Here is a 56,251-nt window from a genome sequence, read left to right as displayed (position 1 = left end):
CGGTTCTCCTCTCTTACATCGTCTACGCACTGGGCCGAATCAACCACCCCTTCATGGGGTCATAAATTCGGTTTATGCATCCATAGATCCCTCGGTACTACCGAGATGTTCGGTGGCCACGCGAAAGTGGCGACGTTCAAGCCTGCGCTCGTCGGCGCGACGAAGTGCGGCCCGACCGAACACCGGAAGAGTACACATGGAAATCACCAATGACTCTCCTCCTCGCGCGGCGCCGAGGGCGGCGGAGGGGGGAGTTGCCGCTGGCCGCGCATTCGCCTGGCTGCTCGTTCTCGGCGGCGGGGCCGGCCTCATCGCTTCATGGGGCATCACCCTCGACAAAATCAAGCTGCTGTACGACCCGAACTACACCCCTGGCTGCAGTATCAACTCGGTCGTCTCCTGCAGCGACGTCATGGCGAGCGATCAGGCTTCCGTCTTCGGCTTCCCGAACTCGATGCTCGGACTTGTCGCCTACGGCATCGTCATCTGCGTCGGCGTGAGCCTGCTGGCCGGTGGGCGCTTCCGCCGTTGGTACTGGTTCACCCTCCACGCAGGCACCCTCTTCGGTATCGGATTCTGCACCTGGCTCCAATTCGAGTCGCTCTACCGGATCAATGCGGTCTGCCTCTGGTGCTGCCTGGCATGGATGGCCACAACCATCCTGTTTTGGTACGTGACATCATTCAATTTTCGTCACGGGGTGCTTCCTGTATCGGGCTGGGTCAGGGTCTTCTTCTCGGAATTCGCTTGGGCCCTGCCGGTGCTGCACATCGGGATCATCGCCATACTGATCCTGGTCCGCTGGTGGGACTTCTGGACCAGTTGACGTGTGGCCCGCGCACCTCGGCTCACCCGGTACCGCCTACGGTGGGCCAGCTGCACATTGCGGCGTGCGCGCACGTCGACGTGGAGGAGAACCACCTCTTTCCTCACCTACATACCGGTGTTCAGCGCGCATCGACTGATCACGGTTCAGGCATGGCGACGTCGTGACACAGCGGTCAAGAACTGTCACGGCCGGACGGTTTCCACGAGTTCAACCCGAGTGGTTACATCGGTGTGGTGCCCGGGCTCATGGGTGTGTGCGACGGACGCACTCGATGAGGAGGACATGATGCAGTTCGTGTTGGTGATCCACCAGGGCACGTATCCGTTGCCGGGCACTCCGCAGGCGGAGTTGGTGTCGGAGGAGGACCGGAAGGCGGCCTACGCCGACTGGGCGGCGATCGGCACGATGGAGAACGTGACCGGTGCGCCGCCGATGGGGCTGCCCAAGGACGCGACGACCGTCCGCGTGCAGGACGGTTCGGCCATCACCACCGAGGGCCCGTTCGACAACACCTCGGTGGGCGGGTTTCTGGTGGTTGAGGCCGAGGATCAGGACGCCGCGATCACGATCGCATCCCGCGTACCGCAGGCCCGACTCGGTGGCGCGGTCGAAGTACGACCGTCCGTTAGGTACTGGTGAGTTCCTGGCCTGGTGCGCCTGGTGCGCCTGGTGCGCCTGGTGCGCCTGGTTCACCCGGCGCACCGGGCCAGGCCGCTCACCCGGGCTGTCCGAGGACGCTTGACGCGAGACTGCGGACGCGGTCGGCGTTGCGGATGACGTCGATCCTGACGATCTTGTCGCCGGTGACGGTGAAGGCCATGACGGAGTACGGCTGTCCGTTCCGGGTGACCAGCGCGCCGACCGCGCCGTTGACCAGGACGGGCCGCAGTTCGCCACCGCGGGGCGCACGGACCCGCCTGGCTACCGCCGCTGCACCGCGGACGACGCGTGGCGATCGCATGGCGCCGAACTCGGTGCGCTCGACGACGTCGGGGTCGAGGACCTGGACGAGGGCGTCGAGATCGGCGGCCCGCGCCGCTGCGTAGAACGCGGCGACCACCTTCCGTTGGCGTGCGAGATCCGGATCGGGCCGGGGGATCTCCGCGCCGTCGACCCGGCGCCGCGCTCGGCTGGCGAGCTTCCGTGCGGCCGCGGGGGTTCGGTCGACGATCTGGGCGATCTCGTCGAAGGGCAGGTCGAACATGTCGTGCAACACGAACGCCAACCGCTCGGCCGGGGTGAGGCGTTCGAGTACGACCAGCAGCGCCAGGCTCACCGCGTCGGCCAGCAGCGCCTCCTGCTCGGGGTCGTGGTCTTCCGCCCGGACGATCGGGTCGGGCAGGTGCTCGGCCAGCGGGTCTTCCCGGCGGCGCCGTCGGGACCGTAGCTGGTGCAGGCACTCCCGCGTGACGACGGTGGTCAGCCATCCGCTGAGGTTGTCAACGTGTTCGGCCTCGGACCGGCTCAGCCGAAGCCAGGCATCCTGCACCGCGTCGTCGGCCTCCGCCGCCGAACCCAGCATCCGATATGCCACCGCACGCAGCCGCGGGCGCTCTCGCTCGAAGCGTTCGGCCAGCCGTTCGTCCTCGTTCACCAGTCACTCCATCCCCTCGTCAAGACTCACTGTGATGAGCCTCCAGAGGCGGCGGATGTGACGGAAGTGACGGGGAACTCACGGGAGCCACCGCGCGGCCAACGGCCAACGGCCAACGGCAAGCGCCGTTCGCCGCCTTGCTGGGGCTCCCCGCGACTGCCATGGTCGTTCCCACCACCGCGCGACACCCACCAGCCAGGTGTCGCGCGGCAAGCCCCAGCCCGCCCCCGTCGAAAGCCGCCGCGTGCCGCGGAGGCGGAAGCGGAGAGCGAGGGCCTTTCCTGCTCAGGTCGTTGCCGAGACTAGCCTTGGGCAACTCGACGACGAGGGAGGGTTCATGACCGGGGTGAGCAGGCTCGGCGGCAAGAGAGCTCTGGTGATCGGTGGTGGCGGGGCGGGGATCGGTCGCGCCGTCGTCCGTGCGTACGCCGCCGCCGGGGCGGGAGTGGTGGTGGCTGACGTGGATGCCGCACGGGCAATCGAGGCGGCAGACGAGTTGCGGACGGCCGGATACACCGCCCATGCGACGAGCGGCGACGTCCGCTCACGTGAACAGCTCGACGACATGATCGCCGGCGCGGCGGAACGACTCGGCGGTCTGGACACCCTGGTCACGGTGGTCGGCGGGCAAGTGGCGTTCGTGCCGGCGGTCAGGCTCCACGAGATGAGCGACGAGGACTGGGACACCGTCTACGACCTGAACCTGCGCTACGTGGCTCGCGCCGTACGGCGCGTACTCCGCCTGTTCCTGGAACAAGGAACGGGCGGGAACATCGTCAGCATCGGTTCGGTCACCGGATTCATGGCCGCGCCGAAGCAGGCTGGATACGGCGCGGCGAAGGCCGGCCTCCACAGCCTGGCGCGCACCGTCGCGGCCGAGTACGCAGCCGACGGCATCCGGATGAACGTCGTCGCAGGCGGAGCGATCAGCACCGGAGTCAACAACGCCAACCCTGCCCGCGACTGGGTCCCGGAGATTCCAGCAGGCCGCTACGGCACGCCGGAGGAGATGGCCGCTGCGACCGTCTACCTGGCCTCGGACGAGGCACGTTACGTCACCGGCCAGCAGATCGTCTTGGACGGAGGAGTCTCCGTCCGCGGCCCGTTCCCCGCATAGCCGGCCGAACAGAAGAGGATCGTTCGCGGGGTGGGTGAGGGCGACGAGATGGTGCAGTACCTCTTCCCGCGCGCTGCTCGTCGGGTCTGCACGGAGGAGGTGGGCGCCGATGCCGGTCAGGCCGCGGAAGAGGTCGTACGCTCCAGCCTGTGGGCCCCGGCCGCGAGGTGGTGAACCGCGAGGTGGTAACGCTGATGCGCCTGCGTGACGACGGCACCCAGCAGGTGTGGCTTCGCCCTCTACCGCGCCGACAGCGACCGCCACGAGGGCTCCCTACTGCCCACCGGCGGCCATGTCCGGCAACCTTTCGCACCTCGGGGCCACCGCGGCGGGCGTTTTGGTAGGACGCAAGGCGGTCGCCAGCAGGACTGCTCCGGAGAGTGCGATCAGCATGGCCCAGGCCGCGCTGACGTGCATGGCGTGGATGAACGCGTCATCGGCGGCGTGCGCAAGGGCGGGCTGGTCGATCGTGGCGGCAACGTGCCGGGCCTGTTCCGCGGAGACCCGCGCCTGGTCCTGCACCGGGCCGGCGTACTCGTGCAGGGAGCCTTCGATCGCGTGCCGGTAAGTGATCGACATGATCGTGCCGCCTACCGCGATTCCGAACAGGCTGCCGGCCTGTCGCGCGGTGTTGATAACGGCCGAGCCGGCGCCGGCCCGTTCCAACGGCAGGGCGCTCATGAGTCCCCCCGTCACTGGACCGATCACCATGCCGATCGACAGGCCCTGGATCGTGAAGGCGATCTCGTTGAAGACCAGTGGGGTCTGCAGCCCGAAGAGCATGTTGCAGCCCATTGCCAGCCCCGCCGTGGTCAGCGCCGTCGCGGTGACCACGCGGAGCGTCCAGCGGCGGGCCAGCCGGACGCCGAGCGGCGCCCCCACTATCGCCCCGAGCGCGCTCGGGGCGAACGCCAGGCCCGCTTGCAGCGGCGAGAAGCCGCGTGCGCCCTGCAGGTAGAAGGCGCTGTAGAAGCTGGCTGCGGTCATGGCAAGCATCAGCAGCCCGAGCGCCACGTTGGCGAGGCCGAACATGCGCTGGGCGAGCAGTCGGGGGTCGAAGCTGGGCTGCCGGCGGCGCAGTTCGACGAGTACGAAGACGGCCAGCAGGACCACTCCGACGGCGATCGTCCCCCAGACCGACACCGGGTTCCAGGAGGCCACCTGCCCCGCATGGATCAGCCCGTAGGCCAGGAAGGCGAGCCCGCTGATCGACAGCAGCAGTCCGGCAAGGTCCAGCGGACGCGGAGTGGGACTGCGGAAGTTCGGGACCAGCGTGACGATTCCGAGCAGCGACAGTACCGCGATGGGGATGTTGACCAGGAATATCGAGCCCCACCAGAAGTGGCCGAGGAGGACGCCGGCCAGCAACGGGCCCGCGGCCACTCCGACACCGGCGGACGCCGAGGAGATGCCGATCGCGGTTGCCCGGGCGGGACCGCTGAAGGTCCACATGAGGATGGCCAGCTGCGCGGGCATGATCAGCGCGCTCCCCATGCCCATCGCGGCCCGAGCAGCGATCAGTTGGTCCGCGTCGCCCGCGTACGCCGCCCACACCGAGGCGCCGGCGAAGACCGCCATCCCGGTGGCGAGCATGTTCCGGTGCCCGAAGCGATCGCCCAGGGCGCCGGAGGTGAACATCAGGGTGGCGAAGACCAAGGTGTACGAGCCGGTGGCCCACTGCAACTGGGCGGGGCTGGCACCCAGTCCGCCGACCGGATCGGCGAGGGTCTCGAAGGCGGTGGTGAGGATGGTGTTGTCCAGCCAGATCAGAAGTGAGGACAACAGCAGTACGGCGAGGATCAACTGCTGCCTGGACTTCGGCAACGTTGGGGGCGTCGGCATGGGAACCTTCAATCAGATCGTCAAGAACCTGACGATCCGATCATGGCATAATTGTCAAGAACCTGTCGATCCCTGAGGGGGGGCTGAACATTGGATTGCCACCAGGAGGGGCTCGGGTCGCTGACCTTCATGGTCCGCAAGGTCTGGCTGAACATGAGGTCCGCAATTGCCGCAGAACTCAAGGGATTTGGGCTGTCGACCCCGCAGTACGCCACCCTGCTCATGGCCGACGCGCAGCCTGGGATGTCGGCCGCGGACGTCGCCCGGGAAGTGGCAAGCTCTCGGCAAGCCGCCAACGAGATGCTCGCCAGTCTCGAACTGGAGGGCCTGATCGAACGACGCCCGAATCCGACCGATCGGCGCAGTCACCAGATTCACGTCACCGCATCCGGGCGGGCACGCCTGGCCGAAGCGCGCATCGCCGTCGACCGCCGTGAAGCCGAACTGGAAGCTGCGTTCACACCGGAACAGAGAGGCGCCGTCCGCAACTGGCTCGAAGGCATCTCCGAAGCCTGCCGCTGAGTTGCGCCCCGGCCCGTCACGCCGCCTCCGTACACGACTCCATCGGCGGCAAGTTGCTGCTCGATGACCTGGCCGCGGCACCTGCCAATGTCTCCAAGGTCTTTGCGGATGCCGGCTACCAGAGCAGCGTCTTCAACCATGGTGCCGGACTCGGTATCGACGTGGAGGTCGTGCAGCGGTCAGGGGCGAACGGGTTCGAGCCGCTGCCGAAGCGATGGGTCATCAAGCGGACGTTCGGCTGGCTGATGCAGCACCGCCGCCTTTCCCGGGACGACGAAGCCTTGCCGCAGAGGTCCCGGACAGTGCCCCCCCGGGCGATGGCTGACAAAATGCCGCGCGAGCTGACCGGAGAATCCACACCAACCTGGCCGATTGAAACGGACAGAGGCGTCGTGGCGATCGGGCGGGAACTCGACAGCCGTTCGCCCCGACTACTGGTGCGGGTGGCGGAGGTTTGTCCGCCGCTGCCGAGTGGATCTTGGAGGGTTTCGATGCGTTCTCGTGTGTGGGGCGGTACGACTGTCGTCGTTCTCGGCAGCCTGTTGGTGGCGGGCTGCGGGAGTGGAGTGAAGGGTGCGTCGGAGGGGGGCAGTGGGACGGCCGGGAAGGCCGGAACCGGTGACTACCCGGTGTCCGTCACCGATTGCATGGGGGACAAGACCACCTTCTCCGAGGCCCCGAAGAAGATCGTCACCAGCAACGCCTCCAGCCTGGAGCTGCTGCTCCGCCTCGGAGCCGGCGACAAGGTGATCGGTACGGGCTTCCCGCCGGGCAAGGGCGCCCTGCCCGGCGTGCTGGACGCGCAGGCGCAGAAGATCAGCGTGCTCGGCAAGGGCGTGATCCCGAAGGAGAAGATCCTCGGCTCCGGTGCCGACCTGTACGTCGACACGTTCGCCGCCATGGGCGGGATGGGCGGGGGAGGCATGGGCGATGTGCCGACCGAGGCGGAGTACAAGGCGGCCGGGATCAAGCACATCTACCTGAAGTCCACCGCCTGCGCGGCGCAGAGCAAGAGCCCGGTGACGGACCTGTCGGCGGTCGAGGCCGACATCACCTCGCTCGGCGCGGTCACCGGCACGAGCGCCAGGGCGAAGGAACTCGTCGCCGGGATGAAGGAGAAGGTGGACGCGGTCCGGAAGGCCGTCGACGGTACGCCGGAGGGGAAGCGGCCGACGTACTTCTTCTTCGACTACGAGGCCGGCACCAAGCAGCCCACCGTCATCTGCAACCGCCAGGTCGCCAACGCGGTGATCACCCTGGCCGGAGCCCGCAACGTCTTCGCCGACTGCAACAGCGACCGCAAGCAGGTCGGTTGGGAGGACGTGATCGCCAAGAACCCGGACTGGATCCAACTCGGGGTGCGCAACCGGGGCAGCGAGGCGGCCAACAAGAAGGCGTTCGACGAGGCGCAGCAGTGGCTGGAGACCAATCCGGCCACCAAGGGCCTGAAGGCGGTCAAGGAGGGCCACTTCCTGCGCATCGGCTCCGAGCAGACCACCATCGCCGGGGTCGAGAACGCCGACACGGTCGAGGCGATCGCCAAGACCCTCTACCCGGGCAAGGTCGGCTAGCCGTGCTCTCTACGCTGTCCGCGTCCCGCCGCAAGGCCACGGACGCGAGCCGGAACGACGGGAGCCGGGGCGCCCGGAGTCTGCCCGCCGGTCCGCTGGCGCTGGTCCTCGGTGTGGCACTCCTCGTCGCGCTGACGGCCGCGGTGGCCTGGGGTTCGACGTCCATCCCGCCCGGCGAGGTGTGGAGCGTGGTGGCGCGGCGACTGGCCGGTGAGGCCCCGCGGCCCGGCACGGACGACCTGATCGTGTGGCAACTGCGTGTCCCGCGGGCGTTGCTGGCCGCACTCGTGGGGGCCGGGCTCGGCCTCGTCGGGACGGCGGTGCAGGCGCTGGTACGCAACCCGCTGGCCGACCCGTACATGCTGGGCATCTGCAACGGGGCGTCGCTCGGTGCGGTCGCCGCCATCGTCCTCGGTCTCGGCGCGGGCGGGGCGCTGGGCCTGGGGCTGTCCGGCGCGGCCTTCGTCGGCGCGCTGGCCACGTTCGCCCTGGTGTGGGTCATCGCCCGGCGGGGCGGGGGATTCGCGCCGCTGCGGCTGGTGCTGGCCGGGGTCGCGATCGGCCAGTTCCTGTCCGGCTTCACGAGCTATCTGGTGTTGCAGGCCGGGGACGAGCAGCAGACGCGCAGTGTGCTGTTCTGGCTCATGGGCAGTCTCAGCGGCGCGAGTTGGCAGCTGCTGGTGGTGCCCGCGGTCGTGGTTCCGGCCGGCCTGCTGTGGCTTCAGGCACGCGCCCGGGCGCTGAACGCCCTGCTGATGGGTGACGAGACGGCGGCGGGGCTCGGCGTCAACGTCACCCGGCTGCGCCGGGAGCTGTTCGCGGTGACCAGTGTGGTTACCGGCGTCCTGGTGGCGGTGTCCGGTGCGATCGCCTTCGTCGGTCTGATGGTGCCGCACGCCTGCCGTCTGGTCGTCGGCGGCGACCACCGCCGTCTGTTGCCGCTCTCGGCGCTGTTCGGTGCGCTGCTGCTGGTGGTGGTCGACATCGTCTGCCGTACGGCGATGGACTCGCAGGAGTTGCCGGTCGGCGTGGTCACCTCGTTGATCGGCGCTCCGGCGCTGCTGTATCTGCTGGACCGGCGTCTTTGGAGCGGAAGTTGAGGATCGAGATCGAGGGCCTGCACGTCGCCTATGCCGGCCGCACGGTCGTGGCGGGGGCCCATCTGGTGGCGGCCGAGGGCGAGATCACCGGTTTGGTCGGGCCGAACGGCAGCGGCAAGTCCACGCTGCTGCGCGCCGTCTACCGGCATCTGAAACCCACCGCGGGCCGGGTGCTGTTGGCGGGCACCGACCTGTGCGAGCTGACCCCGGTCCAGTCTGCGCGGCATGTCGCCGCGCTGCCGCAGGAACGGGGCAGCGACTTCGAGCTGACCGTGCGCGAGGTGGTCGCGATGGGGCGCACCCCGTACAAGCGTGCCTTCGCGGCTGATGACGCCGTCGATCGGGAGGTCATCGGCCGTGCCCTCGCCGACGTCGGGATGGCGGCGGCGACCGGGCGCCGGTTCACGACCCTTTCCGGGGGCGAGCGCCAACGCGTCCTGCTGGCCCGCGCCTTCGCCCAGAATCCGGACGTCCTGGTCCTGGACGAGCCGACCAACCATCTCGACATCCGCCACCAGGTCGAACTGCTCGTCCTGTTGAGAGCCCAGCGCCGGACGACCCTGGTGTCGCTGCACGACCTCAACGCGGCCGCGGCGGTGTGCGACCGACTGCACGTCCTGAGCGGCGGAGCCGTGGTCGCCTCCGGGCCACCGCGCGATGTCCTCACGCCCGCCCTGCTGGCCGAGGTGTTCGGCGTGCGGGCGGCCGTGGTCGACCACCCCCTGACCGGTGACCCCCTGATCGCCTTCGACCACCAGGCGCCGGCCGGCACGGAGCCGGTCGCGGCGGTGGAGGTGGGCACCGTACGGGCCGGCGGATGAACGCGGGCGGGCAGGACGGCGATTGCGCCGTGCCGATGGCGTCCTGCCCGGCCCGCGGTTCCGGTCGATCAGGCGGCGACCGGGTCGACGACGCCGTAACCGGCCTCGGCGATGGCCGCGCGCAGCGGCTCGTCGTCGAGGCCGGTGCCGTGCACCGTGACGGCCTTCCCGGCGAGGTCCACCTCGACCTCGCGCACGCCCGATACCTCGGACACCTCTTCCCTGATGCTCGCCGCGCAGTGCTCACAGCTCATGCCGGTGACGGTGTACTGCTTCTGGGCCATGGGGAACTCCTGGGGTCGTGGGGGCTTCCGTTTGCGGACCGATCCGCGGGCGCGGAGGGTGAGGGCGGCGCCCTCACCTAGGAGTCGGCCGGTTGGACCATGGAGTTCCGCGGATCGGCGGGGGAGTGCGGCCGTTCCGTTCGCCGTTCCCGGCGCCGCTAACGGAACCCGACCCGCCGTGCTGGTCAGCCCGGAAAACCAGCCTCCCGGTCACATTCTTGGGAGGTGCCGGGAACTCACCTTCGATTCCTCACGACTCCTCAGACGGGACTGTCGTCGGGCAGTCCGTTCTTGAGGATGAGGGGGAACGGTGGCACACCACGATCCCGGTGCAGGACCGCTCGATCGCGTACCCGCCGGCGAGGACCGCTGGCCGCTGGTCGCCGTCTCGGGCGTGCTGGCGTTCATGGCGATGCTCGACATGAACATCGTCAACGTGGCCCTGGCGGACATCGCCGACGGTCTGCATGTGTCCACCGCGACCGCCCAGTGGGCGGTGCTGGGTTACCAACTCCCGGTGGTGGCCTTGCTGTTGCCGGTCGGCCGGTGGCTCGACGGGGTGGGGCCGCGTTCCGCCGTGCTGACCGCGACCTGCGGATTCGGCCTGTGCAGCGCCTTGGCTGCCGCCGCGCCCTGGGCGGCCTGGCTGATCGCCGCCCGTCTCGCGCAGGGTGCCTTCGCGGCGGTGCTCTTCGTGCTGATGCCGGTCCTCGCGGTCCGTTCCGTGCGACCGGAGAAGCGTGGGCGGGCGATGAGCGTGCCCGCCACCCTCGGCCCGTTGGGCGCCGTGACCGGACCGGCCGTGGGCGGGCTGCTGCTGGACCACCTGGGCTGGCACGCGGTCTTCCTGGTGAAGATCCCGTTCTGTGTGCTCGCCCTGGCCGTGGCCTGGAAGGTCATGCCGAGGGACGGCGGGTTGCGCCGGCCCGACCGGCGCGCGGTGGCGGACGCGCTGCTGGTGGCCTCGGGCGTGGCGGTCCTGCTGCTGGCCCTGACCCTGGCGTCGGAGCGCCCGGCGTGGCTGGTGCTCGCGCTCGCGGCGGTCCCGACGCTCTGGTGGTGGTCGCGTGGCCCGGGCGGCCGGCCGGTGGCCGGTGTGCTGCGGGCCACGGGACTGTTCCGGGCCCACGGCGCGGTGCTGTCCCTCGCGGCCGGATTCGCCGCCATGCACTACGTCGTCGCCCTGCACCTGCAACGTGACGACGGTGTCAGCGCCACCACCACCGGGCTGATCGTTCTCGCCTTCCCCCTCGGGATGGGCTTGGCCGGGCAGATCGGGGGGCGCCTCGCCGACCGGTACGGCGCCCGGCCGGTCGCGGTCGCCGGCGCCGCGGTCACCGCCACCGGCCTGCTTCTGCTGATCCCGTTGGGCGACGGCTGGTCACCCTTGGAGGTGGCCTGGCGGTTGGCGCTGGCCGGCGTCGGCATGGGCCTGAACGGCGGCCCCACCCAGGCCCTGGTCATGGGCACCGCACCACGGGACCGGACCGCGACCGTCGGATCCACGATGCAGCTCGCCCGCACGCTCGGCTTCACCCTCGGGCCCGCCCTGGCCACCGCCGTCTGGGGGCTGGCCGGACCCGACCAGGGCGTACGGGCCGGGCTCGTGCTGGCCGCCACCGCCGCCTGCTTGGCCGTGCCCCTGATCGCCCTGCCCGGCAGAAGACCCGCACCCGTCCCCGAGACGACGACCGACGCGGCACCCGCCGCCCACCACTGACACGGAGTCACCCGCATGTGCGGAATCACCGGCTGGGCGTCCTTTCACCGCGACGCCCGCACGCAGGCCCCGGTCATCGGGGCCATGACCGACACCCTCACCCCGCGCGGTCCGGACGCGCGCGGCATCTGGCTCGGCGAGCGCGCCGCGCTCGGCCACCGCCGCCTGGCCGTCATCGACCTGGCCGGCGGCGCGCAGCCGATGACCGACCGCCCCGACCGCCCCGACCGGCCGACCCTCGTCCTCAGCTACAGCGGCGAGGTCTACAACCACCACGCACTGCGGGCCGAACTCCGGCGCCGTGGGCACCACTTCCGCACCCGCAGCGACACCGAGGTGGTACTGCGCGCCTACGCCGAGTGGGGCGAGGACGTCGCCGGCCATCTGGAGGGCATGTTCGCCTTCGCCGTGTGGGACGAGCGGGCGCAGCGGTTGCTGCTGGTACGCGACCGCCTCGGCGTCAAACCTCTGTTCTGGGCGGCCGTCGACGGCGGCCTGGCCTTCGCCTCGGAGCCCAAGGCACTGTTCGCCCATCCGGAGGTCCGGCCCCGGGTGGACGCCGACGGGTTGCGGGAGGCGTACAGCCTGCTGTTCAACACCGGGCCCACGGTGTGGTCGGGCGTACGGGAGGTGGAGCCCGGCGGTCTGCTCGTCCTGGACCGGGACGGCATCCGCGAACGCCGCTACTGGCAGCTGGAGGCCGACACCCACGACGACGACCGGGACACCGCCGTCGAGCGGGTCCGTGAGCTGGTCGGCTCGGCCGCCCGCAGCCAGCTGGAGGCGGACGTCCCGGTGTGCAGCCTGCTGTCCGGCGGTATCGACTCCACCGTCCTGACCGCGCTCCTCGCCGACGAACTCCGGCTGCGGGAAGGCCCGGACGCCCGCATCCGCTCCCACGCCGTCGACTACAGCGACCAGGCCGAGCAGTTCACCGGCGACGTGCTGCGCACCGGCCACGACACCCCGTACGCCACCGAGGCCGGCGCGTTCATCGGCACCGACCACAGCACCGTCGTCCTCGACCCGCACGCCCTGCTCGACCCCGAGCACCGGAAGGCGGTCGTCGTGGCGAGGGACTCGCCGATCGGCGTCGGCGACATGGACACCTCGCTGTACCTGCTGTTCGGCGAGATCCGCAAGCACTCCACCGTGGCGCTCTCCGGTGAGGCGGCGGACGAGGTGTTCGGCGGCTATCCCTGGTTCCACGATCCGAAGGCGCTGGCCGCGGACACCTTCCCGTGGCTGCTCGTCAACGGTGACGACGCCGCGATGCCGCTCAACGCCGAACTCGACCTGAGAATAGGGGAGTTCCGCAATGACACGTATCGCAGTGCCCTGGCCGCCGTACCGCATCGGGACGGCGAATCCCCCGTCGAGCACCGCCAGCGCGAGATGCAGCACCTGTCCCTGACCCGCTGGCTGCGCCAACTCCTGCACCGCAAGGACCGGTTGAGCATGGCCCAGGGGCTGGAGGTTCGCGTCCCCTACTGCGACCACCGCCTCGTCGAGTACGCCTTCGCCACGCCCTGGGCGCACAAGAGCTTCGACGGCCGGGAGAAGAGCCTGCTGCGCGCCGCCGGCGCCGGACTCGCGCCCCATTCCGTACTGCACCGGCCCAAGAACCACTACCCGGCCACCCACCACCCCGACTACAACCGCGGCCTCCAGGAGCTGGCCCGCGACGCCCTGTCCAGCGAGCAGGTCCGCGCCCTGGCCGACGAGTCCCGCCTCAAGCCCGCCCTCGACACCCCGCCCGACCAACTGGTGTGGGGCCACCGCCTCCGCCTCGAACGGGTCGTCGACCTGGCCCTGTGGCTGGACCACCACCGACCCGAACTCGCCCTCTGAGGAGCCCCCGTATGACCATCCAAGAGCCACCCCTGCCGGCCGCTGAGCCGAAGCCCCGGCCCGAGCCGCTGCCCGACCCGGTCCCGCTGACGGGCTGCCCCTACAAGAGCGACCCCTACCCGCTCTACGAGCGGATGCGCGAGGCCGGCCCCGTCCACCGCGTGCTCTTCCCCAGCGGTGTACAAGCCTGGCTCGTCACCGGCTACGACGCGGCCCACGCCGCCCTCAACGACGACCGCCTGGGCAAGAACCACGACCGCGGCAACGACCGCTGGCGCGCCCGCGCCTCGATCATGCCCGAACCCCAGCACTCCCAGCTCCAGGTCCACCTCCTCCACCAGGACCCGCCCCGGCACACCCGCATGCGGCGCTTCGTCACCGACGCCTTCACGCCCCGCCGCATCGAGAGCCTGCGCCCCCGCTTCCAGGAACTGGCCGACGCCCTCATCGACGCACTCCCCGAATCCGGCCCCGCCGACCTCGTCGCCGGCTTCGCCGCACACTTCCCCTTCCAGGTCCTCGCCGAAGTCATCGGCCTCCCGCAGCATCTGGCCGCCCGCTTCGACCGCGACTGGGGCAAGGTCGTCCAGCCGGTCGGCCCCACCGACCCCGGACGCCCGCTGTACGAGGCCCGGCTGCACGGCCTGCAGAACTACATCGCCGAGGTCGTCGCCCACAAGCGCGAACACTGGGACGACGACCTCCTCAGCCGCCTCGTCGTCGCCCGGGACCGCCGCGAACTGTCGCAGGAGGAACTGGACTCCATGATCTTCCAGCTCCTCGTCGCCGGACAGGAACCGGTCACCAACCAGATCACCACCGCACTGATCGCCCTCTTCCGCCACCCCGACCAGCTCGCCCGCCTGCGCGACGAACCCGACCTGCTGCCCCGCGCCGTCGAGGAACTCCTCCGCTACGACAGCGCCTTCGAACTGACCACCTGGCGCTTCCTCGACCAGGACGACGATCTGCACGGCACCGACGTCCCGGCCGGCGACTCCGTGATCGTCTCCCTGTGCGCCGCCAACCGCGACCCGCGCCGCTTCCCCGACCCCGACACCCTCGACCTCGACCGCACCCCCAACCCGCACCTCGCCTTCGGCCACGGCATCCACTTCTGTCCCGGCGCCGCCCTCGCCCGCACCGAACTCCAGGTCGCCCTGGACGCCCTGCTCACCCGACTCCCCGGCCTCCAACTCGCCATCAAGGACGAGGACATCGAGTGGATCCCCGCCGTCCTCGGCCGCGGCACCAACCACCTGCCCGTGGGCTACGACCGACGCCGCTGAGATGCCTCTGACACGCCTGTGACGCCGGCTTTCGGCTGACCGGGGCCGGCCACACCGCTCGCCCCGGACCCGGCTGATCCATCACCCCATCCGCCTGACGGCGCCTGGCCGCCCCTCGCCACGGCGCCATGCCGTCATGCCCGCACGCCTTCCGGAGGAACGACATGCCGCCGACAACCGAGCCGGACGCCCACACCACGAGACGCAGCATCGCGATCCTGAACCTGCTCCTACCGCACCACCGGACAACCGACCAGGGCCCCGCCCCCGCCGAGAGGTTTCCGCACCAACTGCGCCGGATCGCCCGCTTCGTACGCGACGACGCCCCCGTCACGTTCACCCTGCCCGGCTTCCCCTGCAAGTCCCCCAACCCCGCCAAAATCCTCGGCCACCTCCCCGACCAGGGAGAACGCCTCTCCCTCGGCTTCCTCAACACCCTCTGCACCGAGATCGAGCGGATCCACCCGCCCGGCGCCCGCATGGTCGTCTGCTCCGACGGCCACGCCTTCGGCGACCTCGTCCGCGTCCCCGACGAGCACATCGACGCCTACGCCGACGAACTCCGCACCCTCATAGACCACGTGGGCCTGACCGGACTCTCCGTATTCGACCTGCGCGACGTGTTCGGCGACCTCCCGCACGACACCAAACGCGCCCACCTCCACAAGAGCTACGCCCCCACACTGGACGCCCTGCGCGCCGAGGTCCGCGCCGACGACAACACCCTCGCCCTCTACCGGGGCATCACCCGCTTCCTCGTCGAGGACACCGCCGACCACGCGGGCACCCGCTCCGCCCTCCAGCGCGAGTGCCGGCAGCGTGCGTACGGCGTCATCCAGCGCAGCCGCGCCTGGGGCGACCTGATCGCCGACCACCACCCCCGCTCCGTACGCCTGTCCATCCACCCCCAGCCCATCGGCGCCCGCAAGTTCGGCATCCGCCTGCTGGACGCGCCCGATGCCTGGACCACCCCCTGGCACTCGACAGCCCTTCGCCGCACCGACGGCACCTGGACCCTCATGCCCCGGGCGAAGGCCGCCGAGTTGGGCCGCCTGATCGAGTGCGACGGCCGTCCCAGTCACTTCGAGCAGGACTGACGGGACCGGCCGACGGGTGCCAACGATCAAGCTGGCACCCATCGCTCAGGCGCTCCAGGCCGCGGCCGCCCGGCCGCTGTACCGGCTGCTGCGGCTGCTCCTCGCGGGCGGCGGTGCCGGTTCACGGCACCGGGCCCACGTGGTGGCGGCGAATGCCGGTGAAAGCAGGATGGGACAAGGCCCTGGGGAGTAGCCGGTAGTTCACACCCTGAGTGCTCGCACAGCTGTCCTCATTTCATGCTCGGGTCCCCGGGAGGTGTCCGGGTGGCTGCACAGGAAGACCCCGGCGCTGAGCAGGACGAGGTTCTTGACGACGAATTCGCCAGTCATGCTCAGCTGCCAGGGGTTGGCGTACTGGAAGGCGATCCCCGGGAGGAAGACCAGAACGCTGAAGGTGCTGAACATATGGGTGGCGAAAAGGGGCAGCAACCACTTGAGACGACGTCCGTACAGGAACCAGAGACCTACGACGATCTCCACGATGCCCACCGCGGAGACGAACCAGGTCGGGGTGGTGAACGGCACGGCATCGCGAACGAGCTTGCCCACGGGGGTGGAGTCGGTTGCCTTGAGGGCCCCGAACCATACGTAGACGGTCCCGAGGGACAAGCGCAGAGCAAAAAGCCCATGACGGTTGAGCTGACGCAGAGCGAAAGTGAATGACGGCATGCTTCTTCTCGATTTCGGCATCTAGCGATTCGCCTTCCAAGATCTCCACAGACGGTTTCGCCCCGCGACTCCCCAGAGGAACACCCATGGTGCGCAGCAGGCGAGTACTCCCGGCCCGGCAGTTCTGGGTCTTCGGCTGTCGCCGCCACCCCAGACTGACGATCGAAACCGCCCGGAACAATGGTTCGATCCGGCAGTGGTCCCGGCGCCGCCCAGCTATCAGCTGGAATTGAGCCGGCGCACGGACATCCGTGCACATCGGCAATCTGCTCATCGACCCGCGTGCGGGGACGAGCGGTCAGCGGCAGACGGGAAACGCCGGCGGACCCCTGCGGAGGACGGCGTAGCGCAGCGGCCACGCACACAGACGCCGAACGGGACCGTAAGCGGCCCCGGGACGTGTGGGGGAGGCCGGGCCGATGTGGGCGAACGACCGTCGAGCACGTCGGAGTGGCGCGAAGACGGAGGAGGCCAACGACCGGCCCAGGCGGAACGCGGCCGCCTCACCGCACCACAGCCACACCCCGCAGACCAGCGCGGCCAGGCCATGCGCGAGCCCCATACCGAGGGACCAGGAGTGTCCGGTGGCCGCCATGTCCACGGAGTCGGACATCCCGCCCATGCCGGCCGTGCCGTGGTGCGCGGCCAGCGATGCGGACAGCACGGATGGCGGCGGCAGCAACTGCGACAGGTTGAACACCGTGTGCAGCACGAACTGCGCGGCCACGGTGGCGCCGGTGACCACGAGCGCGCCGCGTTCCCGTCCGGTGAGCCACCACGCGCCCACCGTGGTCGCGGCGAACGCGTACGCCACCACCCGAACGGGCACGGTCTGACCGGACATCAGCGCGTGCCCCAGAGCCGATGCCGCCACGCACACCGTCGCGAAGACAGCGGCACGTGAGAGGCGGAGGCCAAGCCCGGAGGTCACGGCCGCCAGCGTAGGACCAGCAGCCCACACGAAAACGGATCTGGAAGGTGTGTTTCGTATTTTTGGGATATCCGGGTAAGCGCACATCGCCGTCGCACTCACCGCCGTCGACGGGTTGACCTGCGTGGCTCAAGCCGGGAGCGACCTCGGCCGGGGTGCAACGGGCAGTACTCCGGCACCGCCGGCCCCACCGAGAGTCGTCACGTAGCGAAGGTGCCCGACGGCGTGCCTTCGCCACCAAGACAGAGCTGGCCCGGATTCTGCTCGCCAGGGCGCTGTCTTCGCCGTTGCCGGAACCCTCGTGAACGAGAACTCGGACGCCCACGGCGCTTCGGCGTGGGCGGCACCACCGTCCCGGGTCCGGTACCTCGGACCCAGTGCGTAGGACGGCGGTCGTTCCCGCTCACCGAAGACCCTCATCGCCGGTGGCGGTGCGGGCCCCTCAGCCCGTGTCCCATCAGGTCATCAGTCCTGTTCGTAAGGGTGGAACCCCCGGCGCGTCTTACGGCCGAGAAGCCCTGCCTCCACCATGCGTCGGAGCAGCGGCGGTGGGGCGTAGAGGGGTTCGCGGAACTCGGCGTACAGGGACTCCGCGATCGAGGCGACGGTGTCCAGGCCGATCAGGTCGGCGAGTTCGAGCGGTCCCATCGGGTGGGCGCAGCCCAGTTCCATGCCGGTGTCGATGTCGGCGGCGGTGACGAATCCGGATTCCGCCATGCGGATGGCGGAGAGGAGGTAGGGGATCAGCAGGGCGTTGACGACGAAGCCGGCGCGGTCCTGGGAACGGATCACCGTCTTGCCGAGCGTGCGGGTGGCGAAGTCCTCGACCGCGGCGGTGGTCTCGGCCGAGGTGTGCAGCGAGGTCACCACCTCGACCAGCGGCATCACGGGGACCGGATTGAAGAAGTGCAGGCCGACAACCCGGTCCGCACGGAGGGTCGACATGCCGAGCCGCATGATCGGGAGGGAGGAGGTGTTGGTGGCCAGGACGGCGGCCGGATCCTCGACGATCTTGTCGAGGGCGGCGAACACCTCGGTTTTGGCGTCCGGGTTCTCGACCACCGCCTCGATGACGAGCTGCCGGTCGGCCAGGTCGTCCAGACTGCTGGTGAACACCATCCGTGCGAGCGCGTCCCGTGCCGCCGTCTGTTGCAGCTTTCCGCGGCGCACTGCCCGGTCGAGTGAGGCACTGATCCGGTCCCGGGCGGTGCGCGCAGCGGTCGCGTTCGCCTCGCAGACCACGGTGTCCAGCCCGGCGCGCGCACACACCTCGGCGATCCCGGCGCCCATCTGCCCGCCGCCGACGACGCCGACGCGTTCGATGACCGCGCTCATGCCCGGGCCTCCGTCCGCCGCACGAGGTGGCGGGTGTAGGCATCCGGGGTGAAGAACATCGGTAGCTCGCTGGTCAGCGTGTTCCGCTCGAAGAGGGCGCGAATGTCGTCGACGGGCGCCCACGGGTACTCGGCCCCGAGCGCGGCGGTCTCCTCGTCGAGGACCCTTTCCACGGTCCGACGGTCGATGACCCGGTGTCGGAGCCACTGCCAGATCTGCACGCGGGCGATCTCCGCGGTGGCCGCGTCCTCCATCAGCCCGTCGAGCGCGACCGCGCCCTGCCCGCGCAGCCAGGCCGCGTAGTACCGCAAGGAGACGGAGATGTTGGTGCGCACTCCGTCCCCGGTCGGCGGTCCGCTGATCCGCCGCACCGACAGCAGGTCGGCTGAGGTCACGTCGACGTCGTCGCGGGTGCGGTCGAGTTGGTGGGGGCGGTCGCCCAGGACGCCGTCGAAGACCGCGCGGCACACGGGCACGAGGGCGGGATGGGCCACCCAGGACCCGTCGAAGCCGTCCTCCGTCTCCCGCTCCTTGTCCAGGCAGACCTTGGCGAGCGCGGCCTCGTTCACGGCCGGGTCCTTGCTCGGCACCTGCGCGGCCATGCCGCCGATGGCGTGCGCCCCGCGCCGGTGGCAGGTGCGCACGAGCAGTTCGGTGTAGGCCCGCAGGAACGGGGCGGTCATCGTGACCTTGGCGCGGTCGGGCAGGAGGAAGTCCGTGCGGTGCCCGAACGTCTTGATCATGCTGAACAGGTAGTCCCAGCGGCCGGCGTTGAGTCCGGCGCTGTGCTCGCGCAGTTCGTGGAGGATCTCTTCCATCTCGAACGCGGCGGTGATCGTCTCGATGAGGACGGTGGCGCGGATGGTGCCACGGGGAATGCCGAGAAGCTCCTGGGCGAGGAGGAAGACGTCGTTCCAGAGGCGGGCCTCGTAGCGGTTCTCCAGTTTCGGAAGGTAGAAGTACGGGCCGTGACCGGTGTCGAGCTGTCGCTGGGCGCAGTGGAAGAAGTACAGGCCGAAGTCGACGAGCGCGGCGGGGACCGGGCGGCCCGCGCGTTCCAGGTGCTCCTCGTCCAGGTGCCAGCCGCGCGGGCGCACCATGATGGTGGCGAGCCGCTCGCCGAGCCGGTACTCCTTGCCCTCGGGGGTGGTGAAGTCGATCCGGCGCTCGATGGCATCGAGCAGGTTGAGCTGCCCGCCGATGACGTTGTCCCACGAGGGTGCGGTCGCGTCCTCGAAGTCCGCCATCCACACCTCGGCGCCGGAGTTGAGGGCGTTGACGGTCATCCGGCGGTCCGGCGGGCCGGTGATCTCCACGCGCCGGTCGGTCAGGCCGGGCGCGGGCGGCGCGACCCGCCAGGAGGGATCGTTGCGGAGGGCGGCGGTGACCAGGAGGAAGTCGAGCGGTGAGCCCGATGCCAGCCGCAGTGCCTGCCGACGGCGTTCCTTCATCAGATCCCGCCGACGCGGCTCGAACACCTCGGCCAGCCGGCCGACGAAGGCCAGGGCGGCGGGGGTGAGGATCTCGTCGTGCCGCTCGCCGAGTGCAGCGAGGACACGAACCTGCTGGGTGAGTGCGGTGATGGACATCGGGATCTCCTGAGGGGAAGGAGCGGAGGGGGACGGAGACGGTCGCCCGCCCTCCGCGCGGCCGAGGGTCGGCCGGACGGGGGAGGGCGTCCGGCCCGGCGGCCTAGTGGAACTGCTCTTCCTCGGTGGAGCCGGCCAGGGCGGTGGTGGAGGAGGTGGGGTTGACGGCGGTGGACACCAGGTCGAAGTAGCCGGTGCCGACCTCGCGTTGGTGCTTGACCGCGGTGAAGCCCTGCGCCTGAGCCGCGAACTCCTTCTCCTGCAGGTCGACGTAGGCGGTCATCCCGTGCTCGGCGTAGCCGCGGGCGAGGTCGAACATGCCGTGGTTGAGGGAGTGGAAGCCGGCCAGCGTGATGAACTGGAACTTGTAGCCCATCGCGGCCAACTCGCGCTGGAACTTGGCGATCTGGTCGTCGTCCAGCGCGGCCTTCCAGTTGAAGGACGGCGAGCAGTTGTAGGCGAGCATCTGGTCCGGGTGCTCGGCATGGACGGCCTCGGCGAACTCCCGCGCCTGTGCCAGGTCCGGGGTGCCGGTCTCCACCCAGATCAGGTCGGCGTACGGGGCGTAGGCCAGGCCGCGGGCGATGACCGGTGCCATGCCGTTCTGCACGCGGTAGAAGCCCTCGGCCGTGCGCTCGCCGGTCACGAACCGAGCGTCGCGCTCGTCGACGTCGCTGGTCAGCAGGTTCGCCGCGAGGGCGTCGGTGCGGGCGACGATGAGGGTGGGGGTGTCGGCGATGTCGGCCGCGAGCCGGGCCGCGTTGAGGGTGCGGATGTGCTGGGAGGTCGGCACCAGCACCTTCCCGCCGAGGTGGCCGCACTTCTTCTCCGAGGCGAGCTGGTCCTCGTAGTGGATGCCGGCGGCGCCCGCCGCGATCATCGCCTTGGTCAGCTCGAAGGCGTTGAGCGGACCGCCGAAGCCGGCCTCCGCGTCGGCGACGATCGGGGCGAGCCAGTCGGTGGTGTCACCGGCGTTCTCGGCGGTGGCGATCTGGTCGGCGCGCAGCAGCGCGTTGTTGATCCGACGGACCACCTGCGGAACGGAGTTGGCCGGGTACAGGCTCTGGTCGGGGTAGGTGTGGCCGGCCTGGTTGGCGTCGGCGGCGACCTGCCAGCCGGAGAGGTAGATGGCCTGGAGACCGGCCTTGACCTGCTGGACTGCCTGACCACCGGTGAGCGCGCCGAGGGCGTGGAGGTAGTCCTGCTCGTGGAGTTGGCGCCACAGCCGCTCGGCGCCGCGCCGGGCCAGCGTGTGCTCCTCGCGGACGCTGCCGGCCAGTCGGACGACGTCCTCGGCGCCGTAGGTGCGCTCGATGCCCTGCCACCGGGGGTCGGTGGCCCAGCGCCGCGCCAGTTCCTCGATGGCCTGCGTCCTCGCTTCTGCCATGACTGTCACCGTCTCCTCGGTCCGTGGGGGATGCCAACACTGCTGCCGGGGCGGCACAGTTGTGGCACGTCGTGTCGTACTTCTTATGGCTGGGGTGCGGCCCGCTGTCCTTCCGGATGGCGGAGCTGAGCGATGTTGCCGGTGTTGGACACCGCCGTGGCCGGGATCTCCGACGTCAGGGCCGTGAATCGGGCCCCAGTTGCAGGCGGTGGCCGTCCAGGTCCAACGGGCCGCATGGAGACTCTGACAGTGGCACTGAGTGCCAACAAGTAGGGACGCTTGCCAACTTCTGCGAATCTTCGCTCGCCGTTTTGCCAACATTGCAAAGGTCGCAGGGCCGAGCCGTTCCCGTACGCTGACCAGGACCCGGACAGCAAAGGACACGCGGTGAGCAAGACGTACGCGGGCGCGCGGCTACGGCGACTGCGCGAGGAGCGCCGCATGAGCCAGGCGGATCTCGCGCGTGTGCTGGGTATCTCCCCGAGCTACCTGAACCAGATGGAGCACGACTCCCGGCCGCTCACCGTGCCCGTTCTGCTCAGGCTGACCGAGGCGTTCGGCGTCGATCCGGGGTTCTTCTCGGAGCGGGACACGACACGCTTGATGGCCGACCTCCGTGAAGCGCTCGCCGGGGAGATCACCGAGGCCCGGATCTCCGCCGCCGACCTGCGTGACCTGGCCACCCGGCTGCCGGACGTCGCCAAGGTCCTGCTCGACCTGGGCCGCCGCAACCAGCGGTTGTCCGAGCGCCTGGCCGGGGCGGCGGACGGCCGGGACCGTGATCGGGGGACCACCTCCTCACCCCACGAGGAAATCCGCGACTTCTTCTACCGACGTCAGAACTACCTCCACGACATCGATGTCGCGGCCGAGCGCCTGGCCGGTGAGATCGGCATCCGGCCGGGGGAGGTGATCGGTGCCCTCACCGCGAGACTCACCGAGGCACACGGCGTTCAGCTGGGCGCCGAGCCCGGCGCGCGGCTGCACCGCTACGACGAGAGGAACCGCACGCTTCACCTGTCCTCTCGACTGCGGCCCGGCCAGCGTGCGTTCCGCATGGCGACCCAGCTCGCACTGCTGGAGCACGGCGAGGATCTCGACCGACTGGCGACCGAGGACTTCCCACCCGGATCGGCCACCCAGGCACTGGCGCGCATCGGGATCGCCAACTACTACGCCGCCGCACTCGTCCTGCCCTATTCCGCGTTTCATGCGGCCGCCGAGGAAGCGCGCTACGACATCGAGCGTCTCACCGACCACTTCGGTCTCGGCTACGAGACCGTCTGCCATCGACTGAGCACCCTCCAACGCCCCCGACTGCGCGGCGTACCGTTCTCCTTCGTCCGCGTCGACCGGGCCGGCAACCTGTCCAAACGCCAGTCGGCGACCGGCTTCCACTTCTCCCGGGCCGGCGGCACCTGCCCACTGTGGAACGTGTACGAGGCGTTTGCCACCCCCGGCCGCATCCACGTCCAGATCGCCGAAATGCCCGACGGGCACCGCTACTTGTGGACCGCGCGGGCCGTCACCCGGCACCGCGGCGGCTGGGGCGAACCCGGCAAGACCTACGCCATCGGCCTCGGCTGCGAGCTCCGCCACGCCCATCGGCTCGTCTACTCCGAGGGCCTCGACCTCGGCAACACCTCCGCAGCCACCCCCATCGGCATGGGCTGCCGCGCCTGCGAACGCCTCGACTGCTCCCAACGAGCTGTGCCGCCACTGGGGCGTCCGCTGCTCATCGACCAGAACAGCAGCACCTTCGTGCCCTACCCGGTCGAGAACGACGAGACCGCCGGGTGACCGCGGTAGTGGTCCTGACGCCTGCGGCAGCCTGCCGGTGGAGGCGCCGGAAGCTCCCACAGCACCTGTGAGCCCTGTCTGCCGCTGTCAGGGTGTGCGGGTTTCGACCGGATAGGGCACGTAGGTGCGCCGGTCGGGGTCGATGGCGAGGCGCCCGCCGGCCGGTGGCCGGGCCCGCTGGGCGCAGTCCCGGCGTTCGCAGATCCGGCAGCCCAGGCCGATCGGGGTGGCGGCGCGTGGATCGGCGAGGGCGATGCCCTCGGCGTAGACGAGCCGGTGCGCGTGGCGCAGTTCGCAGCCGAGGGCGACCGCGTACTCGGCGCGCGGGGCATGGTGGCCGAGGCCGCCGCGCGTGACGGTCCGGGCGATCCAGAAGTACCGTTTTCCGTCCGGCATTTCGGCGACCTGGGTCAGTATCCGTCCCGGTGCCGAGAACGCTTCGTACACCGTCCACAGCGGGCAGGTACCGCCGAGGCGGGAGAAGTGGAAGTCGGTCGCGGACTGGCGCTTGGAGATGTTGCCGGCCCGGTCGACGCGGAGGAAGGAGAACGGCACGCCCCGGCGGCCGGTGCGTTGCAGGGTGCTCAGCCGGTGGCAGACGGTCTCGAATCCGACGCCGAAGCGCGCGGACAACAGCTCGACGTCGTATCGCACCTCGTCGGCCGTGGCCTGGAAGACGGCGTACGGCATGAGCAGGGCGCCCGCGAAGTAGTTCGCCAGGCCGATTCGGGCCAGGGCCACGGACTCCGGCGTGGTCAATTCCTTGGCACCGTAGGCGAGTTGGTCCAGCAGCGGCGCGTGCTCCAGTAGAGCGAGCTGGGTGGCGAGTTGGAAGGCGCGTTGGCCGTCGCTGAGCCAGGGGGACAGGAACAGCAGTCCGGCGGTCGGGTCGAAGCGCCGGGCGTCTCCGGAGCGGCTCGGGGCCGCCTGGACCACCTTCACGCCGTGCCGCTCGGCCAGCCGTGCGGCGAGTGGGTCGGTGGCCCGTCCCGGCCTCAACTCAAGGAATTCTGCTACCCGTTCGGCCTCGGTGTCCAGTGGCTCGAAGTGGTTGTGGTGGGTGTAGAAGAAGTCCCGTACCTCGTCGTGCGGTTCACCGGTCGGCAACAACGCACTGCCACCCGGGCCCGGCGAGGCGAGGGCGGCTGCCTGTTCGGCCGTGTCGCGGTAGCGGTGGTGCAGGGCGACCAGGGCGCGGGCCACCTCGGGGTGGTCGCGGGCGGCCTCGGCGATCTCCTCGGGGAGGGGCAGCTCCACCCCGCACGCCTCGTCGGCGAGCGCGGTCCGCAGGTCCGCCGTGAGTCGGTCCTCGTCGGCGTCGGAGAAGAACTCCGCGTCGACACCGAAGACCTCCGCGATCCTCAGCAGTACGGGTGCCGTGAGGGGGCGCTGGCTCTGTTCGATCTGGTTGGCGTAGCTGGTGGAGATGCCGAGCGCACGGGCCATCTCGACCTGGTTCATCCCGTGCTCGCGCCGCAGCCGGCGCAGCTTCGCGTGCGCGTAGACCTTCCGCTCGGCCGATCGTCGGCTCATGGCGCACCTCCTGGTCGCGAGCTGCCGGGCGTCGGTGCCGGAGCAGCGATACGTGCGAACCTAGCATCCGCAGAATTCGCACCTTTCGCAGATTCGCAGCTCCGCACTGTACGGATTCCACAGATTGGAGCGGTGGTCCCGCGCGTGGCCGCCGGGCAGGCTCGATCGTGTCAGCCCTGCCCGCCCGGTATCCGCGAGGAGTCCCGTGATCGAGTACCACGTCCGTGTCCACCCCAGTGCCGACCGGCTCCCGCGCGAGGACCAGCTCGCCTGGAAGCTCGCGGCCGTCGCCACCGCCACCGACGAGCTGGACACCGACAGTGCCGCGATGGCCGTCAACCGGGTGATCGACAACGCCTCGGTGGCCGTCGCGTCCCTGCTGCGCCGCCCGGTCGCCGTCGCCCGCGCCCAGGCCACCGCGCACCGCGCGACCGCCCCGGGCGCCTCCGTCTTCGGCACCCATGCCAGGGTCTCCCCGGAGTGGGCCGCCTGGGCGAACGGCACCGCCGTCCGCGAGCTCGACTTCCACGACACCTACCTGGCCGCCGACTACTCCCACCCCGGCGACAACATCCCGCCCCTGCTCGCCGTCGCCCAGCACACCGGCCGTACCGGCGCCGACCTGCTGCGCGCCGTCGTCGCCGCCTACGAGATCCACGTCGCCCTGGTCAAGGGCATCTGCCTGCACGCGCACCGCATCGACCACATGGCCCACCTGAGCGCGGCCACCGCCGGCGGCCTGGGCGCCCTGCTGCGGCTGCCCGCCGAGACGGTGTACCAGGCCATCCAGCAGGCGGTGCACACCACGACCGCCACCCGGCAGTCCCGCAAGGGCGAGATCTCCAGCTGGAAGGCGTACGCGCCGGCCTTCGCCGGCAAGGCCGCCGTCGAGGCGGTGGACCGGGCGATGCGCGGCGAGACGTCCCCGTCGCCGATCTACGAGGGCGAGGACGGCTTCCTCGCCTGGATGCTGGACGGCCCCGACGCCGACTACACCGTCACGCTCCCCGGGCCCGGCGAGCCGCGCCGCGCGATCCTCGACACCTACACCAAGGAGCACTCCGCCGAGTACCAGGCCCAGGCGGTCATCGACCTGGCGCGCCGACTGCGGGAGCGGACCGGTCCGTTGGAGCACGTCCGCTCCGTCGTCCTGCACACCAGCCACCACACCCACCACGTCATCGGTTCCGGTGCGAACGATCCGCAGAAGTACGACCCCACCGCCAGTCGCGAGACCCTCGACCACTCGGTGCCCTACATCCTCGCCGTCGCGCTGGAGGACGGTGCCTGGCACCACGAGCGCTCCTACGCGCCGGAGCGGGCCGCCCGGCCGGAGACCGTCGCGCTGTGGCGGAAGATCACCACGGTCGAGGACCCGGAGTGGACCCGCCGCTACCACGACCCCGACCCGGATCGCCGCGCCTTCGGCGGCCGCGCGGTCATCACCCTCGACGACGGTTCGGTGATCGAGGACGAGCTCGCGGTCGCGGACGCGCACCCGGCCGGCGCCCGGCCCTTCGACCGCCCCGCCTACGCGGCCAAGTTCCGCACCCTCACCGAGGGCGCCGTGGCCCCGGGCGACCAGGACCGCTTCCTCGCCGCGGCCGAACACCTCGCCGAACTCACCGCGGCCGACCTCGACGGGTTGTTCCCGGCTGTCGACACGCAGACCGTGAGCGACTACGACGCGACCCTGCCGAAGGGCCTGTTCTGATGCTGCTCCACACCCGGACCACGCCCGCCGAACGCCGCCGCGCGTTCCGCCAGCAGCTCGCCTCCGGCCGCCTGCTGCGCATGCCCGGCGCGCTCAACCCGCTCTCCGCCCGGCTGATCCAGGACACCGGCTTCGAGGCCGCCTACCTCTCCGGTGCCGTCCTCGCCGCCGACCTCGGCCTGCCGGACATCGGCCTGACCACCGCCACCGAGATCGCCGCCCGCGCCCAGCAGACCACCCGCGTCACCGACCTGCCCGTCCTGATCGACGCGGACACCGGCTTCGGCGAACCGCTCAACGCCGCCCGCACCGTGCAGCTGATGGAGGACGCCGGCCTGGCCGGCCTGCACCTGGAGGACCAGGTCAACCCCAAGCGCTGCGGCCACCTCGACGGCAAGACCGTCGTGGCGCGCGAGGAGATGGCCCGCCGGATCCGGGCCGCCGTCGACGCCCGCCGCGACCCGGACTTCGTGCTCATGGCCCGTACGGACGCCCGGTCGGCCGAGGGGCTCGACGCGGCGATCGAGCGGGCCAAGGCGTACGTCGGCGCCGGCGCCGACGCGATCTTCCCCGAGGCCCTGGCAGACGAGTCCGAGTACGAGGCGTTCCGCACGGCCATCGACGTCCCCCTGCTGGCCAACCTGACCGAGTTCGGCAAGACCCCTCTGCTGGACACCAGCACGCTGGAGAACCTCGGCTACAACATCGCCCTGTACCCGGTCACGCTGCTGCGCCTGGCCATGGGCGCCGCGGAGGACGGCCTGCGCACCCTCGCCGCCGAAGGCACCCAGGAATCCCTGTTGCCCCGCATGCAGACCCGCTCCCGCCTGTACGAACTCCTCGGCTACGCCGACTACACGGCCTTCGACTCGGCCGTCTTCGACTTCACCCTCCCGCCCGGGACCTGACACACCGGAGGCACCCATGCCCGCCACCGCCCCCGAGATCCACCGCGGTCTCGCCGGTGTCGTCGTCGACACCACCGAGATCTCCACCGTCATCCAGGAGACCAACTCCCTCACCTACCGCGGCTATCCCGTCCAGGACCTCGCCGCCCACCGCTCCTTCGAAGAAGTCGCCTACCTGCTCTGGTACGGCGAACTCCCGGACACGGCCCAGCTCCGGGACTTCCAGGCCCGCGAACGCGCTCTGCGCCCCCTGGACCGCACCACCCTGGAACTCCTCGCCCGGCTACCCGAGACCTGCCACCCGATGGACGTCCTGCGCACCGCCGTCAGCTTCTTCGGCGCCGAGGACCCCACCGAGGACGACGGCAGCCCCACGGCGAACCGCGCCAAGTCACTGACCCTGTTCGCGAAACTGCCCACCGTGGTCGCCGCCGACCAGCGCCGTCGCCGCGGCCTCGCCCCGATCGCTCCGGACCCCGACCTCGGGTACGCGCAGAACTTCTTCCACATGTGCTTCGGCCGCGTGCCCGACCCGGAGGTGGTCCGCTGCTTCGAGATCTCCCTCGTGCTGTACGCCGAACACAGCTTCAACGCCTCGACGTTCACCGCCAGGGTCGTGACCTCCACGCTCTCCGACCTCTACAGCGCGGTCACCGCCGCGATCGGCGCGCTCAAAGGACCGCTGCACGGTGGGGCCAACGAGGCCGTGATGCACATGCTGGAGGAGATCGGCGACCCCCAGCGGGCCGAGGAATGGCTGGACGGGGCACTCGCCGCCGAGCGGAAGATCATGGGCTTCGGCCACCGCGTGTACAAGCACGGCGACTCCCGAGTACCGATCATGCAGAACGCCCTGGACCGCCTGGTCGCCCGCGCCGCCGACCCGGAGTTGACCCGCCAGGCCACCCTGCACGCCGCCCTGCGGCACGCCGTGCTCACCCGCAAGGGCATCCACCCCAACCTCGACTACCCGGCGGGCCTGGCCTACCACCTGATGGGCTTCGACATCCCCGCCTTCACCCCGATCTTCGTGATGAGCCGCATCACCGGCTGGACGGCACACATCACGGAGCAACTCGCCCACAACTCCCTGATCAGACCGCTCGCATCCTACGAAGGGCCGAACCAGCGGGCGGTACCGGCGGCCTCCTAGCGGCTCCCGTACGGCCGAGGGCCGCGCGAGCAGTGCCTGGGCCGCTCTGCCGAAGCCGAGGTACCCGACCTCGGAGTGCGGGCGGTGGTCAGGCCGGCCTGGTTCGGGACGGTGACCCTGACCTCGTCGACCTCGGGCAGCGTCACCGGGTCAACGGCCTGTCCGTCCGCGGCGCGAGGCGCCGACCACGCCGCCTCGGCGGTCGAGCGCCCGTGAGCGTCGCACATGCCGGCAAGCGCCTCCCCGTCGATCCGACCGGTGGATCCCGGTACAAGCAGCAGGCCCACGCTGGTTGCGCCGGCCGGAGCCGCCGCGGGCGCCGCGCGGTGTCATGCGTCCACTCGCGAGGGCGGGACGACGACGTCGATGAGCCCGGTGGCCACGTCGTAGACGAGCCCCGAGACGAGGACTCCGGCCCGAAGCTTCTGCTTGAGGATTCCTACGTCGACGCGGACGGCGGCGACCGGGTCGGTGACCGCCTTGGCGTCCAGGTCTGCGGCCGGGACTTCGAAGTAATCGGCCAGCAGCTCGGGGAACGCGGCCAGGTCCGTGATCCCGCAGTCGGTGTGGTGCAGGACCGCATAGTGGTCGGCGGCCGGGCCGGGGCCGCCCGTGCGGGCCTGTACGACCTTCGAGAGCATCCCCAGCGTCCGGAGTGCCGCGGGTGTGACCCGCCCTCCGACGTTGCGGATCACCGCTGCCTCGCCGAGCTTGAGCCTGAGCACGTCGGACGGGTCGACACGAGGGTCGACGCATCCGATGACCGTCAGTCTGCCGCTGGGCATGAGCTTGAGGTCGGCGAATGATCCGCCGTCGGCGAACTCGGCGTTCCGCTTGGCTAGTTCGTCCGTATCGATCACTGTGCCGGTACCTCATCCTGCTCTGAGCCTGGCCTCCGGGTGAAGCCGACGCCGACTTCCCGTTGCCGTCAATCGTGGCCCGCCGTCGCCGCCCGTGCCACTCGACCTTGCCCCTTGGCTTACCGCGATGAGGGGATGCGGGGCACCGAATCGGCCTGGGAGGCGTCTCGGAGTCAACGCGCGTGGTCGCGGTGGTCGTGCCCCGGGGAGCGATGAGCCATGGCTTGGGCGCGTGCGATGACTTCGTCCTCGGACACGGCGCTGAGGTCGGCGAGTACGTCCTCCAGGGCGCCCAGCCATAGTCGGTAGTAGTGGTACGGCTCGTCGTGCTCCCGCGCGGCTGTCCAGGCGGTGATCCGGGCGATCAGCGCGGTCTGGAATTCCGGCCAGCTGAAGACGCCCGCCTCGTACAGGGTGACGGCCATGCCGAAGGCGCGGCTTTCCCACGGCTCGGCGAATACCAGTTCACCGTTGGAGCGGGGAGGCGCTGCCGGGCCCTCGCTGTCCAGCGGCGTGCTCACGGTGTCGCCGCCTTGGCCACGCCGACCATCGCATCCCTGGTGATCAGTGGCACGAGTTCGTCTTCCGTGAGGTGCTCGGTGCCGGGTGGACGTTCGGGCAGTACGAGCCAGCGCACCTCGCTGGTGGAGTCCCGGACGGTGATCTGCACGTCGTCGTCGAGTACGAGTCCCATTTCGGCCAGCACCGTGCGCGGTTCCCTGACCACGCGCGCGCGGTAGGCGGGGTCCTTGTACCAGCTTGGCGGCAGGCCGAGGACCGGCCAGGGGTAGCACGAGCACAGCGTGCACACGACGACGTTGTGGGCGGTCGGAGTGTTCTCGACCACCACGATGTGCTCGCCCTGTTGTCCCGAGAAGCCCAGTTCCTTGATGGCGGCGGTGCCGTCTTCGAGCAGACGCCGCCGGTAGCCGGGATCCGTCCACGCCCTGGCGACGACCTTGGCACCGTTGAGTGGGCCCACGCTCGTCTCATAGCGGGTGATGATCGCGTTCATGGCCTTCGGGTCGATCAGGCCGCGCTCGGTGAGGAGTTGTTCGAGCGCCTCGGTGCGCAGCGCCACGGAAGGGCTCTCCTCGGAGCCGCCGGTGGTGGTCATGCGGTGGTCTCCAGATAGCTCTCGTAGACGTCCACGGTGACGGTGAAGGGTTCGGCGTCCGGGCCCCACAGCTCGTGCGAGTCGAACAGCACCGAGTACACGTATTGCGGGTTTTCGCCCATGAAGTGAGCGTTGGTGTCCGGCAGGACGTGGGCGGGCTGGATGATCTCCACCACTCCGGCGTGCCCCCGGACATAGCCGGGCAGCCGGGTGTGTCCGGGCACGGACACGTTCCTGGCGCGGACGCGCTGGCCGACGCCGAAAGCGGGGGCGGTGTCCAGCGAACGCAGCGAGCCCTCGGCCGTGGGCGCGTAGTGCGGCAGCACAGGCTCGGTGACGGGCGGCTCCGGCACGTGTTCGCCGCTCAGGTTGCGGGCCCGTGCCTCGACCGCGCCCGGCGCCAGGATGGCGCGCTCGGTGAGCATCAACTCGCCGGCGTTGAGCCAGCGCCCGAAGTAGCCGTCGTCGAGGTAGTGCGCTCGGTCCAGGCGCTCCAGTGCGTGCCGAAAGGCGTCCGTGTTGATGCCGCCGCTTGCGGCGCGGCTGGAGAGGATCGCCAGCGCGAACGCCTTGCGCTGCCAGTCCTCCGCGAAGACGGGTTCATCACGCTGAGGTGGATGTACGGGGCCCCATCCCTGGGTACCCCCCATGTCGGCGATTCCGTCCATGGCACGACCTCTCTTTCGCGCATAAAGGCGGCTATATGAAGGGGTATTCACCGGCGTACCGTCGGAGGCGGTCGATCTCCGTTCTCTCCGCGTAGTCCTTGCCCTCGCTGCGGAAACGACGGGCGCGCGGCTGACATCCACGTTCGTCAAAGGCCCCCAGGAAGTACTCGCGGCGCTGACCACGTCCCTCGCCCCGTACCGCGACCAAGCCCGGAGCACACCATCGCGGGCCACCGCGATGCCCGGCAGCTGACCGCCACCGGCGCTCAGCCGACGAGCTGCTGGCCTCCGTCGACGTCATAGGTCGCTCCCGTGAGTGCGGTGTTGGTCATGATGTGCACGGCGAGCGCCGCCACGTCCTCGGGTACGACTACGCGGCCGATCGGCAGTGTGGCGCGCAGTTCCTCGCGGCGGGCGCCGAGTGCGTCACCGAGCAGCCGGGCCGACAACGGTGTGTCCACGAAGCCGGCGGCGATCAGGTTCACCCGGACCGGCGCGAGCTCAAGTGCCAGACTGGCTGTGAACGCGGGCAACGCGGCGGTGACCGCGGGGGCGACACCGAGAGCAGCCCGGATCCGGCGGGCTCCGGTGCCGCCCATCAGCAGCAGCGTGCCGCCCGGCCGTACCGTGCCGGCGCAGTGGCGCGCCACCTCAAGCGCGAGCACCATGTGGTCGCTGATCGCCCGGCGTGCCTGTTCGGCGTCCATGTCCAGAAGGCGCCCATAGGACGGGCCACCCGCGGTGACCAGCACGTGATCGATCGGCCCCGGCAGTTGCTGGAAGAACCGCTCCAGCTGCGCCGCGTCATGGGCATCGAAGGCCGCGGTGCTGAGCGCATCGGACTCTTGGGCCGCGGCGCGCAGCCGTGCCGGGTCCCGTCCGGTCAGGACGACTGAGGCGCCCTGGTCACGGGCGAGCCGTGCGGTCGCCAGCCCGATACCTGCGCTCCCGCCGATGGCGACGAGGGTCTGCCCGTGCAGGCCCCGGCCGAGGGAGCCGTACCCCGCAGGCGGTTCAACAGTCACGAATCCTCCTGCGGTGCGGTCGTGCCGAGGTTGTCCTGAGGGCCGATCCAGCACCTCGCCAGGCTGCCGCAGGCGCCAGGCGGTGATCCGCGGCAGGCAGCCCCGTAGGGCCGAGGTGGCATCTCCTCACTGTTCGAGGGGTTGCGACAGAGCATGTTTGACCTGCCGAGTCCGCTCGTCGGCAAGGACTTCGACCCGGTCGTTCGCCAGTGCCTCCATGGTCTGCTCCGCAACATCATCCGCACCGATCTTCGGCGCGCCCGTGAAGGAACTGAGATCCGTTTCCACGAACCCGGCGTGGACACCGATCACGAGAGTTCCCTGCTCGCGCCGCCCTTCCCGCAGTGCGCCCGTCAAGGACCACTGGGCTGCCTTGGAGGCCGCATACCCGGGATAGTCCGCCCGGGACGCCCAGGAGGCGGCCGACAGCATGTTGATCAGTGCGCCACCGCCATTACGCGCCAGGACCGGCGCGAAGGCACGGGACACGGCCCAGGTACCGAAGTAGTTGACCTCCATCGCCTCGCGCGCGCCGGCGAAGGAGCCAGTCCACAACTGGGTGTCGAAACCTCCGACGCCCGCGTTGTTGATCACGATGGTGACGTCATCGGCGGCCGCGGCCGCCGCGGCGATCTCTTCCCTCACGGTGACGTCCAAACGCAGCGGAGTCAGGTCCTTGTCGCCCACGCTCGCCGGATCGCGGACACCGGCGTAGACCCTCACTGATCCCCGCGCGATGAGCGCGCGGGCGAACGCGTAGCCGATGCCACGATTGGCCCCCGTGACCAGGGCGGTCGATCCTGCGATCTCCATCGCGCTTCCTTCCCACTGCCGCCTGCCGATCAGCGAGGGACGCCCCTGCGATGGGAGGCTCTGCCGTCGCGCACGCAGGTTGCCCACGCCAGAAGTCCTCTCCACCACCAGCGTGCATCGGGCGCCGCAGCGACGCATGTGAGGCGGCTCCCGGTTGCAGGACCCTCGTCCACCGTCAGCGACCAACCCTCACAGAGCGACCTCCGCCGAGATGACGCACGAGGGCTTCCCAGAACCCCGGCACGCGGCGCTGACCTGGTCGAACGGTGGGGGCTCCGTCCGGCGGCCCCGGCACGCAGTGGCCGCACCGCCGACGCACCGGCGGCCGCTTCCTCCCCACGGCCTTCGTCCCGGCCGTCTTCGCAGACGAACAGTGGATTGGTGCCGTGTGCGGGTGCCTTGGCGAGCGCAACGGCTCCTTCGAAGGCTTCGAGCGGGAACGGCTGGCCTGGGGGATGCTCAGCACCTCATCGGCGACGAGACCTCGGACCCGGCCAGTGCGCGCGAAGCAATCTCGGGTGAGCGTCAGGGCGCCGCCACCGACACCGTCCTACTCGCCTGGCGCGCCCGCCAGGCGGAGAACGGCGAACTGCCTCTCCGTGTCGGTGACCCGCCGCCGGCCTCCCGCGTCGGGGAACCACACGAGCGCCCCGCCGCTGCCGGTGTGCGCGGGCGCCGCGTGCTGTACTTCACCAACCCGCAGTGGTGCCCCAACACCGCCCGCCACGCTGGGCCTGGCACCCACCGACACCCCGGCCTCCCTACCGACCTCCCAGCATCGAACAGCAGGTGACCCACCATGAGCACCACCGAGGACCAGAACAAGGCCCTTGTCCGCGAGGCGTTCGACACCCTGTTCAACCAGCGGGACTACCCCGCCGCAGAACGCTTCTGGTCCCCCGACTACATCCAGCACAGCGCCCACATCCCTCCCGGCCGCGACGGCCTGTTCAACCTGGTCAAAAGCCTCCCGGCCGAGCTGAAGCACGAGTGGGAGCTGATCATGGCGGAAGGGGACACGGTCATGGTGCGCGGGCGCTTCACGGGACACGGCCAACCCGCCCCGTGGATCGCCGTCGACTTCCTCCGCGTCGAGGACGGCGTCCTGGCGGAACACTGGGACGTGATCGAGGACGAAGTCTCACGCGAGCAGTCCGCGAGCGGCCTGCCGATGTACGGCGACGCCTTCCCAGAGGAACGCTGAAGCCCAGTTGCCGCCTGCCACAAGCGCGGCCCGCCTGGTGGGTCGGAAGGGAGACCTACGAGCAGAGCACGCCGCCTCGGCAGCGACTCGGTGGGCACCGAGCACGTGCTGCCTGCGGTCCTGGCCTCCCACGAGGTCGTGTTCCGGCACCCGTACCTGGCGGGGGAGAGCACCCACCGGCGCCGGCTCCCGTTACGCGGGCGGCGAGCGACCGATGGACGACGCGGCAACTGGACCGGTAGCTCATGCACGTCCTGGCCCGGCTTCAACCTCCGGTCCGAGTCCACCTGATGGTGGTGTCCGCGATCCGGTGGGCGGTGCGGTCGGGTGACGGACACCCGCATGCACGCCAGATTCGGAAAGTCGACACGATCTGTGCCATTTTGTCGCTGACGACTGCATGGGCACCGATGGCGCGGTGGCGTTCGATCCACCACTTTCGGAAGTTGACCCGGGACGGAGGAGGTGACCGATGGGCAGTGGCGGACGGCCGCCGGCTCCGGGCTCGGGTGGGCCGCAGGGCCCGAGATCGGACGAGGGGCCTGCGCGGGGGCGTCTTGAACGCGTTCGCGCTGCCGTGGCGGCGTGGGTCGCCACGAGGGCCGCTCGTGCCCGGGCCCTCGTGCGGCGGGTCGAGCAGACTCCTCCGCCCCCGGGGCCGTTCCGTCCCGGCTTCTGGCGCAGTCCGCTCCGCGGACCTTGGCTGACGTCCGTGTTCGGCCTGGTGTTGCTGATCGGCATTCCATTGATCTTCGTCACCGGGATGCTCTCCTACGCCTCCTACAACCCGGGACTCGACCGCATCAACGACCAGACCCCGGGCAAGGGCCTGTTGGGGTTCTACCTCTTCGACTGGCCCACTCATCCTTACTGGCTGTACCGGTTGACCCAGGGCGTGCACGTGACGCTCGGCGTGGTCCTCTTGCCCGTACTGCTGGCGAAGTTGTGGTCAGTGATCCCGAAGCTGTTCGAGTGGCTGCCGGTCCGCTCGGTCGCTCACGCGCTGGAGCGGTTGTCCCTGCTCCTGCTGGTCGGCGGGGTGATCTTCGAATTCGTCACCGGCATCGCCAACATCCAGCTCTTCTACGTCTTTCCCGGCTCCTTCTACACCCTGCACTTCTACGGCGCCTGGGTGTTCATCGCCGCTTTCGTCGTCCATGTGAGCCTCAGACTCGGCCGGATGACCCGCGCTCTGCGCTCCCGCAGCCTGGCCGCGGAACTGCGCACCGACCTCGCCCACACCCGGCCCGAGCCCCCCGACGCCGACGGCCTGGTCCCGACCGCTCCCGCACCGCCGACGATGACCCGGCGCGGCGCGCTCGCCATGGTGGGCGGCGGATCGCTGCTCCTCCTCGTGGTCACCGCAGGACAGAGCATCGGCGGCTGGCTGCGCGACACCGCCCTTCTCGCGCCGCACAACCGTACTCCGGGCAGCGGCCCGAACGGCTTCCAGATCAACAAGACGGCAGCTTCCGTCGGCGTCACCCCCGCGCACGTCGGCCCCGCCTGGCGGCTGGAGATCCACGGCCCCGGTCCGACACTCGTCCTCACCCGCGCACAACTCCTCGCCATGCCTCAGCATGCCGCCGCACTACCGATCGCCTGCGTGGAAGGATGGTCCACCCCCAACCAGCAGTGGAGCGGTCTTCGGCTGGCCGACCTCGCCGCCCTGGCGGGCCTCCCCGACGCCGGGAGCGTCCTGGTGCAATCCGTCCAACCACCCGGCCCCTACAGTTCGGTGGTACTGAGGGGCAACCAGATCCACGACCCCCGCTCGCTACTCGCCCTCCGCGTCAACGGCGCGAACCTCTCGCTCGACCACGGCTTCCCGGCCCGCGTCATCGTCCCGGCCAACCCCGGCGTGAACAACACCAAGTGGGTGCACCGGCTCACCTTCAGGACCTGACCATGACGCGCTTCGTCCGCTGGTACGGCTCCAGCCCCCTCCACCTTCTCGTCCTGATCGCCTCGTTCGCCATCACCGGCTACGCCATGGTGCGCCTGTTCGCCGTCCGCCCGCTTGAGGTGGCGATCTGGTTCGTCGGCGCGGCGATCCTCCACGACCTGGTCCTGCTGCCCCTGTACTCGCTCGCCGACCTGTCGGCACACGCTGTCCTGCGGCATCGCGCCACCCGCATGCCACAACCACCGTGGATCAACTACCTGCGTGTGCCCGGCTTTCTCTCCGGTGTGCTCCTCCTCGTCTGGTTCCCCCTCATCTTCGCCTTGTCGACCCCCTACCCGGGTGCCACCCGGTTGTCCATGGACGTCTACCTCGGCCGGTGGCTGGCCATCACCGCCGTGCTCTTCGCCGCCTCCGCCGTGGCCTTCGCCGTCAAGCTCCGCCGCGTCCGGCGGGCCGCCCGCGCCGACGAGGAACGACCTGCACCGGGTCACGACGCTGCATCGTGACGACCGACGAGGACGGCTCGCCCCGCGCCGGGGAAGACCCTTATGCGCTCGCCCTTCGGGCCGGCCGCGGACCGGTGTACCTGCGGCTGGCGAACGGGTGCCGGATCCGGATGCCGGTGCATCGCTGGTACGCGCATCCCACCGAGGCCGACGAATCGGTGCTCACCCGCTGCGTCGACCCCGTCCTCGACGTCGGCTGCGGCCCGGGCCGGCTGTGCAGGGCGCTCCTGAGTCGCGGAGTCTTCGCGCTCGGTGTCGACGTCACCCCCCGCGCGGCGGCCCATGCCGTCGCCCGCGGCGGAATCGCTCTGTGCCGATCGGTGTTCGACCGGCTGCCGGCCGAAGGAGGCTGGCAGACCGTCCTGCTCATCGACGGCAACATCGGCATCGGCGGCGACCCGCGCGCCCTGCTGGCCCGGTGTATCCAACTCACCGCCCCGACGGGGCTTCTCCTCGTAGAGGTCGATCCCGACGAGGTCGAGGAGCGCTGCACCGCCCGGTTCGAAGACCTCCACGGCCGCGAGGGCCCGCCGTTTCCCTGGGCACGGCTGGGAGCACCAGCGCTCCACCGGATCGCCGAGAGCCTTGCCCTCAGCGTCACCGACCAATGGAGATACGGCCACAGACGCTTCCTCGTCCTCGGCCGCCGGGACCCGACCTCGGGACCTCGCTGATGAAGCGGGGCCGCCGCGCCACGCGGCAGCGGGGAGACACCACGTACGCCGACCGGCCGCCGAGCGCGGGGCGCGGCAGCACCCGGCCGTGCCACCCGGTCGGGGCAACCGTCGGCAACCGGCAGGTGCGATGCGTCGATCGTGCTGATTGCCTGGAGGCGAATCAGCTGTTCAGGGAGGCTGGGATTCATCACACCTGTCAGGCACCTGGGGAGACCTGCGGCCCAGGCAACTGTTCGCCTCGTCCCGGCCGGGACGCGTCCGGCCCAAGGCCGACAGGCTGCGACGTATGAGTACGCGGCCGATCGGTGACCACGCCCTGCTGTCCGACTGCCGCTCGGCCGCGCTGGTGACCTCCGACGGCTCGGTGGACTGGCTGTGCCTGCCCCGGTTCGACAGTCCGGCGATCTTCGCCCGGCTCCTCGACGAGGACGCCGGCCACTGGTCCATCTGCCCTACCGGCCCGGTCGACACCAGCCGCCGTTACCTCAAGGACACCCTCGTTCTGGAGACGGTCTTCCGCACGCCGGGGGGCACGGCGGTCCTGCGGGACGCCCTTGCCCTGGGACGGCGCGAACGCGGACACGCGCTCGGCACCGCGTCCCCCGGAACGCTCCTGCGGCAGATCACCTGCACCGAAGGGCGGGTGGACATCGAGATCGCCTACGCGCCGCGCCCGGAGTTCGGACTCGTCCACCCCCTCCTGTCAGCCGTCCGGGGCGGGCTGGCGGCGTACGGGGGCGCCCACGTCCTGCTGCTGTCGAGCCCCGTCGACCTGCGGGCGAGCGGCTCCACCGCGCACGGCCGCATCCCGCTCTCGGCCGGGCACCGCCTCGGATTCGCCCTCCACGTCGTGCCGGCGTGGGAACGGCAGTCGGTGGGCTGGCGGCCGGGGCGGATCCGGCACCGCATGGCCGACACCGTCGAAGGCTGGCGCTCCTGGTCGAAGCTCCACCGCGGCTACGTCGGCCCCTGGCAGGACGAGGTGGGCCACAGCGGACGCGTGCTGCGCGCCCTGACCTTCGCTCCCACTGGGGCCATCGTCGCCGCGGCCACCACCTCCCTGCCCGAGAAGGCGGGCGGGATGCGCAACTGGGACTACCGCTACACCTGGGTCCGCGACGCGAGCTTCACCCTGCAAGCGCTCGCCACAGCTGCCTGCGAGAAGGAGAAAAACCGGTTCTTCGACTTCCTCGCCCGGGCCGCGGCAACCCAACTCGACCGCGGCGTCGACCTGCAGATCATGTACGGCATCGGCGGCGAACGCGATCTGAGCGAACGGCTCCTGCCGCACCTCACCGGCTGGCGCAACAGCGGCCCCGTTCGGATCGGCAACGACGCCTGGCGCCAACGCCAACTCGACGTCTACGGCGAACTCCTCGACGCCGCCCACGAGTGCCTCCCATCCGGGGAGCGCCTGGACCCGCCCACCCGCGCCTTCCTGGTCCAGGCGGCCGACACAGCCGCCCGTCGCTGGACCGAGCCCGACCAGGGCATCTGGGAGCGACGCGGACCGAGCAGGCACTTCCTGCACTCGAAACTGATGTGCTGGGTCGCCCTGGACCGCGCCATCTCCATGGCCTCCGCCCTCCAGGCACACGAACGCGTGACCCACTGGCGACACGAGCGGGACAACGTCCGCCAAGCCATCGAAGAGCGCGGCTGGAGCCCACGTACGGGCGCCTTCACCCAGGCATTCGACAGCGACGAACTGGACGCCTCGGCGCTGATGCTCCCCATCGTCGGCTTCCTGCCTCCGCAGGACCCTCGCGTCCAGTCCACCGTGCTCGCCGTCGCGACCCAGCTCACCGACCGCAACGGCCTTGTCCGCCGCTACCTCGGCGACGAGATCGACGAAACGGAAGGAGCCTTCCTGCTCTGCACCTTCTGGTTCGCCCACGCCCTCGCTCTGACCGGCCATGTCCTCCAGGCACGGCAGGTGTTCCAAGCTGCACTCGCGCACGCCAACGACGTCGGCCTGCTTGCCGAGGAGGCGGACGCCGCCACGGGAGAAGCCCTCGGCAACTATCCCCAAGCCTTCAGCCACATCGGACTCATCAACGCCGCCCGCGCCATCCGCGACGCCGGGCAGCAGCACCCACCGCAAGGAGTCGAGTAAGGCCGGTCTCCGCCGTGGCTCGGGGACCGCCACACGTACACCGCCGGGGCGGACCAGCGTGGACGACGCATCTTGCGCACCCGCCTCTCTACAGTGGGCCGCATGCGAGGACACCCACCCCTGGCAACCGTCGCGGCCACGGCGGCACTGCTGGCCTGCGCTTCCTGCTCCGGCACGTCAGAACCCGCCCCCGGCGCACCCGCGTCCTCCACGGCCACCACGCGCACCACCACTGCGCCCAACGGCCCCCTCACCCTCACCCGGGGACAGGGATTCGACCGCACCGGGGCGTTCACCTCGCTCATGACCTGCGACGATCCAAGGGATTACTCGCCAGGTCTGAACTTCGCGAACGTACCGACCGGAACACGGGAACTCGCCCTGACCATGGTCGACCTCGATATCCACAAGATTCACTGGCTCCAACTCGGAATCCCCCCCAAGTGCCCACGGCATCAGCGCCCACCACCTTCTCCCAGGCGCCCGTGAGGCACTCAACGACTTCGGGGAGGCCACCTACGACGGGCCGTGCCCACCCCACGGCAGCACCCACAGGTACGAGCTGACGCTGTACGCACTCCACGCACCGATGCCCGCCTCCTTCGACGGCAGCACGCCGCCTGCCCAGACCCTGCAGGAGATCAAGCGGCGAGCCTTCGCCTCGGCGACGCTCGTGGCCCCCTACACGCGCCACTGACGAAGATTCAGCGATCAGGCAACCCAACGGGAGTGACTCCCCACCCCGAGCCAGTTCGGTCGTGCTCGATGTGAGATCTCAGTTTGCACTATAGAGATCTCACATGCCTTAATGCTGACAGTGAGTCCCTGCCATATGGCTGAACAGATCTCTGTACGCGATCAGCAAGGAGTTGAGCGATGACGATCTTCGAGCCGATCACGGGTCGCTATGTCGCGGTCAACGGTGCACGCACCTACTTCGACGAGGCCGGTGAGGGCGTCCCGATCGTGTGCATCCACCCGGGGGCCACGGACTCTCGGATCTACCGGCGCCTTCTGCCGTTGCTCGCCGAACGCGGATATCGCGCGATCGCGCCCGATCTTCCCGGGCACTGCCGTTCCTTCCCGGCACAGTGGCAGCCAGGGAGTTCCATTCACGACCACGCCGAGTTCGTGCACGCGTTCGTGCGCACGGTGCTGCCTGGAATCTCGCCCTTCGTGCTCGGCGCCTCTGTCGGGGGCCTGACGGCGCTGGACCTTGCCGCACACCACGGAGAGGGCTATCGAGGCGTCGTCGCGATGCAAGCAGCATCGTGGACACCGCTGTCGGCCGAGGCTGCCGCCTTGCTGGCAGGTCGGACGAGTGCGCCCGATGCCGGCTGGACGGATCACCTCGAGTACGCGGCGGTGACCTCGGCGAGCAAGAAGCTGACAGTCGAGCAGGAAACCGAGCTGAGGTGGCTTCAGCGCAGCACCTCCCAGCAGGCCGGTCAGTTCGACGGTCAGGCGTGGGCTTCGCACGATCTGCGCGGCCGACTCGGCGATGTGCGGTGCCCGGTCCTGCTCGTGCAGGGCACCGACGATTTCTTCGTGCAGGACGAGTTGGTCGATGACACGGTCGCCGAGATGGGCTCGGCGGCGCAGCTGCTGAGGGTGCCCGGCATCGGGCATTACCCGCCGCTTGAGGATCCGGAGTGGGTTGCGCAGGTCGCGGACACTTTCGTGATGCGGCTGACGGCAACGGCGAACTGATCGTCTGCCCTGGCCCCCATTTCGACACCCTCAGGCCTACGGGTTCGAGTGGGCCGCCGCAAGGTCCGACGAGGGAAAGGCCGACAGAGGGGCCAGGTGAGACCGGACCCCAGCGCCAACACCAACCACTAAGATCCGAGAACTTCTCACTGGGATATCAAGTCCTAGGATGGATGCGTGAAGTATCTGCCCGCCATCCTCAGCACGGACCATCCCAGCCTGAGCGCCACCGAGCGCGCATATCTCGCGATCAAGCGGCGGATCATCGAGCTTGACCTGGCGCCCGGCGCCCATGTCACCAAGACGGATCTGACACGGTTGACCGACGCCGGCACCATGCCGGTGCGAGAAGCTCTGACCCGACTGCAACGCGATGGACTGGTCGATGTGCTTCCCCGCTCGGGATACCGGATCCTGCCTGTGACCTTGAAGGGGGCACGCGATCTGTGCGCCTTCCGCAGGCTTCTGGAGACGGAGACCGCTGCCCTCGCGGCAGAGCGCGGCTGCCCGCAGGACGATCTCGCCCGCATGGAGGAACTGCTCGGCCAGTCCTACGAGCTAGGCGATACGGAGAGCATCGAGGCGTTCCTCCGCGCCACTCTGGAATTCGATGCGATCATCGCCGACAACTGCGGCAACGACAGACTGGCCCGGTCGGTCATCCAGGTCTTCGACGAGCTGGAACGAGTTCTGCGGATCACCTTGGGATCGCTTCCGTACTCGACATCAGCCGCGCATCAACGACGTGCGGTCTGGGAAGCGGTGCGCGACCGCGATCCGGTCGCGGCCCGAGCCGCCATGGACAACCGCACGCGAACCTCTCAGCAGCAGATCATCGACGCGCTCACAGCCAGCCCGTCGATCGCCGAGGCCAGTATCACCATCTCCCGATGAGACGTCTCCGATGGCCGCCGAGCCGGCCTTGGCCGCCCTCGACTGCGGCACTTCCATCGACCACCAGGTCGCATTCATTCCGTACGGGTTCGACGTGCTTCCTGCGGGCGGTGCGCCGGCCGTGGGTCAGTGCAGGGGCGGCTGGTCCGCAGATGGGAGGGGGCCGGTGATTTGTTGGTGCAGGGTGATGAGCGGTGCGGCGAGGTGTCCCTGACCGGAGGCGGTGGAGCGGGGTGGGGTGCCGCCGATGGCGCTGAGGGCGTGTCGCCAGTACCGCAGCGGGAACGCATCGGGGCGCGTTCCGTTGCGGAACTGGGTGCGTAGATGTGCGCGGAACGCCGGGCCGTCGTCGTGGCCGCCGATGCGGGCGTAGGTGCGTACGAAATGGTCGAGCGCTTCCGCGTGCTTGGTTGGGCAGCCGGAGTCCAGTGCCTCGGTCGCCAGCGTGCAGGCGTCCAAGATGCCGGCGTAGAACGACGCCACGTCGCCGACCTGGTGGCTCTGTGGTTGTCGGCGCCGGTCTTCCGCGGTGGTCAGGGCGTGCAGTTCGGCGTAGGCGAGGACGGTCGGGGTGGTCGGGGTGGCCGGCGGTGTGGGCACCGCGCCCTCGATGACGGCCTGGGCCAGGCGATGCGGCAGCCTGGTGGGGAGCGCCCAGTGCCAGTAGCGCGTCAGGTGGTCGTGGGCCTCATCGAGCCTGCCCACACCGGCGAGCAGCGCGAGGCGGCGCGGCTGTTCCGGTCCGGGGCAGTCCTCCAGGGCTTGCAGCGCCACCTGGCGCCAGGTCAGCTCGCGCATCTGCGCCTGGACGGTGTCCAGTTCGTGGGTGATGAGATCGGCCAGGGATCGTAGCCCGGTCGTCACCGCGGCGATCGCGGCGATCGGGGTGCCGAGGGCGCGCAGGCGCTGGATCAGCCGGAGGCGGGGCAAGGCGTCTGCGGCGTACCTGCGGTGGCCGCCGGGGCTGCGTCCGCTCTCGGGCAGCAGTCCGATGTCCGAGTAGTAGCGGATGGTCTTCACCGTCAGCCCGGTGCGCGCGGCCAGTTCGCCGATGCCGACCGTGGTCCCGCCGTGCGTGTCGTGCGTCACAGCTGGTTGAACCTCCCCCGTGCAGGAGCCATTAGCGTCCACGGCGACCGCAGCCCTTGGCGGTGTATCAGGGGCGGCACGCGCCGAGGAGGATCATCACATGCGGATTCTGATCGTCACCGCCGGTTCGCGGGGCGACGTCGCACCGTTCACGGGCCTGGGACAGCATCTGCGGGACGTCGGGCACCAGGTCGCCGTCGCCGCGCACCCGCCCTTCGCCGCACTCATCAACAGGTGCGGCCTGGACCACCGGCCGCTGCCCGGCGACCCGCGGGAGCTCATCCACTCCCGGGCCCAGGCGGCGTCGCCGCAGGAGGCACAGGCGATCACGGCGGTGTTCCTGGACCAGCTCGCGGACGGGGTGGTGACGGCCGTCGCGGACGGGGCCGACCTGGTGCTCACCGCGTTCGGCCCGGCACGGCTCAGCCGCGCGGCCGCGGAGGCGTTCGCCGTTCCCGTCATCGGCACCTACCTCGCACCAGCCTTCGCCACCCGGGAGTTCCCACTGCCCGGCGTACCAGCTGCGGACGACCGGGGACCGGACGGCAACCTCGCCGCGGGCGAGGCGCTGCTGGCGCAGGCCCGCGTACTCCAGGAAGGGGCCCTGGCTCGGATGCGTACCCGGCTCGGGCTGCCCGCGGCGTCGTCGCGGCCGGGCGCGGGCAGCCGGCCGGTCCTCCACGGCTTCAGCCCGCTGGTGGTCCCGCGCCCGGCGGACTGGCCGTCCCAGGTCGCGGTCGCGGGTTACTGGTGGCCCGCCCGGCCACACGGTTGGCGGCCCCCGGCCGAGCTTGTCGATTTCCTCCAGGCCGGTCCGCCCCCGGTGTTCGTCGGGTTCGGCAGCATGGCGCCGGGCCAGGGGGAACGGCTGGGGGAACTGGTGACGGCGGCTGTCGCCCGGACGGGGATGCGCGCGGTGGTGCAGGCGGGGTGGGCCGGGCTGGGCGCAGTCGGGGACGACATCCTGGCGATCGGCGACGTCCCGCACGACTGGTTGTTCCCTCGCACAGCCGCCGTCGTCCACCATGCCGGGGCGGGCACCACCGCGGCTGGATTGCGCGCCGGAGTACCCGCCGTGCCGGTACCTGTCATGGCCGACCAGCCGTTCTGGGCAGCCCGACTGCACCAGCTCGGAGTCGCCCCCCGACCGCTGCCGTTCGATGAACTCACCGCCGAAGCCCTCGGGGCGGCGATCACTGCCTGTGTGACCGTCCCGGCCCTCCGGCAGCGCGCGGCCGAACTCGCGCGCCGCATCACCGCGGAGGACGGCGCCGCCGCAGTGCTCGCCTACGTCGCCGCCGCATGCGACGGCTGAGGACGGTCAGTCCCATACCGCTCGGCACCGGGACGATCGCGGCGACGATCCACCATCGGTGCCGGCGAACTGGCCACCGTGACGGGACGCTTGTTCAGTCGCCCGTGACGGGGTATCGGCTGGTGATGGCGACGCGGTTGAAGGCGTTCATCACGTTGGTCAGCCACGCGACCGCGGAGAGCTGCTCGTCGGTGAGCACTTCGGTCGCGGCCGCGTAGTCGGCGTCGGGAACGTGTCCGTCGGAGATGCGGGTGATGGACTCGGCCAGGCGAAGGGCAGCGCGCTCCGTGGCGGTGAAGCAGCCGGCCTCGGCCCAGGCGGGCAGGACGGCGAGGCGGTCGGAGTTCTCGCCCTTCTTGAGCGAGTCGCGGGTGTGCATGCGCAGGCAGAAGGCGCAGCCGTTGATCTGGGAGACGCGGATCTTGATCAGCTCGACCAGGAGCGGGTCCAGGCCGGCGGCGGCCGCACTGTCCTCGGCGGTGGTCGACAGGGCGAGCAGGGCCTTGTAACTGGCCGGGTGCTGCTTGCCGATGTTGACGCGGCTGTGCTCGGTCATGGTTCCTCGCTTGGCGTGGGTTGTGCGGGTCTTCGGGACTACTGGTGGTCTGCGACGCGGATGATCGTCTTGCCGGGGGTGCGCTTGGCGGGGGCGAAGGCGTCGACGGCCTCTCCCAGGGGACGGACGGCGCCGATGATCGGCTTGAGACGTCCCTCGCGTACGCGGGCGGCGAGGTCGGCGAGGCGGGTGCGGTCGGGTTCGACGACGAAGAAGACCGCGCGTCCGTCCTCGGGGTGGACGGTGACGGGGCGGGCGATGGTGACGAGCGTGCCGCCGGGACGGAGCAGGGCGGTGGACCGGTCGAGGACGTCGCCGCCGATGACGTCGAAGACGACGTCGACGTCGCCGATGGCTTCGAGGCGTTCGGCTTGCAGGTCGACGAAGGTGTCCGCGCCGAGGCCGAGAGCGGTCGTACGGTCGTCCGCGCGGCCGGTGCCGATCACGCGGGCGCCGGCATCACGGGCCAACTGAACGGCGAGGGATCCGACGCCGCCCGCGGCGCCGTGGACCAGGGCGGTCTGGCCGGTGGTCAGGTGGGCGTGATCGAACAGGCCCTGCCAGGCGGTGAGCCCGGAGACGGGCAGGGCCGCGGCCGTGACGTGGTCGATGTCGGCCGGCAGCGGGGCGAGGTTGCGGGCCTCGACGGCGACGTACTGGGCGAGCGAGCCGTTGCGCGTCCAGTCGGCGAGGCCGAAGACGCGTTGGCCGATGCTCAACCCGGTGGTGCCGTAGCCCAGTTCCGTCACGACGCCGGACAGCTCGTGGCCAGGCACGCTGGGTGTGCGGTCCCGGCCGGACCGGTCGGTCCAGGTGCCGGGCCAGTCCAGCTCACCGGGGGTGAACCCGGCGGCGTGGACGCGCACGATCACGTCGTTCTCGGCGGCGTGCGGATGTGGCAGGTCGGTGAGGGTCAGACCACGGATGCCGGCGTCGCGGTCGTGGACGGTGATGGCTCGCATGAGTGGTTCCTCGCGGGGGAGGGGGCGGGACGCTGCGTGCGGCACCGCACCGGTGACGCCTGTTTCGTCATGCTGCAGAGCCTAGACGTCGGCTGGTCCAGGGAACTGGTGCACGTCGCGGCCTTTTGGGTGGGCCATTCGCGCCCGAGGCCCCGTGCGTGAAAAGTCCACAAGTAACTCGGTGAAGTAGGTGAAGTAGCTGTGCGATTTTGGGCTGGAGTCCTGACCGAGAACCCCGGGCCGCAGGAGACCGCCGCGACCGCACAACGCCTCAACGACGCGATCAAGCGGCTTCGGGCACGGCTGCGCACCGAGTCGGGGCAGCACGCGACCGGGCCGAGCGCGACCCGGCTCGGCGTCCTGGCAAGCGTCGTGCGCGAGGGCCCCGTCACCGCGGCCCGGCTCGCCGCCGCCGAACACGCCAGCGCGCAGGCCGTCGCCCAGAGCCTGGCGGCACTCAAGGCCGCGGGCCTGGTACACAGCCAGCCCGGCCCGAAAGACGGCCGCAAGAAGCTGATGTGGGCTCATCGCTGACCTCGGCCGAGGGGCTGCGCCTCCCTCGCCCCCGCACGCCCTCACACAGCGCTCTGGAGCCACTGGAGCGCAGCAGACCCGAGTGGGGAGCGCCGGCCGGGCTGGGGGACCGGGCGGCCGCTGTAGGCGAACGGTGTGGCCGGTTCGGTGAGTGGGCCGAAGTCGGTCGCGGTGGTCGAGAGTGCGGCCAGCGGTGTGCGCCCGGGCAGGGGAAGGTCGATGACGTCCTCCCGTGCCAGCAGCCCGAGTTCCTGCACCCAGTGGCACACTCCGGCCAGGGTCACGCGGATCCGCCAGGAGCCGCCCTCTGTCGCACGTCGACGCAGGACCGTGGCGACGGCGGCAGCGCCGAGGTAGGCCGCGAGGTAGTCGTTGAGCAGGTACGTCGGCGGCAGCGACGGGCGGTCGGTCCACTCTTCCATGGCGAACCCGGTTGCGGAGCAGGCGAGTTGGTCGAACCCGCCACGTTCGCCCCAGGGGCCTTCGGCGCCCCAGGCATGGTATTCGAGGGTGATGAGCCCGGGGCGGCGCCGGACGAGTTCCTCGGTCGACGCCCCGTGTCGGGCGAGCCCCCGGTAGGCGTGCACGAAGACGTCCGCATCCTGGAGCGCGTCGTGGAAGGCCGCACGGTCGTGAGCGTCGCGCAGGTCGCAGTAGGCGTTGCGCTTGCCGCCGCCGGTCATGGCGATCATCGGGATCGGGTCGGGGCGGTCGGGACGCGTCAAGTGCAGCACGTCGGCGCCGAACTGGGCGAGCAGCCGCGTCGATACCGGACCCGCTATGACGTGGGTGAGGTCGAGTACCCGGAGGTTCGTGAGCGCCTCGTCGGCCGCACCGATCGGTTCCAGAGGCCGGACCGGACCGTCACCGACGCGTTCGATCTCGACGACCGGGCCCTGCGCGACGTACCGGCCCGCGGGGTGCGCCAGCCACTCGTCCCGGCTGCGCACCGCACAGGCGACGCCGCCCCGGGCACAGATGGCCTCCTCCAGCGTGAAGGCGTCCCAGTCGGCCGTGGCCCGCGCGATGTCCACCTTGTCGAGTCCGCACCTCAGCACGGAGTGGACCGCGTCACGCAGGTGCGGATAGGTGGCGATGATAAAGATCCAACGACCGTCGCGCGCCCGGTAGAAGTCGTTGTTGCCGAGCAGCGCCGGATCGTCGAGCAAGGCACCGATCGGGCGCCCCGACAGCGTCGTGTGATACGTCGCCATGAGCTGGTCGATCGCTGCCCCGGCCCGCACCTCCACCTTCTGGTGCCGGTGACCGCGCAGTTCACCGACGGCCGCCGTCTGCCGACCGAAGACACCGATCGCGGCGGACATGGCATCGGCGAGGCGGTGCACCGAGGGCACGACGGGATCGGCCCCGACGACGGTGATGTCCTCGGCTCCCCGAACCGGGTCGGGGTCGCCGAGGGTGCGCAGCAGTTGGGAGACCAGCTCGGGCGTCGGCGGTGTCTGCTCGGTCGTGGTCAGCGTGTGCGGAGTCATGCCGGGATGGTCGTTCCCAGCAACGCACGAGTGCCCGGATCCACGGATATCCGTGAATCGATGCGGATGTCACGCCCGCTTCTCCTGAAGGTGCGCGAGGAGCCGGGCCGCCGCCCGGTCCAGGCGCAGCCGCTCCGAGCGGCCGCGACGCCGGTGCATCAAAGCCAGGGCCCCCGTGACGACGGGCCCATCGGTGACCGGGAGCGCAAGCGCGCTGACCTCCGGATCGGCCAGACCCTCGCTGCGGCTGATCCGCGACGACCGGATCGACGGAAGAGCGCAGCGGAACTCGGCGACCGCCTCGGGGTCATGGCCGGCCAACTCGTCGAGCAGCCCCCGGCGTTCCGCCTCGTCGGTGAAGGCCAGCAGCAGACGGCCCGCGGCGGTACGCAGCAGCGGCCGGGCCAGATGCTGGTCGGCGAGCGGGACGAGGCGGGGAATGTGGTCCTCGCCGCCGCGCGCGAGGTACACGGCGTCGAGCCCGACCCGCACCGTGAGCAGCACCGGGGTACCCGCGACGCGGCTCAGTTCGTCGAGCTCGGCCTGGCTGATCCGCGGGACGACCCGGCCGGCGATGAGGTTGAGGACGTGCGGCGCGGGCCCGAGCCGGAAGCGCCGGTGCTGTTCCAACAGAAACCCCGTCGCGACAAGGCCGTTGACCAGATCCTGCACCGAACTCGCCGGCGCCCCGACCGTCCGCGCCAACTCGGCCACCGTCACCCCACCCGGCGCCCGCGCGGCCGCCTCCAAGACCCACGCGACCCGGTCCACCGTACGGTGATGCTGCCGGCGTCCGTGCCCGCTCATCCCACCCCACCTCGTCCCACCCCACCTCGGATGCATCCGCCGTCTCGCCGGCGGGATGCTCCGTCGTGGTTTTGCTCCGCTTCTGTCCTTGGACAGTGAAGTTAGTCGACGGTGGCTTCGGGACCTCCCAGGACCGTCCTAACAGGACGTCAGCGAGCGGAACCGCAGCCGTCGACCAGGCCGCGCGGAGGTCGGCGAGTCGGTGTGCCGGACGAGAGGGGGCTCTGATGGAGTGCATTCCAGCGGCGGCCTTGGACGGTGGTGCGATCATGATCTGGTACCTGGTGAGCAGGCGCAGCGAGGCCCCGTTGGCGGAGTCTTCTTTAGGGATGGAGCAGGTCCGGCCAGTTCCGCGGGACACGGTCGGCCGGTCCCGGGGTCGGCTGGGCGGCCGGGTGGCTGGTCGGCGGTGCCAGTTCCGGTCCGGACTCGTACAGCACGTCGGTGGCGTAGTTCCAGTACCACTCCTCACCCGGCTCGAAGCTCTGCACCACGGGATGCCCGGAGGACTTCCAGTGGGCGGTGGCGTGCTGGGCCGGTGACGAGTCGCAGCAGCCGATGTGGCCGCACTGCGCGCAGCGCCGTAGGTGGAACCACCAGCCCCCCACTGCGTCGCAGTCCGCACAGCCGGTGCCGCTGGGCGGGGCGCTCGCCGCGATGCCGTCGATGTCGGTCATACGGACTCCTCGGTGGTCGTGGTCGTGGTTGCGGCCTCGGGCTCGGGGGCGGTGAGCGGCAGCAGCACCTGGAAGCGCGTGTCGCCCGGTACGGACTCGACCTGGAGGCTGCCGTGGTGCTTGTTGACGACGATCCGCCAGCAGATGTCGAGGCCGAGGCCGGTCCCCTCCCCGACCGGCTTGGTGGTGAAGAAGGGGTCGAAGACGCGACTGCGGATGTCCTCGGGGACGCCGGGGCCGGTGTCGCGGAACTCCACCAGGAGTCGGTCGCCCTGCCTGGCCGTGCGGACCGTCAGGGTGCCGTCGTGGCCCGTGCTGCCGATGGCGGCCACCGCGTTGTCGATGAGGTTGGTCCACACTTGGTTGAGTTCCGCCGGGTAGGCGGGTACTTCGGGGAGGGAGCGGTCGTAGTCCTTGACCACCCTCACCCGAGGGCCGATCTTGCCGGACAGCATCAGCAGCGTGCTGTCGAGGAGTTCGTGGACGTCGACGTCCCGGTGTGGGGCGCGGTCGAGCTGCGCGTACTGCTTGGCCGCGTCCACCAAGTGGGAGATGCGGGTGGTGGAGTCGTCGATCTCGTCCATCAGCAGCTCGGTCTCGACCGTGTAGTTGAGCCAGCCGATCGCCGCAGGCAGGATGTCGTCGCCCACGGTCGCCGCGACCTGGTCCAGCCAGTCCGTGTCCAGCCCGGCCTGGACGAAGGCCGGCGCGATCCGCCAACTCTCCGGGATGCCGTGCTCCTCCAGCCAGTCGGCGAGTTCGTCCTCCCGGTCGGACGTCTCCAGAGGGGTCAACACCGGTGCCTTGGCGACGCGTTCGGCGGTGCGTTCCTGGATCTCGATGAGCTCGGCGAGGGCCTCGCGGGAGTAGCGGCCCTGGGCTATCACCGACAGTTTGTTCCGCATCCTGCCGACCCGTTCACGCAGCGCCGCGGTGGCGCGGACGGCGGCCGCGGCCGGATTGTTGAGCTCGTGCGTGAGCCCGGCGGACAACGATCCGAGCGCCAGCAGACGTTCCCGCTGACCGATGGCCCGCTGGGTGTTCTTGGAGCCGAAGAAGAGCCCCTCCAGCAGGTGCGTCGGCATCGGGAACCACTCCCGCATCACGTCCGCGAACGACCGTGCGGGCAGTACGAAGAACCGGGTCGATTCGGTCACCCGCATGGAGTTGATGTACGTCTGTGGGACCTGGTCGCCCAGATACGCCTGCATGGCCCCCGCGTACACGCCGCGCTGCGAGGTCCGGCTGACCTCCACATCGTCGCCGCCGACCCGGCGGGACAGTACGACGGTTCCCTCGACCATCACGTAGAAGCAGGTCGCCGGGTCGCCCTCGGTGTACACCGGGCCGGGTTCGAACCGTTCCATCCGTCCCTCGGAGCACAGCCGTCCGAGCTGCTCCGGGGAGAGTTTCTCGAAGAGGAACAGCGAGCCGATCTCGTGCGGGTCGCAGGCCATGACCTGTGCATTCATGACTGCTCCAGGAAGCGGTGGACGAGCATCACGGCCATGGCTCCCTCTCCCACGGCGGACGCCACGCGCTTCGCGGACCGGGCGCGCGCGTCGCCCGCCACGAACACACCCGGGATGCTGGTCTCCAGGTGGTAGGGCGGCCGGTCCAGTGCCCATTCGGGAGGGGGGCGCCCGTCCGGCGTCAAATCCGGTCCGGCGAGGATGAAGCCGTTCTCGTCGCGCAGCACAGTCCCGCCGAGCCAGTCGGTCAGCGGGGCGGCACCGATGAAGACGAACATCCACTGGGCATCGACGACTTCGGTGCCGCCGGTCACGGTATCCCGCAGGGTCAGCCGTTCCAGGTGCTCCGCGCCGTGCGCTTCCTGGACGACGGTCCGGGGCCGCACGGTGATGTTCGGGGCCTCGTCGATCTGCTGGATCAGGTAGTACGACATCGACGCCGTCAGGGACTCCCCGCGCACCAGCATGGTCACCGACTTCGCGCCCCGCGCCAGGAACACCGCCGCCTGCCCGGCGGAATTCGCGCCGCCGACGACGTACACGTCCTGGCCCTCACAGGACGACACCTCGGTGAGGGACGAGCCGTAGTACACCCCGCAGCCGGTCAGCTCGTCGCATCCAGGCGCCCCCAGCTGCCGGTACGACACACCGGTCGCCAGGATGACGCTGTGCGCGGCGACCGCTGAGCCGTCGGAGAAGCGCACGACGCGCGCCGGACCGTTCACCTCCAGCCCCGTGACCTCGCGAGCGGTGAGGATCTCGGCGCCGAAGCGGCTCGCCTGGCGGCGGGCACGATCGGTCAGCTGCGCACCGGACACGCCGTCCGGGAAGCCGAGGTAGTTCTCGATGCGGGAACTCTGTCCGGCCTGTCCGCCGGTCGCCGACCGTTCGACCAGTACGGTCCGCAGCCCCTCGGAGGCCCCGTACACCGCCGAGCCCAGTCCGGCCGGGCCGCCGCCGATGATGACGAGGTCGTAGAACGCGGCGGTCGGCGTGGTCGCGAGCCCCACGTGGGCGGCCAGTTCGGTCGGCTCCGGCTCGATCAATGCGGTGCCGTCCGGCGTGATCACCAGGGGGAGCCGTCGGCCGTCGGCCCCGGCCGCCGCCAGAAGCCGCTGTCCCTCCGGTTCGTCGGAGGAGTACCAGCGGTACGGCACCTGGTTGCGGGCCAGGAATTCGCGCGCCCGCGAGGAGGGGGCGGACCAGCGGTGCCCGACCACCTTGGTGGCGGGTACCGGCCGGTAGTCGCTGGACCGCCAGGCCGTCAGGAGATCGTCCACGACCGGGTAGAGCTTCTCCTCGGGCGGGTCCCAGGGCTTGAGGAGATAGTGGTCGAGGTCGACGACGTTGATCGCGTCGATGGCGGCGTCGGTATCGGCGTAGGCGGTCAGCAGCACGCGCCGCGCCCCCGGATACACGCCGAGGGCTTGTTCGAGGAATTCGATGCCGTTCATCTGCGGCATCCGGTAGTCGGCGAGGAGCACGGCCACCAGGTCGCCGCGCAGCTTCAGCTCGCGCAGCGCCTCCAACGCGGATGCGCCGGACTCGGCACGGACGATCCGGTAGCCGCCGCCGTAGCGGAGCCGCAGGTCGCGGGCGATGGCACGGGAGACTCCCGGGTCGTCGTCCACCGTCAGGATGACGGTCCGCATTGCGTCGGTGGCCTGTGCCATGCTCCTCCGCCCTGAGCGCTCCCGACGGCCGGCACGACGGGCTGCCCGCGCCCGCTCCCGACCATCGTATGTTCGATCGATCCGGACCGCTTCGGCTGCTACGGCCCGTGTGGCCCGGGTGACCTGAAGGTGGCAGATCGCCGCCGAGCCAGCGCAGCACGGGTGTGTCACGGGGGCCCCGGCTGGCCGGGCACGGCCCGCGTGCGCCGCACACCGAGCCGTCGCAGGCTGGGGCATGACCCAGCGGTACGCGACGAAGGGTGACCGATGAAGTTCGCAGTGATCGGCGGCACGGGCCTGATCGGATCGCAGGTCGTGAAGAAGCTGAACGCCGCAGGACACGAGGCCGTGCCGCATTCCATGTCCACGGGCGTCGACGTGATCACCGGGCAGGGTGTGGAGGAGGCCGTGGCCGGCGCCGACGTCATGGTCAATCTGACGAACTCCCCGACGTTCGACGACGCCTCCCTCGCGTTCTTCCAGACCTCGATGGAGAACCTGTTGGCCGCCGGCCAGAAGTGCGGGGTCGGGCACGCCGTCATCCTCTCGATCGTCGGCACGGACCACGTACCCGGCCTCGCCTACTACCGGGCCAAGACCCTCCAGGAGGACATCCTCAAGGCCGGGCCGGTCCCGTACTCGATCGTGCGCGCCACCCAGTTCATGGAGTTCGTCGCCGCGGTCCTGTCGTGGACCACCGAGGGTGGCGTCGTCCGACTGCCCACCACTCCGGTCCAGCCGATCGCCGCCCAGGACGTCTCGGACGCCGTCGCCGAAGTCGCCGCGAGCACCCCCCTGAACGGCACTCTCAACGTCGGCGGGCCCGACGTCTTCCCCCTCGACGACCTCGGACGGATCACCCTGAACGCCCGTCCCGACGGTCGCAGCGTCGTCACCGACGACACCGCCGGCATGTTCGCCGCCGTCAGCGGCGACGTTCTCACCACCAGGGGCGACGCCCGTATCGCCCCCACGCACTACACGGACTGGCTCTCCTGACCTGCGAGCTCCAAGGGCTTGAACGAGACCGTCGACGATGAATCCGTGCGTGAAAGCCCCTCACCAGCAGCTATGCCTGATCGGGTATACCGGTGATCGGAACAGGCATTATCCGGGCGTGGCTCGGCTCGCCAAGATGTTCGTACGAGAGGGCGCTGTCGGACGGCGAAGCTTGGAGGTCATCAGCGTGAGCGACGTACGGCCCGCACCAGCGGGGCCGCGGCACTGGGCGCACGACGTCAGCGGGTGGTTCGACGAGACGGGAGTGCGCTTCCCCCTGGTCCATCCGGCGGACGGTGCAGTGATCGGAACGGTTCCCGAAGCGGACGCCGGAACGGTCGACCGTGTGGTGCGGGCCGCGCGGTGGCCGACACCGGCAAACCGGCGTCGCTGGCCCGCAGCGTCGACATCCCCTGGGGGATCGCGAACTTCCGTGCCTACGCCGACCTGGCCTGGGGGCGCCCGGAGCAGGCGTTCGCCATGTCGGTGGCTGAGGGAACCCGGGGGCTGAACTCCACGGTGCGGCCCTCGTTCCGGGCTCGCTCGGCTGTCCTTACATGCCTGCGGTCCGTCGTTCGCCCGCGGTGCGAGATGCGCGCCGCGGAAGCGGACGGGCCGTGAATTCCCTGTGGGATCCCGAGGTTGATCAGGCGTGCCCACCGGACGAAACGCACGGAGTTGAAAACTCATGGCTTTCGCAGTGTTGATTCCCGGCCAGGGCTCACAGTTCCGTGGCATGGGGCAGGACGTCTTCCCGAAGTATCCGGGAGTGACGCAGTTCGCGTCCGACCTGCTGGGGTACGACCTGGTGGCACTGTGCCGGGACGATCCCGGCGGCCGGCTGGCCGACACCGCCTACACGCAGCCGGCCCTCTTCGTCGTCAACGCCCTGCACCTGTTCGAGCGGGAGCGGCGCGAGGAACGCACCGCCGATTACTGCCTGGGACACAGCCTCGGTGAGTACAACGCCCTGATGGCGGCGGGCGTCCTCGATCTGGAGACCGGTCTGCGGATCGTGCGCAGGCGTGCCGAGCTGATGGCCGAGGCGGTCGGGGGCGGGATGACCGCGGTGATGAACACCTCGGAAGCCCGACTGGCGGAGATCTTCGCGGAGGACGGCGTCGAGGGCGTTGACGTCGCCGCCTTCAACACCGACGCACAGGTGGTCGTCGCGGCCCCCGAGCGGGTGCTGGAGGCGGCGCACGCCGCGCTGCGGAACAGGGGGGTGAGGTTCGTTCCGCTGCGGGTCGGCGGCGCGTTCCACTCCCGCTATATGGAGTCGGCGCGATGCGAGTTCGCCCGTTTTCTGGAGGGTTTCTCCTTCGGCGCGCCGCGGGTTCGCGTCATCTCGAACGTCACGGCACGGCCGCATGAGCCCGGCAGGATTCGCGAGCGGCTGGCCGAGCAGCTGGTAAGGCCGGTCCGCTGGACCGACAGCATCCGGTACCTCATGTCGCGCGGCGAACTGGAATTCCAGGAAGTCGGCGGAAAAGACCTCACGCGGATGGTTCAGCACATTCGTACCGTCGGCGCGTGACAGCGGTTTTCGACGAACAGTGAAGGGTTGGGGAATGGGTAGGAGAGAGAAGATCAGGGACTATATGGAGGATCGGTTCCTGGTCGAGTTCGGTGAGGACGTCACGCCGGACACCGACCTTTTCAAGGCCGGTGTCATGGATTCCTTCGGTTACTTGCAGCTCATGGATTTCCTGGAAGCTGAGTTCGGCGTGAAGATCTCATCGGACGAGATTCTCGGAAACATTTTTGTGTCGCTCGCCACGATCGACGATTTCATGGCCGAAAAGATTGAATTGAACGCTTAGGTAGGGGAATTCGACGTGTGTGGCATAGTCGGCTTGGTTGCTTCCCGTTCGCTCGGTGAAGAAGTCTCTGGATGTATTACCTCGATGCTTTCGTCGATCCATCACCGAGGGCCCGACGAGGCCGGCTACTACCTGGACGATGGCGTCGCGATGGGAACGGTCCGACTGGCCATCATCGATCTGGAATCGGGCGCACAGCCCATGTCCGATCCCAGTGAACGTCACTGGATCTGTTTTAACGGGGAACTGTACAATCACGTGGAACTCCGCGAGGAACTCCGACGGCTCGGGCGTCCTTTCGGTACCAAATCGGACACGGAGGTCGTCCTCCAGGCGTGGATCCAATGGGGGCCCGAATGCCTCACGCGATTTAACGGCGCCTTCGCCCTGGCTATCCGCGACAACGAGGCCGGGACGCTTTTCCTGGCCCGCGATCGGTACGGAAAGCGGCCGCTCTTCTACACCGAGCACGACGGCGCCCTACTCTTCGCCTCGGAGATGAAGGCCTTCGCCGCCTACCCCGGATTCCGGTTCGAGTTCGACGCGCGGGAACTCGCCTCCGTGTACGCCTTGTGGGCTCCGCTGCCAGGCCGCACGCCGTTCCAGGGGGTGCGGCAGGTGCCGGCGGGCGGTTTCCTGTCGGTTGAGGGCGGTCGGCACACCGTGACGCACTACGAGGAACTGCGCGTCGACGGTCCG

55 protein-coding genes (1 of these 55 running past the window's edge) are annotated in these 56,251 nt (G+C 70.1%); 32 read left to right on the top strand and 23 right to left on the bottom strand.

The genetic code is table 11. The annotated features are described in order from the left end of the window. Nucleotides 1–196: 196 nt before the first annotated feature. Nucleotides 197–826 (top strand): vitamin K epoxide reductase family protein, encoded by a 630-nt coding sequence (locus ACLJT4_RS32910; protein WP_411127957.1) that lies wholly within the window; start codon nt 197–199, stop codon nt 824–826. Between the two features lie 285 nt (nt 827–1,111). Next, complete coding sequence (locus ACLJT4_RS32905) at nt 1,112–1,468, top strand: YciI family protein (RefSeq protein ID WP_411127955.1); 357 nt, start codon at nt 1,112–1,114, stop codon at nt 1,466–1,468. Between the two features lie 76 nt (nt 1,469–1,544). On the opposite strand, the gene ACLJT4_RS32900 is transcribed toward ACLJT4_RS32905, so the two are convergent. Further along, nucleotides 1,545–2,423: a sigma-70 family RNA polymerase sigma factor gene (locus ACLJT4_RS32900; protein ID WP_411127953.1), complete on the bottom strand. Its 879-nt coding sequence runs from the start codon at nt 2,421–2,423 to the stop codon at nt 1,545–1,547. Nucleotides 2,424–2,760: 337 nt separating this feature from the next. Here ACLJT4_RS32900 and ACLJT4_RS32895 point away from each other — a divergent pair, with 337 nt between their 5' ends. Further along, the gene (locus ACLJT4_RS32895; protein ID WP_411127951.1) at nt 2,761–3,540 is read left to right on the top strand and encodes an SDR family NAD(P)-dependent oxidoreductase; all 780 of its coding nucleotides are present in this window, start codon (nt 2,761–2,763) and stop codon (nt 3,538–3,540) included. Nucleotides 3,541–3,570: 30 nt separating this feature from the next. Then, on the top strand, nt 3,571–3,714 hold the full coding sequence (locus ACLJT4_RS32890) for a hypothetical protein (protein ID WP_411127949.1): 144 nt from the start codon (nt 3,571–3,573) through the stop codon (nt 3,712–3,714). 99 nt (nt 3,715–3,813) lie between these two features. Here ACLJT4_RS32890 and ACLJT4_RS32885 read toward each other — a convergent pair whose 3' ends face one another. Next, nucleotides 3,814–5,382 carry an MFS transporter gene (locus tag ACLJT4_RS32885; protein ID WP_411127947.1) on the bottom strand — a complete coding sequence of 523 codons (1,569 nt, stop codon included), beginning with the start codon at nt 5,380–5,382 and terminating at the stop codon, nt 3,814–3,816. A gap of 129 nt (nt 5,383–5,511) precedes the next feature. On the opposite strand from ACLJT4_RS32885, the gene ACLJT4_RS32880 reads away from it, so the two are divergent. The 4 genes from ACLJT4_RS32880 (at nt 5,512) to ACLJT4_RS32865 (ending at nt 9,396) form a co-directional block, all read left to right on the top strand. Beyond that, nucleotides 5,512–5,904 (top strand): MarR family winged helix-turn-helix transcriptional regulator, encoded by a 393-nt coding sequence (locus ACLJT4_RS32880; protein ID WP_411127945.1) that lies wholly within the window; start codon nt 5,512–5,514, stop codon nt 5,902–5,904. Nucleotides 5,905–6,395: 491 nt separating this feature from the next. Further along, nucleotides 6,396–7,475 (top strand): ABC transporter substrate-binding protein, encoded by a 1,080-nt coding sequence (locus tag ACLJT4_RS32875; RefSeq protein ID WP_411127943.1) that lies wholly within the window; start codon nt 6,396–6,398, stop codon nt 7,473–7,475. Nucleotides 7,476–7,477: 2 nt separating this feature from the next. Beyond that, entirely contained in the window at nt 7,478–8,575 is a 1,098-nt protein-coding gene (locus ACLJT4_RS32870) for a FecCD family ABC transporter permease (RefSeq protein WP_411127941.1), read from the top strand. Then, on the top strand, nt 8,572–9,396 hold the full coding sequence (locus ACLJT4_RS32865; protein ID WP_411127939.1) for an ABC transporter ATP-binding protein: 825 nt from the start codon (nt 8,572–8,574) through the stop codon (nt 9,394–9,396). The genes ACLJT4_RS32870 and ACLJT4_RS32865 overlap by 4 nt, the downstream gene beginning before the upstream one ends. A gap of 68 nt (nt 9,397–9,464) precedes the next feature. Here ACLJT4_RS32865 and ACLJT4_RS32860 read toward each other — a convergent pair whose 3' ends face one another. Next, nucleotides 9,465–9,680 (bottom strand): heavy-metal-associated domain-containing protein, encoded by a 216-nt coding sequence (locus tag ACLJT4_RS32860; RefSeq protein WP_411127937.1) that lies wholly within the window; start codon nt 9,678–9,680, stop codon nt 9,465–9,467. A 310-nt stretch (nt 9,681–9,990) separates the two neighbouring features. On the opposite strand from ACLJT4_RS32860, the gene ACLJT4_RS32855 reads away from it, so the two are divergent. The 4 genes from ACLJT4_RS32855 to ACLJT4_RS32840 all read left to right on the top strand — a co-directional run bounded on the left by ACLJT4_RS32855 (nt 9,991) and on the right by ACLJT4_RS32840 (nt 15,637). Next, entirely contained in the window at nt 9,991–11,400 is a 1,410-nt protein-coding gene (locus ACLJT4_RS32855) for an MFS transporter (RefSeq protein WP_411127935.1), read from the top strand. Between the two features lie 15 nt (nt 11,401–11,415). After that, nucleotides 11,416–13,251: an asparagine synthase (glutamine-hydrolyzing) gene (asnB, locus tag ACLJT4_RS32850; RefSeq protein ID WP_411127933.1), complete on the top strand. Its 1,836-nt coding sequence runs from the start codon at nt 11,416–11,418 to the stop codon at nt 13,249–13,251. 11 nt (nt 13,252–13,262) lie between these two features. Further along, nucleotides 13,263–14,540, top strand: coding sequence for a cytochrome P450 family protein (locus ACLJT4_RS32845; RefSeq protein ID WP_411127931.1), 1,278 nt, complete (start codon nt 13,263–13,265; stop codon nt 14,538–14,540). A gap of 164 nt (nt 14,541–14,704) precedes the next feature. Further along, a complete protein-coding gene (locus ACLJT4_RS32840) occupies nt 14,705–15,637 on the top strand; it encodes an L-tyrosine/L-tryptophan isonitrile synthase family protein (RefSeq protein WP_411127929.1) in 933 nt (310 codons plus the stop codon). Between the two features lie 201 nt (nt 15,638–15,838). On the opposite strand, the gene ACLJT4_RS32835 is transcribed toward ACLJT4_RS32840, so the two are convergent. The 5 genes from ACLJT4_RS32835 to aceA all read right to left on the bottom strand — a co-directional run bounded on the left by ACLJT4_RS32835 (nt 15,839) and on the right by aceA (nt 21,548). Next, a complete protein-coding gene (locus tag ACLJT4_RS32835) occupies nt 15,839–16,306 on the bottom strand; it encodes a DUF417 family protein (RefSeq protein ID WP_411127927.1) in 468 nt (155 codons plus the stop codon). Nucleotides 16,307–16,604: 298 nt separating this feature from the next. Beyond that, nucleotides 16,605–17,237: a hypothetical protein gene (locus ACLJT4_RS32830; RefSeq protein ID WP_411127925.1), complete on the bottom strand. Its 633-nt coding sequence runs from the start codon at nt 17,235–17,237 to the stop codon at nt 16,605–16,607. A gap of 465 nt (nt 17,238–17,702) precedes the next feature. Continuing rightward, nucleotides 17,703–18,572, bottom strand: a complete 870-nt coding sequence (locus ACLJT4_RS32825; protein ID WP_411127923.1) for a 3-hydroxybutyryl-CoA dehydrogenase — start codon at nt 18,570–18,572, stop codon at nt 17,703–17,705. Beyond that, nucleotides 18,569–20,161 (bottom strand): malate synthase A, encoded by a 1,593-nt coding sequence (gene aceB, locus ACLJT4_RS32820; RefSeq protein ID WP_411127921.1) that lies wholly within the window; start codon nt 20,159–20,161, stop codon nt 18,569–18,571. Before aceB ends, ACLJT4_RS32825 begins: the two co-directional genes overlap by 4 nt. A gap of 103 nt (nt 20,162–20,264) precedes the next feature. After that, a complete protein-coding gene (gene aceA, locus ACLJT4_RS32815; protein WP_411127919.1) occupies nt 20,265–21,548 on the bottom strand; it encodes an isocitrate lyase in 1,284 nt (427 codons plus the stop codon). Between the two features lie 387 nt (nt 21,549–21,935). On the opposite strand from aceA, the gene ACLJT4_RS32810 reads away from it, so the two are divergent. Beyond that, on the top strand, nt 21,936–23,348 hold the full coding sequence (locus ACLJT4_RS32810) for a short-chain fatty acyl-CoA regulator family protein (RefSeq protein WP_411127917.1): 1,413 nt from the start codon (nt 21,936–21,938) through the stop codon (nt 23,346–23,348). An 87-nt stretch (nt 23,349–23,435) separates the two neighbouring features. Here ACLJT4_RS32810 and ACLJT4_RS32805 read toward each other — a convergent pair whose 3' ends face one another. Next, on the bottom strand, nt 23,436–24,881 hold the full coding sequence (locus tag ACLJT4_RS32805) for a short-chain fatty acyl-CoA regulator family protein (protein ID WP_411127915.1): 1,446 nt from the start codon (nt 24,879–24,881) through the stop codon (nt 23,436–23,438). Nucleotides 24,882–25,086: 205 nt separating this feature from the next. Here ACLJT4_RS32805 and ACLJT4_RS32800 point away from each other — a divergent pair, with 205 nt between their 5' ends. The 3 genes from ACLJT4_RS32800 to ACLJT4_RS32790 are packed head-to-tail and all read left to right on the top strand — an operon-like array spanning nt 25,087 to nt 28,656. Then, on the top strand, nt 25,087–26,595 hold the full coding sequence (locus ACLJT4_RS32800; RefSeq protein ID WP_411127913.1) for an MmgE/PrpD family protein: 1,509 nt from the start codon (nt 25,087–25,089) through the stop codon (nt 26,593–26,595). Between the two features lie 2 nt (nt 26,596–26,597). Beyond that, nucleotides 26,598–27,503 carry a methylisocitrate lyase gene (prpB, locus tag ACLJT4_RS32795; protein ID WP_411128009.1) on the top strand — a complete coding sequence of 302 codons (906 nt, stop codon included), beginning with the start codon at nt 26,598–26,600 and terminating at the stop codon, nt 27,501–27,503. A 16-nt stretch (nt 27,504–27,519) separates the two neighbouring features. Continuing rightward, on the top strand, nt 27,520–28,656 hold the full coding sequence (locus ACLJT4_RS32790) for a bifunctional 2-methylcitrate synthase/citrate synthase (RefSeq protein WP_411127911.1): 1,137 nt from the start codon (nt 27,520–27,522) through the stop codon (nt 28,654–28,656). 329 nt (nt 28,657–28,985) lie between these two features. Here ACLJT4_RS32790 and ACLJT4_RS32785 read toward each other — a convergent pair whose 3' ends face one another. The 6 genes from ACLJT4_RS32785 to ACLJT4_RS32760 all read right to left on the bottom strand — a co-directional run bounded on the left by ACLJT4_RS32785 (nt 28,986) and on the right by ACLJT4_RS32760 (nt 33,139). Beyond that, nucleotides 28,986–29,516, bottom strand: a complete 531-nt coding sequence (locus tag ACLJT4_RS32785) for a carbonic anhydrase (RefSeq protein WP_411127909.1) — start codon at nt 29,514–29,516, stop codon at nt 28,986–28,988. A 173-nt stretch (nt 29,517–29,689) separates the two neighbouring features. Beyond that, nucleotides 29,690–30,037, bottom strand: a complete 348-nt coding sequence (locus ACLJT4_RS32780) for a nitrile hydratase accessory protein (protein WP_411127907.1) — start codon at nt 30,035–30,037, stop codon at nt 29,690–29,692. Continuing rightward, entirely contained in the window at nt 30,034–30,633 is a 600-nt protein-coding gene (gene nthA, locus ACLJT4_RS32775; RefSeq protein ID WP_411127905.1) for a nitrile hydratase subunit alpha, read from the bottom strand. The genes ACLJT4_RS32780 and nthA overlap by 4 nt, the downstream gene beginning before the upstream one ends. Beyond that, nucleotides 30,630–31,301 (bottom strand): nitrile hydratase subunit beta, encoded by a 672-nt coding sequence (nthB, locus tag ACLJT4_RS32770; RefSeq protein ID WP_411127903.1) that lies wholly within the window; start codon nt 31,299–31,301, stop codon nt 30,630–30,632. Before nthB ends, nthA begins: the two co-directional genes overlap by 4 nt. A 266-nt stretch (nt 31,302–31,567) precedes the next feature. Continuing rightward, nucleotides 31,568–32,326, bottom strand: coding sequence for an SDR family oxidoreductase (locus ACLJT4_RS32765; RefSeq protein ID WP_411127901.1), 759 nt, complete (start codon nt 32,324–32,326; stop codon nt 31,568–31,570). Between the two features lie 126 nt (nt 32,327–32,452). Next, nucleotides 32,453–33,139 (bottom strand): SDR family oxidoreductase, encoded by a 687-nt coding sequence (locus ACLJT4_RS32760; RefSeq protein WP_411127899.1) that lies wholly within the window; start codon nt 33,137–33,139, stop codon nt 32,453–32,455. A 799-nt stretch (nt 33,140–33,938) separates the two neighbouring features. On the opposite strand from ACLJT4_RS32760, the gene ACLJT4_RS32755 reads away from it, so the two are divergent. The 9 genes from ACLJT4_RS32755 (at nt 33,939) to ACLJT4_RS32715 (ending at nt 42,152) form a co-directional block, all read left to right on the top strand. Beyond that, entirely contained in the window at nt 33,939–34,343 is a 405-nt protein-coding gene (locus ACLJT4_RS32755) for an ester cyclase (RefSeq protein WP_044373083.1), read from the top strand. Nucleotides 34,344–35,055: 712 nt separating this feature from the next. Further along, on the top strand, nt 35,056–36,249 hold the full coding sequence (locus ACLJT4_RS32750) for a molybdopterin-dependent oxidoreductase (protein ID WP_411127897.1): 1,194 nt from the start codon (nt 35,056–35,058) through the stop codon (nt 36,247–36,249). Nucleotides 36,250–36,251: 2 nt separating this feature from the next. Further along, nucleotides 36,252–36,755, top strand: coding sequence for a hypothetical protein (locus tag ACLJT4_RS32745; protein WP_411127895.1), 504 nt, complete (start codon nt 36,252–36,254; stop codon nt 36,753–36,755). Next, the gene (locus tag ACLJT4_RS32740; protein WP_411127893.1) at nt 36,752–37,429 is read left to right on the top strand and encodes a class I SAM-dependent methyltransferase; all 678 of its coding nucleotides are present in this window, start codon (nt 36,752–36,754) and stop codon (nt 37,427–37,429) included. The genes ACLJT4_RS32745 and ACLJT4_RS32740 overlap by 4 nt, the downstream gene beginning before the upstream one ends. 289 nt (nt 37,430–37,718) lie before the next feature. After that, on the top strand, nt 37,719–39,548 hold the full coding sequence (locus ACLJT4_RS32735; RefSeq protein WP_411127891.1) for a glycoside hydrolase family 15 protein: 1,830 nt from the start codon (nt 37,719–37,721) through the stop codon (nt 39,546–39,548). Between the two features lie 102 nt (nt 39,549–39,650). Further along, a complete protein-coding gene (locus tag ACLJT4_RS32730) occupies nt 39,651–40,037 on the top strand; it encodes a YbhB/YbcL family Raf kinase inhibitor-like protein (RefSeq protein WP_411127889.1) in 387 nt (128 codons plus the stop codon). Next, on the top strand, nt 39,949–40,245 hold the full coding sequence (locus ACLJT4_RS32725; RefSeq protein WP_411128007.1) for a hypothetical protein: 297 nt from the start codon (nt 39,949–39,951) through the stop codon (nt 40,243–40,245). The genes ACLJT4_RS32730 and ACLJT4_RS32725 overlap by 89 nt, the downstream gene beginning before the upstream one ends. Nucleotides 40,246–40,424: 179 nt before the next feature. Then, nucleotides 40,425–41,258, top strand: a complete 834-nt coding sequence (locus tag ACLJT4_RS32720; RefSeq protein WP_411127887.1) for an alpha/beta fold hydrolase — start codon at nt 40,425–40,427, stop codon at nt 41,256–41,258. 177 nt (nt 41,259–41,435) lie between these two features. Further along, nucleotides 41,436–42,152: a GntR family transcriptional regulator gene (locus tag ACLJT4_RS32715; RefSeq protein ID WP_411127885.1), complete on the top strand. Its 717-nt coding sequence runs from the start codon at nt 41,436–41,438 to the stop codon at nt 42,150–42,152. Nucleotides 42,153–42,278: 126 nt separating this feature from the next. On the opposite strand, the gene ACLJT4_RS32710 is transcribed toward ACLJT4_RS32715, so the two are convergent. Continuing rightward, complete coding sequence (locus ACLJT4_RS32710) at nt 42,279–43,241, bottom strand: MerR family transcriptional regulator (protein ID WP_411127883.1); 963 nt, start codon at nt 43,239–43,241, stop codon at nt 42,279–42,281. 100 nt (nt 43,242–43,341) lie between these two features. Here ACLJT4_RS32710 and ACLJT4_RS32705 point away from each other — a divergent pair, with 100 nt between their 5' ends. Next, nucleotides 43,342–44,556 carry a glycosyltransferase gene (locus ACLJT4_RS32705; protein WP_411127881.1) on the top strand — a complete coding sequence of 405 codons (1,215 nt, stop codon included), beginning with the start codon at nt 43,342–43,344 and terminating at the stop codon, nt 44,554–44,556. Nucleotides 44,557–44,650: 94 nt separating this feature from the next. Here ACLJT4_RS32705 and ACLJT4_RS32700 read toward each other — a convergent pair whose 3' ends face one another. Both ACLJT4_RS32700 and ACLJT4_RS32695 read right to left on the bottom strand, forming a co-directional pair. After that, nucleotides 44,651–45,112 carry a carboxymuconolactone decarboxylase family protein gene (locus ACLJT4_RS32700; RefSeq protein WP_411127879.1) on the bottom strand — a complete coding sequence of 154 codons (462 nt, stop codon included), beginning with the start codon at nt 45,110–45,112 and terminating at the stop codon, nt 44,651–44,653. A gap of 38 nt (nt 45,113–45,150) precedes the next feature. After that, nucleotides 45,151–46,074, bottom strand: a complete 924-nt coding sequence (locus ACLJT4_RS32695; protein ID WP_411127877.1) for an NADP-dependent oxidoreductase — start codon at nt 46,072–46,074, stop codon at nt 45,151–45,153. Nucleotides 46,075–46,275: 201 nt separating this feature from the next. Here ACLJT4_RS32695 and ACLJT4_RS32690 point away from each other — a divergent pair, with 201 nt between their 5' ends. Continuing rightward, nucleotides 46,276–46,608, top strand: coding sequence for a MarR family transcriptional regulator (locus tag ACLJT4_RS32690; RefSeq protein ID WP_411127875.1), 333 nt, complete (start codon nt 46,276–46,278; stop codon nt 46,606–46,608). A 41-nt stretch (nt 46,609–46,649) separates the two neighbouring features. On the opposite strand, the gene ACLJT4_RS32685 is transcribed toward ACLJT4_RS32690, so the two are convergent. The 5 genes from ACLJT4_RS32685 to ACLJT4_RS32665 all read right to left on the bottom strand — a co-directional run bounded on the left by ACLJT4_RS32685 (nt 46,650) and on the right by ACLJT4_RS32665 (nt 52,730). Beyond that, nucleotides 46,650–48,101, bottom strand: coding sequence for a CoA transferase (locus tag ACLJT4_RS32685; protein ID WP_411127873.1), 1,452 nt, complete (start codon nt 48,099–48,101; stop codon nt 46,650–46,652). Between the two features lie 69 nt (nt 48,102–48,170). Then, entirely contained in the window at nt 48,171–48,908 is a 738-nt protein-coding gene (locus ACLJT4_RS32680) for a helix-turn-helix domain-containing protein (protein ID WP_411127871.1), read from the bottom strand. A 323-nt stretch (nt 48,909–49,231) separates the two neighbouring features. Beyond that, a complete protein-coding gene (locus ACLJT4_RS32675; RefSeq protein WP_411127869.1) occupies nt 49,232–49,585 on the bottom strand; it encodes a UBP-type zinc finger domain-containing protein in 354 nt (117 codons plus the stop codon). Then, complete coding sequence (locus tag ACLJT4_RS32670; RefSeq protein WP_411127867.1) at nt 49,582–51,057, bottom strand: ATP-binding protein; 1,476 nt, start codon at nt 51,055–51,057, stop codon at nt 49,582–49,584. The genes ACLJT4_RS32675 and ACLJT4_RS32670 overlap by 4 nt, the downstream gene beginning before the upstream one ends. Next, the gene (locus ACLJT4_RS32665) at nt 51,054–52,730 is read right to left on the bottom strand and encodes an FAD-dependent oxidoreductase (RefSeq protein ID WP_411127865.1); all 1,677 of its coding nucleotides are present in this window, start codon (nt 52,728–52,730) and stop codon (nt 51,054–51,056) included. Before ACLJT4_RS32665 ends, ACLJT4_RS32670 begins: the two co-directional genes overlap by 4 nt. Before the next feature lie 267 nt (nt 52,731–52,997). On the opposite strand from ACLJT4_RS32665, the gene ACLJT4_RS32660 reads away from it, so the two are divergent. The 5 genes from ACLJT4_RS32660 to asnB (ACLJT4_RS32640) form a co-directional block, all read left to right on the top strand. After that, the gene (locus ACLJT4_RS32660; protein ID WP_411127863.1) at nt 52,998–53,729 is read left to right on the top strand and encodes an SDR family oxidoreductase; all 732 of its coding nucleotides are present in this window, start codon (nt 52,998–53,000) and stop codon (nt 53,727–53,729) included. Nucleotides 53,730–54,092: 363 nt separating this feature from the next. Next, nucleotides 54,093–54,350 (top strand): hypothetical protein, encoded by a 258-nt coding sequence (locus ACLJT4_RS32655; protein ID WP_411127861.1) that lies wholly within the window; start codon nt 54,093–54,095, stop codon nt 54,348–54,350. A gap of 67 nt (nt 54,351–54,417) precedes the next feature. Continuing rightward, nucleotides 54,418–55,266, top strand: coding sequence for an ACP S-malonyltransferase (gene fabD / locus ACLJT4_RS32650; protein ID WP_411127859.1), 849 nt, complete (start codon nt 54,418–54,420; stop codon nt 55,264–55,266). 64 nt (nt 55,267–55,330) lie between these two features. Next, entirely contained in the window at nt 55,331–55,552 is a 222-nt protein-coding gene (locus ACLJT4_RS32645) for an acyl carrier protein (protein ID WP_411127857.1), read from the top strand. Nucleotides 55,553–55,567: 15 nt separating this feature from the next. Beyond that, a protein-coding gene (asnB, locus tag ACLJT4_RS32640) for an asparagine synthase (glutamine-hydrolyzing) (RefSeq protein ID WP_411127855.1) crosses the window boundary here: on the top strand, nt 55,568–56,251 show its 5' portion. It continues 1,320 nt past the right edge of the window; the window shows 684 of its 2,004 coding nt (coding positions 1–684); it begins with the start codon at nt 55,568–55,570; its stop codon lies off the right edge, out of view.

The organism is Streptomyces sp. x-19, from assembly GCF_046549115.1.
GTDB lineage: Bacteria > Actinomycetota > Actinomycetes > Streptomycetales > Streptomycetaceae > Streptomyces > Streptomyces albulus_C.
Note: the sequence above shows the minus strand (reverse complement) of the source record. Positions and strands in the feature narration are given on the sequence as shown.

Excerpts from the sequence above, each read along its gene's own strand:
- ACLJT4_RS32910 (WP_411127957.1), top strand. The coding sequence starts at position 197 with ATGGAAATCACCAATGACTCTCCTCCTCGCGCGGCGCCGAGGGCGGCG.
- ACLJT4_RS32905 (WP_411127955.1), top strand. The coding sequence starts at position 1,112 with ATGATGCAGTTCGTGTTGGTGATCCACCAGGGCACGTATCCGTTGCCG.
- ACLJT4_RS32895 (WP_411127951.1), top strand. The coding sequence starts at position 2,761 with ATGACCGGGGTGAGCAGGCTCGGCGGCAAGAGAGCTCTGGTGATCGGT.
- ACLJT4_RS32885 (WP_411127947.1), bottom strand. The coding sequence starts at position 5,382 with ATGCCGACGCCCCCAACGTTGCCGAAGTCCAGGCAGCAGTTGATCCTC.
- ACLJT4_RS32880 (WP_411127945.1), top strand. The coding sequence starts at position 5,512 with ATGGTCCGCAAGGTCTGGCTGAACATGAGGTCCGCAATTGCCGCAGAA.
- ACLJT4_RS32875 (WP_411127943.1), top strand. The coding sequence starts at position 6,396 with ATGCGTTCTCGTGTGTGGGGCGGTACGACTGTCGTCGTTCTCGGCAGC.
- ACLJT4_RS32860 (WP_411127937.1), bottom strand. The coding sequence starts at position 9,680 with ATGGCCCAGAAGCAGTACACCGTCACCGGCATGAGCTGTGAGCACTGC.
- asnB (WP_411127933.1), top strand. The coding sequence starts at position 11,416 with ATGTGCGGAATCACCGGCTGGGCGTCCTTTCACCGCGACGCCCGCACG.
- ACLJT4_RS32845 (WP_411127931.1), top strand. The coding sequence starts at position 13,263 with ATGACCATCCAAGAGCCACCCCTGCCGGCCGCTGAGCCGAAGCCCCGG.
- ACLJT4_RS32840 (WP_411127929.1), top strand. The coding sequence starts at position 14,705 with ATGCCGCCGACAACCGAGCCGGACGCCCACACCACGAGACGCAGCATC.
- ACLJT4_RS32835 (WP_411127927.1), bottom strand. The coding sequence starts at position 16,306 with ATGCCGTCATTCACTTTCGCTCTGCGTCAGCTCAACCGTCATGGGCTT.
- ACLJT4_RS32825 (WP_411127923.1), bottom strand. The coding sequence starts at position 18,572 with ATGAGCGCGGTCATCGAACGCGTCGGCGTCGTCGGCGGCGGGCAGATG.
- aceB (WP_411127921.1), bottom strand. The coding sequence starts at position 20,161 with ATGTCCATCACCGCACTCACCCAGCAGGTTCGTGTCCTCGCTGCACTC.
- aceA (WP_411127919.1), bottom strand. The coding sequence starts at position 21,548 with ATGGCAGAAGCGAGGACGCAGGCCATCGAGGAACTGGCGCGGCGCTGG.
- ACLJT4_RS32805 (WP_411127915.1), bottom strand. The coding sequence starts at position 24,881 with ATGAGCCGACGATCGGCCGAGCGGAAGGTCTACGCGCACGCGAAGCTG.
- ACLJT4_RS32790 (WP_411127911.1), top strand. The coding sequence starts at position 27,520 with ATGCCCGCCACCGCCCCCGAGATCCACCGCGGTCTCGCCGGTGTCGTC.
- nthA (WP_411127905.1), bottom strand. The coding sequence starts at position 30,633 with ATGACCACCACCGGCGGCTCCGAGGAGAGCCCTTCCGTGGCGCTGCGC.
- nthB (WP_411127903.1), bottom strand. The coding sequence starts at position 31,301 with ATGGACGGAATCGCCGACATGGGGGGTACCCAGGGATGGGGCCCCGTA.
- ACLJT4_RS32760 (WP_411127899.1), bottom strand. The coding sequence starts at position 33,139 with ATGGAGATCGCAGGATCGACCGCCCTGGTCACGGGGGCCAATCGTGGC.
- ACLJT4_RS32755 (WP_044373083.1), top strand. The coding sequence starts at position 33,939 with ATGAGCACCACCGAGGACCAGAACAAGGCCCTTGTCCGCGAGGCGTTC.
- ACLJT4_RS32745 (WP_411127895.1), top strand. The coding sequence starts at position 36,252 with ATGACGCGCTTCGTCCGCTGGTACGGCTCCAGCCCCCTCCACCTTCTC.
- ACLJT4_RS32735 (WP_411127891.1), top strand. The coding sequence starts at position 37,719 with ATGAGTACGCGGCCGATCGGTGACCACGCCCTGCTGTCCGACTGCCGC.
- ACLJT4_RS32730 (WP_411127889.1), top strand. The coding sequence starts at position 39,651 with ATGCGAGGACACCCACCCCTGGCAACCGTCGCGGCCACGGCGGCACTG.
- ACLJT4_RS32720 (WP_411127887.1), top strand. The coding sequence starts at position 40,425 with ATGACGATCTTCGAGCCGATCACGGGTCGCTATGTCGCGGTCAACGGT.
- ACLJT4_RS32705 (WP_411127881.1), top strand. The coding sequence starts at position 43,342 with ATGCGGATTCTGATCGTCACCGCCGGTTCGCGGGGCGACGTCGCACCG.
- ACLJT4_RS32700 (WP_411127879.1), bottom strand. The coding sequence starts at position 45,112 with ATGACCGAGCACAGCCGCGTCAACATCGGCAAGCAGCACCCGGCCAGT.
- ACLJT4_RS32695 (WP_411127877.1), bottom strand. The coding sequence starts at position 46,074 with ATGCGAGCCATCACCGTCCACGACCGCGACGCCGGCATCCGTGGTCTG.
- ACLJT4_RS32685 (WP_411127873.1), bottom strand. The coding sequence starts at position 48,101 with ATGACTCCGCACACGCTGACCACGACCGAGCAGACACCGCCGACGCCC.
- ACLJT4_RS32680 (WP_411127871.1), bottom strand. The coding sequence starts at position 48,908 with ATGAGCGGGCACGGACGCCGGCAGCATCACCGTACGGTGGACCGGGTC.
- ACLJT4_RS32675 (WP_411127869.1), bottom strand. The coding sequence starts at position 49,585 with ATGACCGACATCGACGGCATCGCGGCGAGCGCCCCGCCCAGCGGCACC.
- ACLJT4_RS32670 (WP_411127867.1), bottom strand. The coding sequence starts at position 51,057 with ATGAATGCACAGGTCATGGCCTGCGACCCGCACGAGATCGGCTCGCTG.
- ACLJT4_RS32665 (WP_411127865.1), bottom strand. The coding sequence starts at position 52,730 with ATGGCACAGGCCACCGACGCAATGCGGACCGTCATCCTGACGGTGGAC.
- ACLJT4_RS32660 (WP_411127863.1), top strand. The coding sequence starts at position 52,998 with ATGAAGTTCGCAGTGATCGGCGGCACGGGCCTGATCGGATCGCAGGTC.
- fabD (WP_411127859.1), top strand. The coding sequence starts at position 54,418 with ATGGCTTTCGCAGTGTTGATTCCCGGCCAGGGCTCACAGTTCCGTGGC.
- ACLJT4_RS32645 (WP_411127857.1), top strand. The coding sequence starts at position 55,331 with ATGGAGGATCGGTTCCTGGTCGAGTTCGGTGAGGACGTCACGCCGGAC.